The sequence below is a fragment of the Niallia sp. FSL W8-0951 genome, from assembly GCF_038006525.1.
Lineage (GTDB): Bacteria > Bacillota > Bacilli > Bacillales > Cytobacillaceae > Niallia > Niallia circulans.
On the sequence record NZ_JBBOVK010000002.1, the window covers coordinates 1 to 57450 of the forward strand.

A 57450-nucleotide genomic window follows, 5' to 3' on the forward strand; every position below is an offset into this window, starting at 1 on the left:
CTTGCTCCACGGGATTTCGGCTTTCATCCAACTGATGAACGCCTCTTTTTCTCTTCCTCCACGGGATTTCGGCTTTCATCCAACTGATGAACGCCTCTTTTCCTCTTGCTCCGAAAAATTTCAGCGTTCATTCCTATTAATTATTTTGCCAACCGCTGTAATGCATCATCCATTTCTTTTAATACTTCGTGATCGGCTTCTTGTTGTCTTGCTAATTCTAGGGCTGTCTTTGATTCATCGCCGCCAATTTTCCCAAGTGCCCAAGCGGCTGTTCCTCTTATTACTGGTCTTGGATCTTTTTTCATGACTGTAATTAAATCACTGATTGCTCCTTCTTCTTTAAAATGAGCAAGTGCAATAATCGCATTACGCTGGATCGGCTTCTTCCCACGCCATGAACCAGAAATATGACCATATTTTTCTTTAAATTCTTTATTACTGATAAAAAGAAGTGGTTGAAGCAATGGTTTTGCTATTTCAGGGTCTGGTTCCATTTCTGGATGATTATGAAAATCAATGCCCTTATTTTTCGGACAAACCGTTTGACATGTATCACAGCCATAAATTCGATTTCCAAGCTTTTCTCTAAATTCTTCCGCTAAAAAGCCCTTTGTCTGTGTTTGAAACGCTATACATCTTTGTGCATTTAATTGGCCACCTTGAACAAGAGCACCTGTTGGACATACATCAATGCATTTATTACAAGTTCCACATTGATCCTCCATCGGTGTATCAGGCTCGATTGGAAGATTGGTAATCATCTCCCCTAAGTAAACATACGAACCAAATTCAGGAGTAATGATTGCACAGTTTTTTCCAGACCAACCAATTCCCGCTCGCTGGGCAACTGCTCGGTCTACCAATTCTCCGGTATCGACCATTGACTTACACAAAGCATCTGGAATTCGTTCTTTTATATAATCTTCAAGCTTCTGCAAGCGATCTTTTAAGACAACATGATAATCTGTTCCCCAGGAAGCACGACAAAAAATCCCTCTGCGCTCCCCTTTTTTGCTGACTACTCTTTCCTTCATTTTAGAAGGATAAGCTAATGCAATCGAAATAATGGACTTTGGCTGATGTAATAGAAGGGAGGGATTTACCCGCTTATCAATATCCTTTTCTTCAAAACCAGATTGATAGTTTAACTCCTGTTGGGTTATTAGTCGTACTTTCATTTCTTCAAAGGTGCTCGCACTTGTAAAGCCTATTTTATCGATTCCGATCGTTTTACTATATGCAATGATATCTTTCTTGAATTCACGGTAATCCATAGGACCCCCTCCTTCCTTTTCATTGGTTTTTTATAAAGATTACGCTAAAATATAGAATAACATAGACAACTATTATATTGGAGGTGTATATATTGGATATTTCAATCGCAAAAGAGATTAAAGAACGGATACCCAATTTTAAGATTGGCTACATTTATTACCAAGGTATGCAAGTAATGGACACGCCGCAAATGATTAAAGGGCGGATGCGACTTTTTCAAGAGTCTATTTTTTTTGATTTAGAAGATAGTAATGTAACGGATATCCCTTCTATAAAAGAATGGCGGGAAATCTTTAAAAAGACAGGCAAAGATCCAAATCGTTATCGCCATTCAGCCGAAAGCCTGCTGAGACGCATCAAAAAACAGAATTACTTAGAACCAATTAATAGTAGTATTGATATTAATAACTTCTTTTCCCTTCAATACGGTATTCCGATCGGTATTTATGATTGTGCCAATCTTCAAGGAAAAATAAACATACGTATCGGAAAAGAAGGCGAACAATACGCTGGCCTTAATGGAAGAATAAATTCCATTGAAAATTTGATTGTATCAGAAGATGAACTTGGTCCATTTGGCAGCCCCTTTGTCGATTCAGACAGAGCCCCTGTCCAATCATCTACGAAAAATGCCATTCAGATTATTTATCTCCCACCCTCTATTGCAAATGAAAAAGCCAAACAAATGGTAGAATCTCTACTAAAAATGTTTGTACAAGTTCATGGAGGAGAGGCCTCATTTTCTATTGTGGAATAATATGGTTGGAAGAAGAGCTTTTTATAGAACGCTTCTTCCAACTATTTTTTTCGTAAAATATAAAAAACGCAATGCTTCGTTCTTAATGAAACGAAACACTGCGTTGTGAGCTATGTATGGAGCGGGTGATGGGAATCGAACCCACGACATCAGCTTGGAAGGCTGAGGTTTTACCATTAAACTACACCCGCATTTATTAAGTTTTCTTTACTGTTTTTTAACATGTCCTTAACATGTTTTTTATTATATAATCATCATGTAAAAAAAGCAACCTCTTTTCGACAAATTTTTTAATTTTTCTTCAGCCTCTTTTTCTTACATGATTCTACTGCTTAAAGTTTTCATTGGTTAAGGGAATCTACTTATTTATTCAAACCTTCAAGCTAGGCTCCTAGATCGTCTCTGTCTCGGGGCCTTCCAATTCGTTTCTATGATATGTCATAGGTAGATTCCCTCGCCAAATCTTCTACATCAACATTCTATTCAATATCGAGATAATTATTAATACTTTTTTATTTCTTTACAATTCTTTTACTTTTAGTTGGCAGGGTTGAAAAAAGACCAGTTTACTTTTTATAAGTAAATCCGGCCTTTTAATTTACAACATCTCATTTAGGAAAAATGGATTTTCCCTCTTTCCACGCAAAGCCTGCAATTCCTACTAACAGTGCTCCCATAATGAGTACATAAGTCGTTACAGCCCCAGCTACCCCAAAAGACTGAGATAAATAGCCAAGACCAATAACTGGCAGGCTCACACCAAGATAAGTAATGACAAAGAAAGTAGATACAATATTCCCTTTCGTTTTACTTGGAGCTACTTCATTAACTAGTGCTAGACTTCCTGCATAAGCTGGTCCATTTCCCCCGCCAATCAATACAGCAGAAATCAACAATAAGGTCAGTGATTTCGTATCAATCGTAATAACTAGAAGGATAAGACCCAATGCAAGGAACACATATCCAATTGTCATTAATTTCATTAGTGATAATTGTTTTAATAAAATTTGATTAAAAGCAGCGGCGATTAATCCAAGTGCTACAACTACGCCTGATATCGTTAAACTACTTACAGTTGTAAAGCTAGACAGATTAGATGGAATTAACGACATAAACATACTAATAATCGACCATGCCACAAAAGAAGTAAAAGATGCTAGTAAGAATGGTTTCATTATCTCTTTTGGAACAAATGGCTTCTTCAATTGAACAGGCTTTAAACCTGGTCTAATATTTTCATTTAAGAAAAATAGGAAGATAAAGCAGGGAATGATAAATAATAAATGTACATAATAAGATAATCTCAATGGAATTGGAGCAAAATCACCAAGTAATCCGGAGAGAATGGGGCCGAACGCATTCCCAAGGGTAACAGCAAGAGCACATATTAACGCAGTCTTTTTTGTATTTTTATTCTCATCAAGCTCCGTTAAAGCAGCTACTGCTACCCCATTTAAAATTCCAACAGATAATCCTTGGAATAAGCGACCAATAAGCAGCATTCCCAGACCATTCGCTATGGTGAAGCAAAATGTTCCTATAAGGGAAAAGAAAATTCCCGGGATAAGTACTTTCTTTTTTCCAATCTGATCGGATAATTGCCCCGCAATCACAATTGCTGGAATAACCGTAAAAGCATAAATAGCAAATACAAGGGTAATCATTCCCGGTGTAAGTCCCCATTCTACACGGTAAAGAGAATAAAGGGAGGCAGGAATATTCGTACCGAATAATGTTAAGAACAAGCTGCAGGCAACTAGCCAGTAAGATACTTTCTTGCTTAGTGTTTTTTGCTCTCTTAGGGTCTGAATAGTATTTGTACGTTGAAGCAGTCGTTGCTGAAAAGCAGATTGATGAATGGCATCTGCATCTACCTCTACAACATCCATTAATCCCTGTAATCCTAGGATAAGGTTTTGTACTTGCTTCTCCTCTGCCGAACTAGAAATTTGTATTCTCGTCTTTGCTTCTCGTTTATATTTTTTCGTTTTGATATCTTCAATATTAACATGATGCGTTCCAAATAAACTGGATATACGAGCCAGAACTCCCGGCTGATCGTTTACAAGCATTGAAATGCGATATGCTGAAGTCATGAGCTCTTCACTCCCTTGTTAGTTTCCATCTTCTATTTTATGATTGAATAAATATAAAGTCTATACATTTGTAAGAAAATATAACATGAATTCTTCGACAAATTATTCCAAGCTGATATTACGCGTTTTATTCTATTTTCCGATACATGAATCATCTTATATTAACAGTATTTTCAGAAAAATCTTGCATATTTTATGTATATTTTTAATTTAGTATTTCGGGAACTATAATAAGATCGTTAACTTTTGGTAGAAATGTGAACAAATTTCGAATATACATTATTATTGTGATTTTTTTCACATAATTTCATTGACCTCTTATGAAATCAACATGATAATAATAGAGTAAGAAACATTACTACAGTGTTAATCAAAGATAACCTTTTTTCAGGAGGATTAGGAATATGGAAGGCGCATCTCTTTATGAAGTAGAAAAATTAGCCTTAAAAAAATTAAAAATTTATAAACGCAGTAAGTTTCGCTTTTTTATGCGTGCCGTTGTCGCCAGCATGTTTATTGGATTTGGAGTAATTGTTGCATTTAAGACAGGGAATTTCTTCTATGCAGTAGAATCTCCTTTTGCCTATCCTATGGCAGCATTAGTCTTCGGCGCAGCTATTATTCTTATCGCCTATGGTGGCGGAGATTTATTTACAGGAAACACCTTTTACTATACTTATGCTGCATTAAGAAAAAAAATCAAGTGGACCGATGTCTTTAAAGTTTGGGGAACTAGCTATGCAGGAAATATAGTCGGAGCAATTTTCTTTGCTGTTTTCATTTTATTAACCGGGCTGTTTAAGTCACCTAGTGTCAATGACTTTTTACTTCACGCTGCAGAAACTAAATTGCAGGCACCCATAAGTGAACTTTTCTTTCGAGGAATTTTATGTAACTGGCTTGTTTGTTTAGCATTCTTTATCCCTATGGCTTTAAAAGAAGATATTGCTAAAATAACGGTAATGATTTTATTCGTTTTCTGTTTTTTCATCTCAGGCTATGAACACAGCATTGCCAATATGGCAACATTCTCTATTTCTTATGTTTTAGATCAAAATCCAGCTGTCACTATCCCAGCCATTATTCGCAACTTAGTGCCCGTAACAATAGGGAATTTAATTGGCGGGGTTGGTTTTATGGGGGTTATGTATTATTACGTTAATAAGCCTTTTATGGAAGACGACGAAAAATAAACATTTTTATTAAAAAGAGCCGATTCTCCATGAGTATCAGAGTGCGGAATCGGTTTTTTAATATTTTTGGACCAATTCCTTTTTTTATTTGCTGTAAGGAAATATATTAAAGGCTAATTTTGCGGATATCAGCCAAACTCCATTCTTTATCAGCCAAAATTCACCCTTTTTCAGCCAAACCACAAACACCACAAAAACAAAAGAAAGCGGTGATTGAACACCGCTTTCCACACAAAACAATTAACTAATGCGACAAAATCAATCCATCCTCCTCTGCCTTTTCCGGTTTGTCTGCTACTATTTCGATTAAAACTTTATGGGGCAGACATATAATTGTTTGACCAGGTATGCCTTTCCATCCCATTTTGACGCCAATTTGGTCTGGACTATTATCTTCTTTAATTCTGATTTGTTCATTTTCCACTTCGATTAAATTATATTGTTTTCCTTTTCCTTTTATCATAAATTGTTCATTTTCTGTATGACCTGTTAGTTCTACTTCACGAATGACTTTCCCGTCCTGTGTAATGACTGCCATGACTTTATTCCCTTCTTCTTCCTTCCCTTGGTGCATCGCAAATACGACCATTGGGACAAATGAAATGATTAAGAGGAGAACAACCATAATAATATCAAAAGGCTTAATCATCTTGGAGTATTTTCTCATCGAAAACGTCCCTCTCTGTGTTAGCTGGTTTACACTTTTATTATAAAGGGTTAGATAGTAGAAACATATGGATAGCGTCAAATAGTCGATAAATTGCCATATGTTCGGAAGGGGTTGATAAAGAAGTGAAAAGCCATCGATCATCTTCCTTCGATGGCTTTTTCGAACAATTAAGGTTTAAGGACAACTTTAATTACTTCATCCTGGTGATCATTAAACATTTGATAAGCATTGCTCGCATCATCTAATGCAATGCGATGTGTAATAATTTCCGTTGGATCAATTTTTCCTGTAGTAATCCAATCAAATAACATGGGCATATAGTGTATTACTGGTGCTTGTCCTGTTTTAACTGTAATATTTCGTTCAAAAATATTTCCTAATGGGAACATATTATATTTAGATCCATAAACACCTGTTAAATGCATGGTACCAAACTTACGAACAGCATTCATACCAATTTCGATAGCACTGATTGTTCCGCCCTGAATCTTCAACTTTTGACCAATTGCTTCCATAGGTGTTTTCTTTCCGTCCATGCCTACACAATCGATTACTACATCGGCTCCACCAGAAGTCAGTTCCTTTATATAGTTGCCTGTATCTCCATGATTATCAAAATTAACAATTTCCACTTGGTTCATTTTTTGAGCGTGGTTTAAGCGATATGGAATATTATCAACTGCTATAACGCGCTTTGCCCCCTTCATCCAAGCAAATTTTTGAGTCATTAATCCAACAGGTCCACAACCTAAAACGACGACCGTATCGCCCTCTTTTACGCCTGAATTTTCGACACTCCAATATGCCGTTGGAAGGACGTCGGACATAAATAACAAGGCTTCATCCTCTAATTCACAGGACTCCGGGATAACAAAAGGAACAAAATTCCCGTATGGAACTCGTAACAATTCTGCTTGTCCCCCTTGATAATCTCCATACCGTTCTGTAAAGCCAAAATATGCTCCCGTATCTGCAATGTCCTTATTGGAATTAGCATTATCACATTGGCTTTCCATATCATGCTCGCAATAGTAACAATGTCCGCAAGCAATGTTAAATGGTAGTACAACACGATCTCCTTTTTTTACTCTTGTTACTTCAGGCCCTACTTCTTCCACAATTCCCATAGGTTCATGTCCTATGACATAGTCTTTTTCAGCCGGCAATGCCCCCTGATAAATATGTAAATCAGATCCACAAATAGCCGTGGAGGTAATGCGAACGACGATATCATCCTTTTTTTTAAGCTTCGCATTTTCCACTTCCTTTACTTGTACATCTTTCGTTCCTTGAAATGTAACAGCCTTCATCAGCAAACTCCTCCTGTTTTAGTTGATTGTTTATCTATACCATTTCAAGAAGAAGCTACAAACATCCAAATATTTCCGTTATTTACTGCAGGAATAGATTCGAAGTGCGGTTAATTTTAGGCGTAACTGCCGATAAAAGACTAGATTTGACGGTGACGGTTAGGGTAAAATTGGAAAAATATACTAATTCACTTGATATAGCTACACACCCCAAAGATTTCAAATTTTGAAAGGAATGCTGGAAAGTGATGAACCCTTTTTAACGAGTCTTTAAAAGGATGTAAGCCTTAGACAGAAAAACAAAGAAATGTGGGGGAAGAGACAGACTAGTAACCTTAAAATTGCTGTTGTGGTAGTTCAGAACCGTAGTTGCAGGTTATAATCAAGGCCGAGTGCGAGCGGAAGAAATAGATGCGGTTATAGGGAATGATAGTGAACCAGCTTCTTTGCTATGCGCTGATACTACAACCTATAAGAAATTCGCTCTGATAAAGACATTGAAACACGAGCCTATTAATCTTAGGAAAGAAGGATATGTTAAAAAAGGTATCCACCACCTTAGGTATAAAAAAGCCATTTTATAAAATGAAACGGCATATTTCCTAATTAGTTTTTTAATATGTGTTGGACTTTAATTTTATGCCAAATAGCCTTCCAATTCTTTTTTATAATTCGCTCCTCGTAAATTGCAGCAAGTTCTTTTATTTCAATAAAATAGGGAGTCGGTTTCAGTTCTAAATTAATGACATCATCAGTTCCACAAGGAGAAGTAAGAACCAGTTTATTATCCTTGTCTATCTTTACTCCGAGAGCAGTTGCAGTTTCTGGAAACTTTGAAATAGCATCTTCCGAAGAAGAATAAGGAGGAAGATTATTAATGACGTGCATTCTTGCTTCATTTTTAACAGACCAAGGTATATTAGGCATTATACTTTTCAACTTATTCTCTAATTTCTTTTCAAAATTCTCATCAATTTTTGCGTTATCAAAATAAATAACATCTACGTCTGGAGTCTCAGTTCTTTCCTTAAACCCGTGCAATGTGTCCCAGATTTTTGAACGTACAAATCCAGCACATATCCACCAATCAGGCAAATTCAATGAACTCGCAACCTTTATAATCTCCATCATTTTTTCATCGCTTTGGATTAGCTTTATTATATCTTCTCTATTCTTTAACATCTTAAAGTTATCCCCCTTTTTCACAATCGAACATACATTCTTATTCTAACACAACAAAGCGGGAAGGGATAATATTCCATAAGTTTTTTAAACACATTTAACCCTTAATATCTAAAAAAGCAACAATGTTTACGAAAAGACCATACAAAGGCGTGACCAAAAAAAGTGTCAAAAACTCGAATAGAGAGTTTTTGACACTTTTCATTCTCCTTATTCTAAAACCTGCCTGACCGAAAAATCGAGTAAATAAGCCAAGCAACCATCAACATGGCGATTGAAAAGCCAATTTCAATGATTGGAAATTTCCAGAGAACGGTTTGTACTCCGCTAAGTGCAACGCCAATAATGAGACCGACCATCACGATACTCAATGCCAGCAGCACAATACTAAACGCGATTTGATTACTGAATCGATCAATTTTTTTGATTAATAAATCTAACTGTGGGGAGGTAAATTCCACCTGCACTTTTCCCTTACGAAGAATTCCCATTAACTGTTTGGCGGTAATCGGAATATCTTTTAATGAAGCAAAGTATTCTGGTATTTCCTCTACTATATTTTTCACTATTTTCCACGGCTTGAGCTTATCAAGAAATAGCTTTCTTCCAAATGGCTCCGCCACATCAAATACACTAAAAGTAGGATCAAGTGCTACAACAACTCCCTCCATCGTCATAAGCGCCTTTCCTAAAAGGGTTAATTCGGAAGGAATTCTTATGTTATGACGGAAGGCAATGATAAATAAATCATTAATTGCTTCACCCACACTTACGTCTTTCAGCGGAATATTATAATATTTATCGCGTAACTCTTCCACATCAGCTGTTAATTTTTTTATATCAACATTTTCGGGAATCATGCCTAAATCAGAAATCGCGCGAATGATTCCTTTCGTGCTTTTATTACGAAGAGCCACAACGAAGGAAGCAAAACTCTTTTTCGTATAAGAAGAAAGCTGGCCTACCATCCCAAAATCTAATAAAACGATGCGCCCATCCTGTAGGGCAAGTACATTTCCCGGATGAGGATCGGCATGAAAATGACCAACCTCTAGAATTTGATAGAAAATCGTATAGGCTAATCTTTCTGCAAGCAGTTCGCGATCAATTCCAGCTTCATCTAATCGCTTATGGTCAGATAGCTTTATTCCCTCTATATAATCCATCGTCAATACCTTTTTTGTGGAATAATCCCAGTAAACTGACGGGATGACAACATATCCTATCGATTTATTCTGCTCTAGAAAACGCTCCATATTTCTGGCTTCGATTCCATAGTCTAATTCAATCAGCAGACCTTTTGCAAGTTCATCAACAATTTCGCGAAGGCCATACTGCTTTGCCCAACCCCATGTATTCTCCGCGATTCGGGCCAAATCGGCGATAATTTCTAAGTCTGTTTCGATGATAGCATGAATATTAGGACGTTGTATTTTGACAGCAACCTGCGTCCCGTCTTTAAGGATTGCTTTATGCACTTGCCCAATGGATGCTGCCGCCAATGGAGTTTCAGAAAAATGTTTGAACAGATGATCGACAGAATCACCTAATTCTTCTTCTAAAATCTGAACGGCTTCTCCATATGTAAAGGGAGGTACTTGGTCTTGCAGTTCTTTTAATTCATTAATTATTTCTGGCGGAATTAAGTCAGGACGGGTACTGGCAATCTGCCCAAGTTTAATAAAAGTAGTTCCAAGTTCTTCGAGTATTAAGCGGATACGTCTTCCAGTGCTTTTAGGAGGATGTTCTTTATGAAAGAAAAACTTCTCCTCCAATCCGATCTTATTGGAAAAAAAGCCTATTCCGTTACGAGCGAGAATAGACGTTATTTTGCGATATCTTTTCATCTGTCTAATACGTTTACTTACACCCATTTACAAACCTACTTTATTCGTCGAGATTTTTTCTTTCTAATGCCTCTATTCTTTTTTCTAATTTCTTTACATCCTCTAAAGTAGCCAGCTTTAATTCTCCATAAGCAGCATTTACCTTTTCTTTTGCTACTGCTTCAAGCTGACCTTTCATTTCCTCTCCCTTTTGAATCAAATGATTGATTAAATCTTTTGATTCATTTTTGCTTACCTCTCCTTTTTTCACTAATTCTTCAACTGTTTTTTCTACTTGTTCTTTACCTGCAATCGCTAAACCTAAACCTAAGGAAAGTGCTTTTTCAATTGTTGTTCTCATCCTCAAAAAACCTCCTTATATTTTTCTAGCATGCTTCATTTTCCCATTGACTACTTTTCTATTTGTCATTAAAGTAATGCAAATATGACTCAAAGTCAAATCATTCGAGTGTAATTTCTTTCTTTGTACCAACATACTTATGATATGCTTAATAATGTAAATAATGGTGACTTTTTCATAAGGAGGTGTCAAAATTATGGAGAATAAAAGAAGTCTGTATATCGAACTAGTCTGGGGTTCCATCGGCATGCTGATTATCTCTCTGGTTATTGCCAATGCCCTCTTGTCCTCCGAGCACTCCTTTTCTGTACCTACTCTTATTCTAGGGTTTGCTCTCATAAACGGTTATATCTTTTTCCTAGAAAAAAGAGCGGGACTCAGCCAAAAAGTAATCTGGACACAATCATTGATTCTTGTTTGCATTTTTATTTTTTACATCGTTAGCAACTCTTCATAAAATGATCTTAAAATTAACTTCTTAGAACTTCTCACTCCCATTTTTCTTTATTTCGCTGTATGATAGGAAAGTCGCATTATTTCTTGACTATTTTGTCATGGAATAGGCACATTTTACTTAACTACTATATACTGTGGATTTCTTTCAAAAGATAAATAAATCTTTTACAGTCATTAATTAGCTAGTTAACGAGAAATAAAGAACGGAGTAATATAGATGAGTACATCCATACATTTCATTTCCCAATTCGGTTACATTGCCATTTTTGCGCTTTTTGCATTAAGCGGTTTAGGCATTCCTGTTCCCGATGAAGCATTACTAACCTTTGTAGGCTATCTTTCTTCCATTTCCATAATGAATTTTCTAGCTGCAGATATCATTTGCTTTATTGGTGCCCTTAGTGCCATGGTTATCAATTACACATTAGGCAAGAAAATTGGCAAACCCTTTCTGCTTACCCACGGAAAATGGATCAAGCTCACCCCTAGCAAATTAGAACGCGTGGAAAATTGGTTTGATAAATATGGCCCTTGGACAATAGTCATTGCTAATTTCATCCCAGGTGTCAGAAGATTAACGTCTTACTTTTCAGGCATTTCTGGTATGAATCTATCAAAATATATGTTATTTGCTGCAATCGGTTCTTTTCTTTGGTGTTTACTTTTTAATATTATTGGTTACTACATGGGAGTGCTTCCATTTTAAATGGGAACACTCTTTTTAAGGGGAAATTCCAGCTCAAATACTGTACCTTCTAGCTTGCTAATAGTTTATTTCAGCCTAAATAATCAAGACTATGATGAAAGTAGTGGCGGAAATCCAGCTCGACTACATAAGCTGGAGTAAAGTTAAAAGGGACTTTATCCTTAGAATGCACGCCATTTTTTCCTGGAGTAATGCGAAATCTAGCTTTCATCCATCGAATGAACACCATATTTCTATAGAGTACGAATAATAAAGAACTTTCACCGTCTCGCTAGTGAACATGCCCGCACACTAAGAAAACAGCTACCAGTTAGGTAACTGTTTTCTGTTTTCTAATACAAGAGACTAAATTTAGCTCATTCTGATTCAAATGAGTTCTGATTATCCTGCCAAAAGAAGTTAAATATTGCGGTTTTTTTCTCCCCATTCACATAACTGTTCTAAAATAGGCAGGATCGATTCTGCTTTATGTGTTAGACTGTATTCCACTTTAGGAGGGATTTGAGGATATTCCTTTCGTATAACCATCCCATCTGCTTCTAAATCTTTAAGCTGTGAACTTAATGTTTTAAAGGTAATTGTTCCTATTCTTCTTTTCATATCATTAAAGCGAACAGGTTGACTTTCTGAAAGGAGATACAGAATTAGCATTTTCCATTTACCTCCAACAACTGACAGTGTATATCCAAAAGGCGTCTCTTGGATATTACCCTTTTCTTTATAATCAGCCATACTCATATTGACACTTTCCTTTCTGATAGTAGCTATCTAAATAGTGCGTACTATTTTTTTCTTTATATTCATTTTATACTTACCTTAATTCGAGATAAAGGAGAGAAAAAAATGACTACTATTAAAACCTACAATCACAACCTATGGGACCACGGTATTACCCAAGGATATAGTGTCAACGGTACTATCTACATTTCAGGTCAATTTTCGCACGATAAGGATGGTATGTTCGTTGGCAAGGATAATATTGAGGCACAAACTCGCCAAACATTAGAAAACCTTGATCGAGTTTTGAATGAATTTGGTATTACGAAGTCCAACCTCGCTTATGTGGAAATCTTTCTAACAAATCCGCAGGAGCACACTGAACCAGTCATCAGTCTGTTCAAAGAATACCTGGAAAAACACAGACCAGCCGGCAGCCTCATCGGTGTAACTTACCTGGCGTTTCCGGAGCAGTTGATTGAAGTCAAGGCTGTCGCACACTCTGATTGAGTAAGTTACAATTTCAAAATAAATAATGTACCTTGTAATGATATTGATTGAAATATCATTACAGGGGCATAGTTATTTTAAATTTCCTATTACTAATGTCACTTACCTTCCACTTTAGTTGTGATAAATCAAAATCTGTTTGATTTAAGAAATATCCTTAAAAGAATGACATTCTTTTTTATACTTTTCTTTTTAACCATGTTCCTTCTGCTAACTTTTCATCGATAAAATCCAAAACGGTCTGTAATTGGGCCATCTGATTTTTTACTTTTTCCTTTTGCTGAAGCATACCTGCTATCATTTCAGGGGTCATCTTACTTGTTTCCGCAATACCAAGATATAATTTCACTTCTTCTAAACTAAGATTTGCCTTTTTCATACAAGTGATCATTTGAAGCCTATCCATATCAGCTTGCGTAAAGACTCGATGCTTATTCGGCAGCCGTTTAATGTTGGGAAGCAAACCAATTTTTTCATAATATCTGATTGTATCAATACTTAGTCTAGTAAGAGTACTTACCTGTTTAATGGTATACATTCGTTCGTCCTCCTTCTTATAAAGTCATTATAAGATATGGAGTTAACTCCAGGTCAAGGAGAATTCTTTTTATTGACATGGAGTTAACTCCATATTCTATACTTCCTTCATCACCAATAGGAGGTAATAAAATGATTATAGCAGAAAGAAAAACAGCTCTTGTTACGGGGGCGAACAGCGGAATAGGTCTTGAGCTGACTAAGAAATTAATCGAGAATGGGTGGGCAGTTGCAGCTTTAATTCGCTCTGAATTTCCAAAAGAAGAGCAAATGCTGCAGCAAAAAATCCGCGCAGGAGAAATCCGAGTTTATCATGCTGATATAGCTGATTTTAGGCAATTAAAGTCTGCTTTGAAGCTAATAAAAGAGAAAGAAACAAAGCTTGATGCTCTCTTCAATAATGCAGGAGGCAGTTTCTCGAAGCTCGTCTTTTCCCCACAAGGGCGTGAACTGCATTACGAAATTCAGACTGTGGTTCCCTTTATCATTACGATGGAACTACTTGATCTTTTAAAAAAAGGAAAGCCTGCTATTGTTATACAAACTAGTTCAGATGCATTTAAATTTAAAAAATCTTTCATACCAGAGGAATTGGCAAACCCGCCTAAATTTCAGAAATTGATTGGTCCCTATGCATCGACGAAGTTGGCAATTACTTTGTGGACGCATGCTTTTGCGCAAGAATTAAAGCGAGAGGGTGTGACAATTATCAGTATAGATCCAGGCAATAACAATACAATGCGCAAAGGGAGAAATGGCGGGCTGCCACTAATTATACAACCATTCATCCATTTATTTGGTCCACATCCTAGTGTGGGGGCAGGTCGGTTGTTTGCTGGATTAGAAAAATCTCCGCATGAAGCTGGGCTATATTTTAGAAAAGGAAAGCCTGTGGAATTCAAATTTAAACAGCACGCAGCCCAAGTTTTACTGCAAGTGCAATATGTATATGAAAAGGAATATTTATCACTTTGAAAAAAACAAGGAGGCTGCCAAAACTCTCTTGACAGCCTTTTTTCCTGCAACTGCTTTAGGCAAAATTTCCATTTTGCAGGAGAACTTTATGTAATTTTTCTTGACACTTTTTTTGATAAGAATGCTTATAGAGTTTACTACTATTGAATTTCCCAATACATTGTCGGACATCCTTATCGTGAATAATTAGCCCTCTACACTCTTCATCATTAAGGTAATTTCGGAACCATTGATGTTTTTTTAGATGTTTTACATTTCTGCATACCTCTTCTTCATCAACCTTTAGAAAAGGTATATAAACTGCAAGATTTAATAAGTCGAGTAAAATTCCCAATGCTTTACCTCCCTAATAATTTGTTAATAAATGGTACGCTTATATGGAATAAAAAGTTTCACCTTATGCAATTTTTAGCTGTCCTAATTCTCATTCTTCCAACCGATATTTGGCCAATACGTATTCTGTGCTCCGGTAATTCTGCACAAACTATGCTAATTTTGACCCACACCACGGACAAAATTCAATTTCAATACTTGAAGTACCTCCATCATGTATAATCAATCCGTAGTCATGATCCTTTTCATCGAATAAAATTAATTTATCTGGACAGTCATAGGGATTTTCATGAATATCACACTTGAATGTTGCATGATACCCCATCTCCCCACAGCAATCCATATTCCTCTTTCTTATCTCCTTGCAAATCATTAAACACCTGTACTAAATGCTATCAGGCAAATGATGTTTGTACATTTCTAATGCATCATTATGGCCCTTTAGCACATTTATTGTTTTGGGATTTGGATAAACATAAATAACGGGATAGTCCTTTTCATCCATTTTTTCGTTAATTGTAAAATCTAACTTTTCTTCCTCTAAGGAAAATTGTGCATCAATGCCAGCTTTGTTTCCACGAGCATCTAATCGTATCCATTTATTTAGAGATTTTAAATAAACGGCATTTAAAGCATGTAGACAATATCCTTTTTCTGGAGAGTCAAACAACATCAATCGCTGATAACAGAAGCCTGTTGGAATATGCTGAGAACGTAATAAAGCTGCTAATAGATTTGCTTTTGCATAACAAATTCCTTCTTTGTACTTCAAAACATCAGATGCCTTACAAGTCACACGTTTCCCTTGAATATCCCAGGAGTGACCTATTTCATCACGGACAAATTCAAAGGCTGCTTTGGTTTTTTCAATTTCTGTTTGAGCTGAATTAAATAGGTCCTCTCTTTTCTCTTTAATGATTGGATTAGAATAATCAACTTCCTTTTGTTCAGATAAGTAATCTGTTAATTGGCCGGACTCACAAATCAATTTCATTAACTCCATCTCCTTTAATCTATGTATAAAAATTTACATATACGTATTATTATACACTTGATTTAAAACAGAGTTAAAGATGTACTATAAAATCGCAACATTATTATGCCAATTGGAGAAAAAGAAAAGACCAAATCACAAATGATCTGGTCAGCTAAGAAGTATTAGTTGGAATATTTTCTCCCCAATAGGAACAGCTTATTCCAATGTTTCCATTCTTTTATGAAAATAAATCTGAAGATAAATAACGTTCTCCTGTATCAGGTGCGATACATAACACTTTAGCAGTTGATGGCAGTTCACTTGCTATTTGCACAGCAAAATGCGCGCTAGATGCACCCGATGCCCCTACAAAGATTCCTTCTTCCGCTGCAAGACGTCTTGCCATGACTTCTGCATCATGATCTTTTATTAATAAGACTTCATCAAAAATGTCTCTGTTCAAGATTTTCGGTATAAATCCTGGGCCTGTTCCTGGAATTTTATGAGGGCCTGGTTTACCTCCTGATAATACTGGAGAACCAAATGGCTCTACTACATATATTTTTATGTCTGGAATCATTTTCTTTAATTCTTCTCCAACACCAGTAACTGTTCCACCTGTGCCAGCTGTCAAAACAAGTGCATCTAGCTTTCCTTCAAACGCTTCAAAAATTTCAACAGCAGTAGTACCTCGATGGGCATCAGCATTTGCTGCATTTTCAAATTGCATGGGAATAAAGCTGTCAGCAATATCTATAGCTAAACGATTGGCTTCATCAATTGCCCCTTGCATTCGTCTGTTACCTGGGGTTAAATATACCTCTGCTCCATATGCCTTTAATATTTGGACACGTTCTTTTGTTGCATTATCTGGCATTGTAATGATACAACGGTATCCCTTTACGGCAGCAACCATGGCAATTCCTATCCCTGTATTACCTGAGGTCGGTTCAATAATGGTGCTTCTTCCCGGGATAAGCTTTCCCTCTTTTTCGGCACGCTCAATCATATTTAAAGCCGCACGATCTTTCACACTTCCCCCTGGATTAAAAGATTCTAATTTGATAAAAACCTCTGCTCCAGTAGTATTAGGTATTTTATTCAATCGTACAGTCGGTGTATTGCCAATTAATTCAAGTACAGAATGGTAAAGCTTCATTTTTCTTTATTCCTCCTATAATTTCCGAGCATATTTTTCAATTATATTACTCATCTCCTCTACCTTGGATGTCACTTTATCTGCATAGGTAAAGTCTCCATAGCAATAGGGATATCTAAAATTTAATTTGTCATTATTACATGTATAAATGTCTGGTGACCGTTCGACCATATATTCTGAGTATGTTTTGGCTGATTCTTCACTATGTTCGACTTGATTATTGCTGACAATGAAATCAATATAACCAGGTCCCATATTATAGCTTTGGATGATTGCTTCTATATCTACTCCTTGCTTTTGCCCATACTTGTACACTTCTGCAAAATGAAATACTCCTTGCTTAATGCTCTCGGATGGATCTTCAATTGCATTTCTTTTCAGCCCTGCTGATTCAGAGGACTGCATGGGATCATTTCCTTTTCCGCGACTTTCTTGATCCATGATAGCAAGTAAAACAGGTGCCAGCTCTTCTGCATTTAATTCATTTTTTTCCAGTTGAGTGGCGATTTCTGGTAAATATTTCAACAATCTTTGTTCTTTATTTTGCTTAATTGTAGTAGAAGCAAATAAATAGCCAAAATATATAACTAATATTAAGACAATAATTGTATTTGTTGTAGTTTTCCTTCTTCTTTTCATCCCTATCCCTCGTTGACGCTTAAATATCAATTAAGCGTTTCGTTTTTGAACGTTGCATTTCCCGATACATTTATCCATTATACAAGAAACAGTGTCGAATTTCATTCCTCGTAAGAGAACTTTTAAATTCTCCCAGCTTTTAAAAGAAAAAAAGACTTAGCTGCGCAAACATACTATGCGCTCACTAAGCCTAACAGTTGAATCAAACTCTTTCAATAGAAGGTTTTCCAGCTTCGATTAATGCTTTGTCTTTTCCTAAGAAAATCGACAGGATCATAATAAAAATTCCTGTTCCTAATAATAACCATTCGACTTTAATAAAATCGGCAAGCGGTCCAAATATTAACATGCCAATTGGCATCATAGAGGTAGAAATCATCCCCATGACACCGAAAACTCTTCCTAAAAATCCTTCTTCTATTTTTTCCTGCAATAAGACGGTGGTTGGTGTATTAAAAATGGGCATTGCCACTCCGAATAGCGCCATAAATACTAAATAGATCCAAAAGAATGGAATCATCCCGAGTGCAAAAGTGCAAACTCCCATAATAATGCTTGCTAGGGTCATTGTTTTCACTTTATTCTCAAATCCACCCCATGCGGCAATGACTCCTCCGCCTACCATCATTCCAATGGAAAAAGCTATTTCAATGGCTGTTAGCCGCCAGACATCATCTCCAAAGCTGCGAGTAACCTGCAAAGGAGTTAAGAATGCTGCTGGTGCCATCAGCACAAAAAAGATGGAAAAATAAATAAAGAATTTTTTCAAAAAGGCATGATTATGGACATACTTCAGTCCTTCTTTAAAATCACTAAAATAACTTGTCGATTGTTCTAGCGATGCCTTTTGATGTGCAGGAATCTTTAAAAAGGCAAGCAAGGTAAAAATAGCAATAGCTGCCGTTATAACATCAATGAAAAAAATCGCTTCGATGGATGCCATCGTCAATAAAGCAGCACTAACCATCGGAGATACAAACATAATTACTGCCTGAATACTCCCATTAACACCATTCACTTTTGTCAGCTTATCTTTTGGCACTATTTGTGGCAAAATCGCCCCAACAGATGGCGTTTGAACACCTGTTCCAAACGCTCGAACTGCTGCCATCACAAAGAGCAGCCAAATGGAATCATATCCCATTAAAAAGAGCAGCGCCAATATTAATGTCGCAAATGCAATTAATCCATCAGATATCATAATCAAGAGTTTCCGGTTATAGCGATCGGCCCATACTCCAGCCACTGGCGACAAAAGAAACGTGGGAAGAAATCCACAAAGGATATATAATGTCATCATTAAACCGGATTCAGTGGTTAACGTTATATGCCACATAATAGCATATTGCACAAGTGATGATCCAAACAAAGATATCGTCTGGCTGCTAAGAAATAATACAATATTCCGATACCAATTTTCTTTATTATTAACTGTACTCATTTATAAACCTCACATTCTAATTTTTATGTGAATAAGTCTATCTATTAGAGCAGAAAAAAGAGCGAAGACTTGGTATCTCCCCTCTTTATTAACCATTATTAGGTTTCCAATAAACAGACAGACCAATCCCACTTCTTCTCAAAAGAAGACTATCCAAACGTATTTAGTTAACGATGAAATGTGGGAATCTTAGTCTCATTGATGCTGTCACAAGGAAAACCTCCGCTTCATTTATATTCCAATTAATCATAGCATATGCATCGCCTTTGCTACAATTTGCTTACAAAATAAATTTTTTTATTTCTTTATTTATGATTGCTGATTAAATTAGCCAATCATGTCTGCTTTTTGAGAAAAGATTTTCTTTTATCAGCCAAATTCGGTTTCTTTTCAGCTGAATTTTTCTTTTATCAGCCAAACTTGGGCGGGAATCAGCCAAACTCTCATTTTATCAGCCAAACTTGGGTGGGAATCAGCCAAACTTCCTTTTTATCAGCCAAACCTGCACACTTTTCAGCCAAACTTTTCTTTTTCTTATCAAAAGAATTTTCCTTCTTAATAACAGAAAAGCTAGTACTCTTCAGCCGAAAAGTACTAGCTTTTTTAGATTTCAACTAGAAATGATTATTTTGACAGATTCATTTTCATGCTGCTCTAATAACTCTCTAATATCGATATCATCGATAAAAAAATCATCTACATATTTCGTTCCTCTGTAGTAATTCTGCTTGCCTTCAAAGTAAAAAATATCAGCTGTTCCTTCATATGTATAAGTTTTCCCCTTTGCACAAACAATAGTAAGAATGATTTCTTTCCCATTGTAGCCTCTATAATACTGCGATACAGGGATATTATTAATAACTAATACATCTGAACCGATATCTCGTTGAATGACAACGATTCCTTCTAATTCCTTCATTTCTTCTTCCTCAATTATAAATACTAATTAGACTAAAATATATAAAAAATATCTCACAAACATTTTCACTTATTAAAAATCGTATTGGGCTTCCTTTTTCGCTCGTATTTCCGTATATGTCTCTGTTAATACTATTGTATCTTCCACTAATCGCTCAATGCGGAATAACACATCATCATCTGTAATTTCTTTGCGCTGAAAATCTTTTTCCTCAATAAATACATATGTTTGAACAATCTGCGCTTTCATATAAGCCAAAATCGGTTTTAACTGCTGTTCTGCAATTAAATAATGTTTAGAAGAACCTGCCGTTACAATTATACTAACTACTTTATCGCGAAACGCATTTTGCGGCAATAAATCAAAAATGTTTTTCAACGTAGCAGGTATAGATGCTTGGAAAACTGGTGTACCTATAATAATCGCATCTGCTTCCATCAATGTCTTGGTGACAAGCCCTGTGTCCCCTTCATATTCTAAATAGTTTCTCCCATCACTAAATTGGATATCATAATCCGCCAAATCGAGTAACGTTATCTCAATATCGGGATAATTATCCGCAATAGCTTTCATTGTGTAATCCATCGCTGTTCTCGTTTTAGATCCGACCTTTGATCCGGATAATCCAACAATTTTCATAATCTTATGCCTCCGATTTTTTTGTGTATTTTCTAATAGCCGGCAAAATTTCCGTCCCAATGATCTCCACATTTTTCATAACATTTTTAAATGGCATACCACCAAAATCAATTTGGGCAATATAGCGTTGATGATTAAACATTTCATGTTGATAAAGAATTTTTTCTATGATTTGCTGTGGACTTCCGATATTCATAATGTTATGCGGATCTACCCCTTGAGCAAAATGCTGTTTTGGGAAGCCAGCACCATTTGTTTTTTTCATGCCTTCATTAATATGTGGGTACATATCTTTTAAAGCTTGCTGAGATGATTCTGCTGCATAGAAGAAGCCTGCTGTAGCCACTGGTAATTCGACTGGATCAAATCCGCTGTTCCGAGCTGCTTCACGATAAGCATCTACTGTTCGTTTGAATACAGATGCTGGACCGCCTAAATGTGCCATAAACATTGGAGCTCCTGCCATTCCAGCTCTGATTGCACTTGCTGGTGTCCCTCCAACAGCACGCCAAATCGGAATAAAACTTTTTTTAGGTCGTGGTAACACTCTGGCATTTCTTAACGGGGCACGGAATTCTCCATTCCAGTTCACTACTTCCTCTTCATTAATTTTCATTAATAATTCAAATTTCTCTTCAAACAATTCTTCATAATTACGAAGATCGTAACCTAACAATTCAAATAAACCGACTCTTGAAGCACGCCCAGCAATAATTTCAGCACGGCCTTTAGAAATTAAATCAATTGTTGCAAAATCCTCATATACCCTGACCGGATCTGATGTACTTATAATAGTAGAAGAACTAGCTATTTTAATATTTTTCGTAGCTTGTGCAATAGCTGATAACACAACTGAATGCGCTTGTGTAACAAAATATTCTTGATGACTCTCTCCAACACTAAAGAAATCAAGTCCTGCTTGATCTGCTAATTTTGCGTATTCGATAATCTCATGTACACGTTCTTCTGCAGAAATTCGTTCCCCTGTTAGTGGGTTTGGTAAATGATCCCCTAATGTATAGATTCCAAACTCTAATCCTTTGCTTGGATCTAATCCGTATTTTTTCAATTTCTTCACCTTTCTTCTATTCAGCATTATTTAAACTATTCTTTAATTCCTCAGGCGATCTCTCCCAATAATCATTGTTAAAATCAACAAGGAACTTTTTTAACGACTGCTTGGAATCGTAATCCATATTGTCTAACGCAAATCTTCGTTTGATAGCTTTATCAAGGCTATTTACATGCTCTGGCATCGCCTTGTAGCCAAAACGTTTTCTACTTCCTTCTTTCATTTTCTTTGCTACCAAGATTTCGCAAGCACCAGCACCAGAATAATAAGCACCCTCTTCGTTTCTGTCCAACGCAATCCAAATAACCCAATATTTATGCGGATCCAAATCTAGTACTTCTTCTTTTGTCACATTCTTAAAAAATACTTTTTGTTCCACTTTACTCCTGCCATGCATAGCACCTATATCAATAAATACTTCCTGGCTTTCTCGATCAATAATGATTGGCGTTACATTCTCTAAGGAGATAGATCCTACACCATAGCCGCCATCACCTTTTGTCGGATCATTTCGCAAAATATTAAATTGTGCATTTTTTTTGGATGAACCTTCCTTTTTATTGTCCATATTTGAGTTTGTTCCTCCTTTTTATACAAGTCCCTTATGCTTTTTTCTTATTTAGACCAACTAGATAAGGTATTTTCGGAAAACTAACTTACCGCTTCAAAATGACTTGTCTTGATTGCTATATTAAGGGGAATGGCGTTTTATGGCAATTATTCTGTTTGTTGTTACTATAAATAAGGATTTTTGTATGCTCATTTAATTTATAGCTTGCCATCTTTAGAGTGTGGCTATGTATGAAGTTTGGATGGAATACAGTGGTCGGTGAATTTTTGAATTCAGGTGTTTATGAACACCAATTTTCCCTCTTGCTGACGAACTTTTGGCTTTCATCCTCTCCATGAACACCACTTTTCCCTCTTGCTGACGGTTTTTCGGCTTTCATCCTCTCCATGAACACCACTTTTTCCTCTTCCTGACGAACTTTTGGCTTTCATCCTCTTCATGAATACCACTTTTTCCTCTGGATGACGGTTTTTCGGCTTTCATCCTCTTCATGAACACCATTTTTCCCTCTTCCTGACGAACTTTTGGCTTTCATCCTCTCCATGAACACCACTTTTTCCTCTTCCTGACGAACTTTTGGCTTTCAGCCTCTCCCTGAACACCACTTTTCCCTCTTGATGACAGCTTTTTGGCTTTCATCCTCTTCATCAACACCATTTTTCCTCTTGATGACCAGGTTCTTGCTTTCATCCTCTCCATGTCAGCAGGCCCATTATTCTCTTTATATAGAAAGAAGTAAGTTTCTTCCCAAACAGAAGTGCATTTCTTTTTTATCTAAAGAGGACAGTTCTAATGCATCCAATTGGATACATAAGAACCGTCCTCCCTCTGTTTCCTTATGCTGGGTTTACTTCTAATTCTACTTTGATTTTGATATCTTTTCCTACTAGTACGCCGCCTGATTCTAATACCGCGTTCCAAGTAAGTCCAAAGTCTTCACGGTTAATTTTTGCTTCTCCTTCGAAACCGTAAACTTCTACGCCCCATGGGTTTGTGCCTTTTCCACCGTATTCTACGTCAAATGTTACTGGCTTTGTAACACCCTTAATAGTTAAATCACCTGTTACTTTATAGTCATCACCATCTTTTGTAATCGATGTTGATTTAAAATCAATTGTTGGGTATTTTTCTGTGTCGAAGAAATCTGCTGATTTCAAGTGATTATCGCGATCTTCACTATGTGTGTTAATGCTTGCTACGTCAAATTTAAATGCAATGCTAGCTGTTGTTAAATCTGCTAAATCTGCAGCTTCTACGTCTGCTGAGTAAGAATCGAATTGTCCCTTCACTTTTGAAACCATCATATGCTTTACTTCAAATCCTACACTAGAATGTGATTGATCTACTGTCCATTTTGCCATTTTAAAATTCCTCCATTTTCCTCTTATTATTTACTTTGAATTCAAGATATTTATTAAAAAAATTAGTTTCCCTCAATCTTATTGAATATTAAGGCAAACTTATTAGAGATATTCCTATCAAAAATACTTTGAAATAAATTATCTCTAATTAAAGATAATTTTACACACATCTATTTGTTTTGTCTACACTTTTGTGAAATTTTTTTCGGAATTTTTGAAAGAGGAGTTAAATTAAACTAATTCCAAAATATAGACATAATTTCATTAAATATAATTCAATCATCTATTTTAAAAATTCTCCTCAAAAAAAAACCCTTCCGCAACTGCGAAAGGGTCTTTTCAACTATTAATTTTATTAAATCTTTGAATATTTAACTTTTCTAAATACCAGGAATCCAATTCCGGCAGCTAATAATATTGCCCCAGCTACAATCATTGTATACATGTTTGTAGCTGTATTTGGAAGAGCATTTCCATCTGCATTGTTGTTTGTTCCTGGTGTTGCACCTTTATCTCCTGGAGTTTCTCCGTTATCTCCCGGGGTTTCTCCATTATCCCCTGGCGTTTCTCCGTTATCTCCCGGGGTTTCTCCATTATCCCCTGGCGTTTCTTCGTTGTCTCCTGGCGTTTCTTCATTATCTCCAGGAGTTTCTTCGTTGTCTCTTGGCGTTTCTTCATTATCTCCAGGAGTTTCTTCGTTATCTCCTGGCGTTTCTTCATTATCTCCAGGAGTTTCTTCGTTATCTCCTGGGATTTCTTCTTCGTCTCCTGGGGTTTCTGGCTCAGCTCCACGTAAATCGACAATTCGGCCTTCAAGAACAGGATTTACCTCTCCACGTAAATCGTCTACCATATAAGAGCATAATTGTTCCCAGTCAACTTCCCCAATGTCCTGTACCCGACCTTCTGCATAAGCATTAGCAAATACTGGATACCCATCACCGCCTTTAGCAGTAAAGTTATTTGTCGTCACAAGGTATCTTTGGTCTGGTTGAATTTCTTGAAATTCCCCATTTATATTTACATACATAGAAACAACTCTGGAACCTGAATCTTTAGTGCTATCATAACTATACTTCATACCAGCTATATGAAGGAAACCTCCATTTTCCGCTGGAGCTTGACTAACACTCTGCTCAAGAATTTGCTTGATTTCTGCACCAGTTAATTCTAACACCACTGGATCGTTTCCGAATGGAAGAACTGCAATGATTTCTCCGATAGTAATTGGACCTTCATTAATTGCTGCTCGAATTCCACCGCCATTTTGAAAGGCAATTACTGTTTTTGGATATTTCTCTTTTGCTTTTGCTAACATGGCATCTGTAACAAGATTACCTAACTCTGTTTCATTAGCACGTACACTTACCGTACTTCCTTCACCTAGACGAGGGTTTGCTAATGCCTTTAGTGCAATTGCTCCTGATTCCTGAGTAGAAAGCTGTGTTATTTTATCTTTATATGGAGCTAATATAGCAGCAGCTTCTGGATCTGCTTCTTTTTGTGAAGCATTTATTAGCTGTCCTTCATGCCCAGAAACAACACCATTCTCATCAAACTCAACCGCTAGTTTTCCCAAATATTGTGCATATTGGTATGCTTGAACGATAAGAGTTGGATCTTTCTCCACACCATTCTCATCTGTTTTAATAACGGTTGGCTCATCTAATTGAGTATGTGAATGTCCACCAACAATTACATCAATTCCATCTACATACTTGGCTAATTGTAAGTCATTTCCGAAATCAGGGTTACTATCATAGCCAATATGAGTCACCGCAATAATTTTGTTAATCCCCATATCTTCAAAAGTCTTAACTGCATTTTCTGCCTTTTTAATATAATCTAAAAATTTTACATTTACCGGACTAGAGATGTTTGCTGTATCTTCTGTTGTCAACCCGAAAATACCAACCTTTTCTCCGTTAATTTCTTTCACTATACCATTGAAAATTTTTCCGTCTTCTGGTGATGCAGAGAATTCATTCTTTTGCAGATCTTTCATAAAATCATCGCCAGAAAAATCAACATTAGCTGCAAGGAATGGAAACTTTGCACCCTTAACAAACTCTGCCAATGATTTATGACCATTCTCATTAGAACCTAAATCAAATTCGTGATTACCAAAGATCATCCCATCCAAATTCATCATGTTTAATAGAGCTAGGTCTGCTTTTCCACGATATTCATTGAAATAGAGTGTGCCGGAAAAAACATCTCCTGCATTAAATACTAATGCATTAGGATCTTCTGCCCGCACTTCTTTAATAGCAGTGATCATATTTGGCAGTAAATCGGCACGAGCATGCGTATCATTCATGTGCATAATCGTTAACTTAAAATGATTATTACTCTCTTCCGCGTATGTACTAGCTGGTGAAATAACAGATACTAATAGTGCTAATGTTGTTATGATGCTAAAAAGAAATGCAAAATGCCTCTTCCTGTTCATTTAAGCAATTACCCCCTAATTAGTTTCGTTGACTTAAAGCAAATAAAAATCAACTTTTCTCCCTTATTGTAGAAATTCTCTATTAACCTATGATGAAACGGTTGTAAATCTCTGTTAATCTAGCTTATCTACTTATTCATAAATTAAATACTTTCTTGAGATAGGTTCTCAACTTACATCCCGTCATTAAATGCCTATAACAGGACAATTGCACCTCCCAACCTTTTTCTATATTACTAGTACCTGTTAAAATCTCATCTTCCATATTCAGGAAAAAAGTAAATTTCCTCTTCGCGATTAATGAAACGGTAGAAGCTTTTATCAGGAATCCTATCTTTACAACTAGTATAGAAAAGATTGTTTGTATTTTCTACATTTTTTTCATTTTTTTAAGAAAACAGACGAAAAAAATACCCAAAAAGGCGAACATTCAATATATTAAATACTTTTCCTGCCAACTTTAGGTCTTAAAAAAGATATCCTCTTATATACTAAAGTATTCGCACCTTCCCGAAATAAGTGAGACTTGAACATAAAGGAGAAAGACTTGCTCAAATTTCGATAGATTATTATCTTCTATTTAGATGTTTTTTTGAAAAGTTAAGTTTTTTACAAAAAAAAAACAGGCATCATCTAAATGATACCTGCTTTTTCTCTTAACAAAATGTATCTTTTGACTTTGGTACAGAAAGTCCAAATAATGGACGAAGATACAAGGCAATAAATGTCCCAGCTAATGCTAATATTCCCCACACATAACCGTGAACACTGAATGATGCAATCCCGCCAAAGTAAGCACCTACGTTACATCCAAATGCTAGACGTGAGCCATAGCCCATTAGTAAGCCGCCAATGATGGAAGCAAGCACATTTCCAAGCGTCACTTTTGAAAATTTAAAGAGACCGCCAGCTGCTGATGCCAAAAAGGCCCCAAGGATAACACCGAAGTTTAGAATCGTTGTAGAATCTGCAAAAATAGAAGCTTCTAAAGCTTGAGCATTTGCCCCTTGCCAGAATCCCCAGCTTGCTACATCCATACCAAAAAATTGTGCCACTTTTGAACCCCATAAAGCAAAGGCAGAGGTGATTCCCCATGGTGTACCGCGTGTCATTAAGGTTAAAGCATTAAGTACAGCTAACACGATCGCTGCTGCGAATAATGGCCATGAACCGCGGAAAATACGTTTCCAGCCAGTTGTTGTTGGAAGAGGAGCCATTTTTGGCGCTTTTCTTTTTCTTTCCACAACTAATGTAATCCATGCAATTACACCAAATAGAATAATGGATACAATCCAAGCTCCACCATAGCCAAGACCAGTTGATGTCGCTAATGAAATTGGTGCAAAAGATGGTAAGTCTTCTGTCCAAAACGACAGATGAGCTGCACCAATTGTGGATCCGATAATGAAGAATAGTAATGTTACAAATGCAACAGAACGTCCGCCGCCTACTGCATACAAGGTACCAGAAGCACATCCGCCCCCTAGCTGCATGCCAATCCCAAACATAAAGGCACCAACGACAAGACTAACACCAACCGGTGATACATAGCCAGTAGCTCCTGTTCCAAAAAAGGAAACGCCGTATGCTAAAATTGGAGCAAATAGCGTTACCGCCACTGCTAACATCAGCATATGAGCGCGTAACGCCTGCCCATTTCCTACTGACGCAAGTCTGCGAAATGCGGATGTAAAACCAAAACGAGCATGAAATAATGTATATCCTAGTAAGAGACCTAAAACTAATAATATCGGCTGCATACTTTTTTGTGTCATTAATAAATAGACTAGTAGAATCGCTGCTACAATGAGTCCACCAATAATTAAAGGCATCTGTGGAGCCTTTAATCCTATTGGTTGTTCTTTTTGACTCTTTATCTTTTGAGCCGATTGAACATTTACTGAAGTTGTCACTCCAAAACACCCTTTCCCTATTAATATAGTCGGAATTACTTTTATCATCTTAATGGTATTTTCAATTTATGTCAATATAAAATTTCCCTTTTAAAAAGCTATATTAAACTTTGTTAATTAAAAAAATAACATTCCGACTGTAAATACACCCTAATTTTTAGAAATAGACGTTTATTTTTGTTTTACTACTCTCTTTGAATAAGATGTTCTTTTCCCCTATAGAGGGATTCACTCCGTAGGATTTGCGCTAAATCTCTGCCTGTTTTTCTCGCCATCCCACAGAGTCCTCTCGCTTTCACTTCTATAAAAAAAATACTTTGTCTTTTAAATATAATCAAATATCTTTTGATAGCCAAAGGGTAATATGGACACAATGCTTACACTTATTCCAATGGAAAAACTTGAAAAAATAACAAACTTTCGCAGTGATATTTCATCACTCTTAAAAGCGACAACTAATGCCTTTATTATATAAAAAACGGTAATAAATATAATGGCAGCTGAAAAAAAGCTTATTAAAAACACTTCCATTACTTTCCCTCATTTCCATATAATTGGCATATCAATTTGATTTATTTCACATAATGCTTTTTGAAGTCAGGATAGATGGAAAATTTTCTCCGCAAATCAATAAGGTTCTTCCCAAATGAGTTTTCTAATATATCACGATGTTTCTCCAATATTTCCATTAAGTATAAATCATGGATCATTACTTCTGTAATCGGCATTACAAGTCCAACATGCATGGTCCAAGCTGCACGGCTTTCTTTTCCCAAGGAAATAATCCCAGCTAATACCTCTTGATCATCTCCACTAAAGACTAGCCATCTACCACCGTATTCCTCCGTAATTTCTTGACTCATATCATGGCGATATATATTAGCAAAATCTGATACTATTTCTCCATATGCAATAATCGTGATTGTTACGCCTCGATTTGCAGCCTGCTCTAATTCCATTTCTAGTTCCTTGAAATCCTCTGCCCATATTTCCATCAGTATCCTTTGTTCAGCAGAAGCAATACATTCTTTTACTTTAACCAATATCTCCTTACTTCCAGTGATGTTCCAGATGTTTTCGCGATCACTTGTTGTATTCTCAAATTTTTCCAATAACATTTCCGCCTGTTCAAAATTCTCTTCTGCTTTTAAGCGGCGATTTCGTATCAATTCTTTCGCTGGTACGGGAATGTATTGTGGTGTATTGCCATAGCTGACAAAAATGTCGCCACGATTGACAAGACTTTCCAGTACTTCGTAAATTTTGGAACGCGGCACTCCTGAATTTTTGGCAACGGCGTAGCCCGTTAAGGGAGATTCCGCTAATAAAGCTAGATAAGCCTTTCCCTCATATTCCGTAAAATTTAAATTTCTTAATGTCTCCAAAGTATTGTCTTTCATAGTCCCTCCGAATAGTTGCTACTTTAGTAACTATTATTTTACCAAAAGCTATTGCTTTATCACAAATCATTCTGCTACTATTTTAAGTAGTTACTTTTGTAGCTACTATTTTGAAAAGTGGTGTTGATGATGGAAAAAGGTATTCATATTTATTATTTAGCATGTATTAGTGCTGTGATATTGTGGAGTGGTTCTTTTATTACAACCAAATTAGCTTACGAAACCTTTGCGCCGATTCAGCTTGGAGCTGGAAGAACACTTATAGCAGCCCTTATTATCTGGATCATTCGCAAAATAACAAATTCAACAGAAAAAATCAGAAACAAGGATCGTAAACGACTTTTTTTAAGTGGTTTATTGGGAATTACCCTTTATTTCACCTTAGAGAATATAGGCGTTCAAATGACTTCTGCTTCTAATGCCGCCTTAATTGTTGCGTCCTTTCCTGCCATTACTGCACTGCTTGAATTTTTCCTTTATCGCTCCAAGCCTTCCTTACAAAAGATTTTAGGAATCTTTCTGGCTATTACAGGTGTTGCTATTTTGACACAAATTAAAGTAGATGGAAGCAATCAATCCTTTTGGGGGAATCTTATTCTTCTAGGGGCTGGAATAGTTTGGGCATGCTACAACTTTGTTACAAAAGATATAACGAGGAAATATTCAGCAATGACCATAACATCCTATCAAATGACTGTAGGAACTTTATGCTTTATACCGTTTTTACTTTGGGAAGATGAAGCGTGGAAAATGCCAAATGTGATCAGCATAACCTCTTTGCTCTTTTTAAGCATTGGCTGCTCCGTTGCTGCCTTTATTTTATATAATTATGGATTAAAAAAACTGTCTGCAAGTGCTTCCGTTTCCTTAATGAATCTTGTTCCTGTACTTGGGATAGTCTTCTCCGTTTTTCTTCTAAAGGAAATCGTTACATTGACCCAGGTTATTGGCGGAGCAATTGTCATTATCGGTGTTATTTTAAGCTCCATTCAAAAAGAGGAATTACCTCAACCGCTGCCATCGGAAGCTTCTGTGGAATAACAGCATGCAAAAAAACCAGAAGCTATCTACTTCTGGTTTTCCTATGTTTACAAATTATTGATTTCCTTTTTTAACCCACTCTGCAACGGTAACAGTACGTTTCGCTTGGTGTTTAACTGCACCTTGAACGTCTTCGATCATTTTTCCATCTTGTCCTACTGTTACACTTGTTCCATAAGGGTTTCCACCTGCACCGAAAAGAACTGGATCTGTATATCCTGGTGCAGCAATAATAGCGCCCCAATGCATCATAGAAGTGTATAAGGATAATAATGTTGCTTCTTGTCCACCATGTGGATTTTGCGCAGAAGTCATGGCACTAACTACTTTGTTTACTGTTTTTCCGTTTGCCCATAGACCGCCTTGTAAATCAATGAATTGCTTCATTTGAGAAGGCATTGTACCAAAACGTGTTGGAACACTAAAAATAATCGCATCTGCCCATTCAATATCTTCCGATGATGCAACTGGTACATCTTTTGTTGCATCCACTGTTGCTTTCCAAGCTTCATTGCTGTCAATAACAGATTGTGGCGCTAATTCTTGTACTTTTACCACTTTCACTTCTGCGCCAGCTTCTTTTGCTCCTTCTGCTGCCCATTGTGCTAGTTGATAGTTTGTTCCACCCATACTATAAAAAATTACTGCTACTTTAACATTTGACATATTTTCCATCTCCTTTGATTTTCCAAATAATTTGTTTAAAAATCCCATAAGTACACCTGCTTTATTTTTTTATTGATCTCTTATAAGAATCACCTCCACTGAAATAGTCTTTTCAATGTTAGCTGTTCTTCTTATTCCCCAATTGTAGAAATTTATGATTGATTTTTCTCTTTTTAATGATTAGTTATTCATTAAGGCCGAATACCATTTAGAAGCTGCTTTTACTTCCTCTGCTGTTAGCTGATGGCCTCTGTTTTCCCAATGCATTTCGACATTCGCATTCGCATTAGCAAGCATTGATTGTAGTTCATTTGATTCTTCTTTTGAACAAATTGGATCATTCGTTCCTGCGGTAATAAATACTCCTTTTCCTGTTAAGTCAGGGAGCGTGATTCCTCTTCTTGGAACCATTGGATGATGTAGAATAGCTGCTTTTAATGCATCCTGATAGTGAAATAATAAGCTTGCAGCAATATTGGCACCATTAGAGTAGCCAATTGCCACGATATTGTCTCTATCAAATTCATATTTTTGGGCTGCTTCATCTAGAAATTCATTTAATTCCTTTGTACGAAAAATTAAATCTTCTTCATCAAATACACCTTCTGCTAAACGCTTAAAGAAACGCGGCATGCCGTTCTCTAAAATATTCCCACGGACACTTAGCACTGAAGCTTCATCATCAATCATCCCCGCTAGTGGCAATAAATCTAACTCTGTTCCGCCTGTTCCGTGTAACATCAATAACGTGGGTTTTTTCGGATCTTTTCCCTTATTGAAAATATGTTTCATCCCTTCTCCTCCTCTAAGATTCTAACCTCTACTTTAGGCAAAGCAGCTGTTAACTCATCACGCTTTTCTTCTAACCACTCAGGAAGCATAAGCTTCTCTCCCAGCTGTTCTGTTGGCTCATCCACCGCAAATCCAGGTCCATCAGTAGCTATTTCAAATAGAATGCCGCCTTCTTCATGAAAATATAAGGCTTTAAAATAGTTTCGATCTTTCACTTCCGTTGGATAATACCCTTTTTCTTGAAGCAGCGTTCTCCATTGCTGAAGCTCTGTCTCATCTTTTGCCCGCCAAGCAATATGGTGGACAGTTCCTGCTCCCATGAGACCACGAACAGACGGGGTCAATTTGATATCTATCACATTTCCTATCTGTGCATCTGCAAAGAAACGGAGATACCCTGCATCTTCTCCTACACATTTAAGACCCAATATATGTTCTAATACCTCTGCTGTTTTGTTCGGTTGTGCTGAAAGTAATGTTGCTCCGCCAAAACCTTTAATAGCAGCAGCGGGATGGATCGAACCTAGCTGCCAATTACTTGTTGGTCCTTCGTTTCGTTCCACTAATTCGATTTGCAGACCATCTGGATCGACAAATTGCAAATATTTTTCGTTAAATCTCGCAGCACTTTCCACTTCTACACCATAGGAAAGAAGACGATTTTTCCAAAATGCACTGCTACCTTGTGGAATAACATAACTCGTTACACCAACTTGCCCTTGGCCAATTCTACCTTTCAGCTGTTTTTCCCATGGAAAGAAGGTAATAATTGTTCCCGGTTCCCCTGTTTCATTCCCAAAATAGAGATGATATACTTCTGGGCGATCAAAATTAATTGTCTTTTTTACCAATCGTAGACCAAGGACACCTACATAAAAATCAATATTTCTTTGTGCATCATTTACCATTGCTGAAATATGATGAATTCCTGCTGTTTTTTGCATCTTATCCTCTCCATTTCATGGAACTATTGTGGTCTTACTTTTGTAAACATGTCCCCAATTTTTGCATAGTCATTTCCCGCTAATCTGCTGACAGCTGCTAACCCTCTTGGATCAATTCTGCCATTTTCATACAGGGTAGAATCAATGTGATAATGAACCACTCTTCCAATTAGAAAATCACATCCAGGAAGTGCCTCGGTACCTCCCAATTCTAATGAATGTTCCAATACACATTCCATACGAATCTTAGCTTCCTTTATCCCCGGTACAGAGATGGCGCTGCTATCTATCGGTGTTAATCCTGCTAATTCAATCTCACTTTCACTTGGCGCAAGACTTGCTGCCGTTTGATTGATTTTATCAACATTTTGTTCATCTACAATATGAATGACAAATTCCCTTTTGTTTAAAATGTTCCTTGCCGTATCCTTTGGTTTCCCATTGGAACGCTGAATGGATAACGATATCATTGGCGGATTAGATGATACAATATTAAAGTAGCTGAAAGGAGCCCCATTTAAGACACCCTCTTCCGACAAGCTAGTAACAAAGGCAATAGGTCTAGGAATTATGCTTCCAATTAGAAATTTATAATTCTCTCTTTCTGAAATGGTTTTCGGATCAATGGAATGCATCAAATCATCCTTTACAAATTAGTCGAGATTTCTAACATCAATTGGTATTAATCTGCTATTAAGCTGTTCTCTATATTGTTCATATTGACTTGGCAGCATTAATGTCTCTCCTAGTGTTTCTTTAGATTCATCAATGGCAAATCCTGGAGGATCTGTCGCAATTTCAAAGAGGATTTCACCATGCTCTCTAAAATAGATGGCATTAAAATAATTTCGATCCTTAACAGCTGTTACATGGTATCCATTTTGCGAGACATGTTTTTGCCAGTCTAATTGGTCAAGATCATCCACTGCTCTAAAAGCAATATGATGAACAGTCCCAACACCCATCTCTCCACTTCTGCCTGTAGTTAATTTTAAATCGATGACATTTCCAATATCGCTAAAGGAACGGAAACGTACATATTCTCCTTCTTCGCCAACTTTTTTAAACCCCATCACTTTTTCTAAAAGTTCTGCTGTTTGTGCAGGTTGTTTCGATAAAAGCGTTGCACCGCCAAATCCTTTAATAGCATTTTTAGGTGTCACCTCACCAAACTGCCAGCTATTATTTTTCCCTTCTGCTCTTTCTACTATTTCTAGCAGTAAGCCATGAGGATCAGAAAAAGCTAAGTATTCCTCTCCAAAACGCTCTGTTTTTGTGAAAGAAATATTAAATTTTGCTAACCTTTTTTCCCAAAATGAAAGAGCTCCTTTAGGCACCACATAAGACGTTACGCCGACTTGCCCGTCTCCAATAACTCCTTGACGCGCTCCCGCCCATGGAAAGAAAGTAATAATCGTTCCTGGATTGCCGCCTTCATCTCCAAAATATAAATGATATGTCCCTGGATCATCAAAATTGACAGTCTGTTTCACTAAACGCAATCCTAATACACCTGCATAAAAGTCAACATTCTCTTGCGGGTGGCCTACGATTGCCGTAATATGGTGAATTCCACTTGTGCTCTTCGTCATTCCCGTTCACTCCTATTCCAATTTTCTAGCAAGCTTTATTTAATTACTATTTGTTATAAGCAGAAAAATCATTTATAGAAATTCTCTATTTTGCTCATTACTACGAATTAAAATATTATTAATTCGAGATATAACCTCAAAAAAAATCACATCTCTTGTGCATGAAGCCCTAATTTTTTGAGCTGTTCAATCAGTATTTCTTTTTCTTTATTGTCTAACCCGCCACATATCTCGTTCATAGCTGCTCTATGCTTTGGAAAGACTTTGTCCATAAGCTCGGTTCCCTCTTCTGTTATTACCACATAGGTTATGCGGCGGTCTTTTGGACAAGGTTTTCTTCTGATTAATTTTTTATTCTCTAATTTATCTACAACATAGGTAATGCTGCTGCTTGCAATCAAAACTTTTTCACCAATCTTTTGAATTGGCTGATCCCCTTTGCTATAAATCAATTCCAGCACAGAAAATTCTGTAGGGTTTAACCCGAGACATTTTATATCTTCTTCTACTCGTTTCTTTATCGATTGCAATGCTCTCGACAACACAACGAATACCTTTAGTGATAAATCTTCTTCATATTTACTTACTTCCTTATTATCCATGATAATCTTCCTTTCAATTATCTTGAATTCGAGATAATTATATAATACTTTATTTGTACATGTCAACTACTTTTCATAAAGTGATATACCAAGCGTGTATTAAAGTGGTGTAATCTACATTTGCTTATATAGTCTTACGAATTTCCATTATGCCCATTTCAAAATAGCTTTATAAAGAGCTTGTTGAACTAAGTAAATCTATTGCTTGTCTCTGTACTTTGATTGCATGTTTCCCATAAAAGATCAAAAGGAAAAAATACACAAAAAAGAACCTTAACACTATGTTATAGTTCAGACTGTCGACAAACTCCTAATTCAGTAATTAGGAGTTTGTCTTAGTTTATAAATATAGATTCTTTTAAATAAGAGTTGATTTCCGTTTCAGGGGTTCGCTTTCCTTGGGGCTCGCGCCGAGCCGCTTCGGCCTAAGGCCTGCAGGGTCTCAGACTGTCTCGCAGATCCCACAGGAGTCTCACCCCTTCCACTCCAATCAATGCATAATAATTCCATTTGCATTTCCTAAATTCCTTTTGTCAACAAGCTGCACTTTGTTATAGTTCTTTTCTGTTTACTAATTGCATGTTTTATTGGTGGAGCTTATAACAGAAAAATGATATAAAGCATCCTTTTTCCAGATAAAGATGCTTTATTGGATTAGAGTCGAAATAGTTAAATGCTTTTCTCTTACTCTATTACATATCTATTTTAAACCAACTAAAATAAAACACTGATCATCATTATTAAATTTCTCCTCTCCTTCATTTTGAAGAGATTGCAAGACTTTTTCTTTTAACCCTATCAATGGTTCAGATGAATGCTCCATTAACAAGGAACCTAGCCGATGGAAGCCAAGAGGTTCTGAAACGCCATCGGTGTATAAAAGAATTCTGCTGCCTATATCATAATGAAATGTTTCTATTTCATACTGTATCCCCTCAAATGTCCCTAGTGGAGGTGCGGTTGCTCGAAGTTCTGACTGACTCCCTGCAGAATTCTGAAAGATAGCTGGTGGATGTCCACAATTCGTATACTCTATCGTTTTTTTATCGGTATCAATTACAAGATAAATAGCCGTACAATAATGCCAGGATTCCTGATTGTGATGAAATAAAGTATGTAAATGATCATCTAATTCTTTTATCACTTCGTTAGTAGCAGTTCCTTTTGGAATCAACCTTTGGAATAAAGATTGCAAAGACATAGTTATTAGTGCTGATGAAATACCGTGTCCCATTACATCTAATAGAATAATTCCATATCGATGATTATTTATTTTATAACAGCCATAAATATCCCCTGATAATTCCTTCGATGCAGAATAATAGGATTCCATTTCGATGTGATCGGCAGATATTATTTCAGGCAGTGATCTTTCTTGTATTTTCTTTGCTAGATTCAATTCTCTATGTGTATCTTTTTTAAATTGTTCATTCTGCTTATTCACTTCTAAAAGTTTCTTCTGATTTTCTTCCAAATTATGAAGGGCTTTCTCCAATTTTACATTAACAATGCTTATTTCCTTTAATGCATCCTCCATAATTTTTTTGGACATAATTAACTGGTTTTCGTATTCATTTCTTCTCTGTATAGGGATAATTACACAAGTTATAATTTGACTATTCTTATCTTGGCTGAGTGATGCGTTAATCAGAACGGGTATTTCTTCTCCATTCCTATTAGTAAAAGAGAGATACATTTCTTCTACTTGATGCTGAACAGTTACCAATGGAAAGAAATAAAGTTGCATAAATACCTGTGAAGGCTTAGCAAGAATGACATTGATGTGATGTCCAATTAATTGATCTAAACGATAACCAAGTAATTGAACTAATGTATCATTAATAGATAATAGAATGCCCTCTTTCGAAAGCGTAATAAAACCACAAGGAGCTTTGTTTAATTGCTCATTCATAAGGCGGGATCAACAACTTTACTAGGAACTTCTCCCAAATATTCTCGAATTAATTGAATCGTCTCTTCGGGATGACTCATATGCGGGCAGTGTCCAGTTGCTTTCATGTATGTCAGCCTACTTTTCGGAACATGTTGACTCAAATACTCACCTACTATAGTTGGAGCAATTATATCTTCAGAGCATTGCATAATCAGAGAGGGCACGGTAACTTTTGGCAATTCCTCCCGGCTATCCGCAAAGAAACAAGCCTCTGCAAATTTACGAGCAATTACGGGATCAGTAGAACAAAAGCGATTTTCCAACTCCTTTGCAACATCTGGCCGACTAGGATTATTGGTAACGGTTGAAGCAAAAATAGTTGCCCAGCCAATATAATTTTTATCCATCATATCAATTAAGCCTATTAGATCTTCTTTTTCAAAACCTCCAAAATAATCAGGAAGATCATTAAGATAACAAGGAGAAGGACCGACCATAATAAGATGGGAAAAATATTCCGGATGTTGCAGGGATGCTAATAAACCAATCATTCCTGAAACGGAATGACCAACAAATATTGCATTTTTAAGATTTAAGGCTGAACAAACATCTAACAAATCTTGAACATAACCGGAAAGCTCGCTGTATTTATCCGAATCAAATGCCTTTATATCTGATTTTCCCATCCCAACATAATCAAATAAAATAATTTGCTTATCGCTTTCAAACGACTCTGATACATATTTCCACACTGTTTGATCACATCCAAAACCTGGTGCGAAAATCATCGCTTGATCTCCATTTCCTAGAACATTGACATTATTTCGGTTCAGGATACTAGGGTTCATAACAACGCTCCTTTCTTATCCTATCAATTAATTATAAAAAATTTTCAAGCCCTACTCTTTCTAATAAACCATTCATTCAACATTTTTATCCAAACATTACCAACCGATTCCCCATACAGTAAAACGGATAAACAATTAATGGACTCCAAAAAGTCACTTTGGTATTATAAATAACGTCCTTTAAATTAATTATATTCTTTATTTTATCACTGATTCAAAATAAAGAAAGTATACCCACTTAGTTCTAAAAGTTGGTAAAAGAACGAGAAGGAAAAACCGCCTTTTGTTCAAAGCCGATACCCATCTCTAGAATTAGTCATCTAACATAACACTATTGGGGAAGTCACAAACAATTATATATTGAGCTTGAGGGAGCATTTCTGAAGATTCTTTTTGAATGAAGGAAAACAACGAAAGATAACCGCTAGTATGATAGCTGGAACACTTATAAAATAAGGAAGAGAAAAAAAGTTTCTGCTGGAGCTAGAGTATTCCCCTTCATGCTGAGGAGAGCGGGAGAGCTTAAGTTCAAGAAAATAATATTATAATTAAAAGAAAAACAGGTGAATCTTACTCGCCTGTTTTTCTTCTTATATTCTCACGGTTAAGAACGTTTTTGTTTCTTTCTAGAAGAATCTGCCTTTGTTTTTCCTGTTTCCTTTGAAGTTGTTCCTTGACCTTCTGGCTGGCTAGAACCTAAACCAATTGTGGATGGATCTGCTTTTCTGTTTGTCATTCTATTCACCTCCACAGATTAGTTTTCCATGAATAAATGAAGTTATGTGAATCGTTGTAAAGAATGAAAAATAATCATTGTAACTTTAAATGCTGTTCTTCGTATTACTTTATATAAGGATAAAGCAAACAACCGCAGTATAGAAAGAAAACTTCTATCAGTGATAACCACTGATGGATCGACCTTCAAGGATACATCCCATCCCTAACTGACAGATTTTCCGGAGTTTGAGCTGGGCCAAGTAATAAGAGAAAGGAGGAACGACTGTCATGAACAATCAGACAAACACTAATTCAATTATATCGTTAACATTTGGTATTTTATCGGTATTAATTCCCTTCATTGGTCTTATCTTAGGAATTATCAGCATTATTTTTTCAAGAAAAGCAGTAAATGAAATCAATAAAACGGACGAAAATGGGAGAGGCTTTGCGACAGCAGGCTTAATATGGGGCATAGCGGGAATAATTCTCCAACTGTTAGTACTGTTAGGGATTATTGCGTTTTTTTCACTGGCCACTTTTGGATAAACTATATGTTTTTGTGAGGCTCCCCCTTTATGGAGAGCCTTTTTTGCATATACGAATCATATCTATGTTGCGTCGGACAGTACCTATGACATTTTACTAACAACTTTTTAAAAGCGTTTCTGCCATTTCCATTATTTAAAAATATATTTCTAGAAGATAAGATTAATTCTAGTTCCTTCCCCTAACTTGCTTTCTACAAATATCTTTCCGCCATGGGCTTCGACAATCTGCTTAGCAATAGCTAATCCTAAGCCACTTCCTTTATGTGCTTCTCCTGTATTTGTTCCACGATAGTAGCGAGAAAATAAATCCTCTAGTTCTCCTTCTTCAATGCCATTGCCGTTATCCTCTATCCATACTTTAATCGTTTCTTTTTCTTGACCAATAAACACTTGAATATAGGTATCGGGCGGATTATGAACGATGGCATTATAAATTAAATTCATTAACGCACGTTGTATCAAGGTTTTATCACAGCTAAATAAAACTTGCTCGGTTTCCGTTGAAAAATCAAGATTCGTTTCCTCGTATAAAGGATGATTCAAAATTTGAATAATGGACTCCCTTACGATCTCCACCAAATTTGCTTCTGACTTTTTCAAGAGAAAGACATTGCCTTTTAATTTATAGGTTAGGTTCAAATCATCGATTAAATCCTCAATATAGGCTGATTTATTTAAGAGAATATCCACATATCGATTCTTTTCTTTAGCATCTAACTCGTAGTCTTGCAGCAGTTCCGAATAACCTTTAATGGAGGAAAGTGGTGTTTTTATATCATGAGTAATATTCGTAATCCATTCTTCTCTCATCTTTTCTAATTTTCTGCGCTCTGCTTCATTAGATTGAAGTGTATCCGATAATTCATTTAAATTCTCAAATACTGTTTTATAAACACCCTTCACCTGATCTCTTCTCCAAAAGTCCCCTCTCGCAAGCTTTTGAATCCCCTCAATAAGCTGAACAATCGGCTTTGCCAGCCGTCTACTAAAAAAGTAGCCAAATATTAAAGCAATTAACGTTACAACAATTACAATGGAAACAATCACGAGCAAAACATCTCGCAGTAGTGTTTCTGTCCGATAATTGATATAAGCCTTTCCAATAACTTTCTCTGGATACCCTATAATATAGCTCAAATGACGATTTCCTTTTTCTAGCATCCCAACATATATAGTGGAGTTTTCCAGTGCTCCCGTAAATTTATGATAGCGGATTATTTCAGCAGGCGTATAATGGGTAGGCACTTTTTCCGGTTTAAACTTACTGTATATCTCCGTTCCGTTTTCATCTAAAACTTGAATCCAAATTTGTCCCTCTTCGAGATCATCCAGCTTATTCTTTGCAATAGAAACTTGATCATTTTCATATCGAATATTGTCTGCAAAATCCAGTGTATAATAAGTCGGGTTCTGATAGGGGAATATACGTTCCTTTCCCAAATAGCTACTATAAAAGAAAAATACATTAAACAAAAGAAAAACAAAAATGGAAAGCAATAAACTTAATATCATAAAAAAGAGAAACTGCGTTGTAATCTTCCACTTCATCCTTCATTTCCTCTAACTTGCAGCTTATAGCCTAGTCCTTTAACTGTTTTTATCCATTTTGGATTACTCGGATCCTCTTCAATTTTTTCGCGAAGGCGGCGAATATGGACCATAATAGTATTATCTAAACCAATGAAATCTTCTCCCCACACAGCTTCACAGATTTTATTTTTACTAAAAATCTGATTCGGATGTTTGGCCAAATAAACTAATAATTGCAGCTCTTTTGCTTTTAGCGGTATGGAGTTCTCTCCTTTTTTCACTTCTCCAGTATTCGGTGAAATGATGATATCCCCAAACGTAATCTGTTCATCTATATTTTGACTTTGAATCATATATTGACTTCTTCGGAGTTGAGCCTTAATCCGAAACACTAATTCTTTTGTGCTGAAAGGCTTTGTTACATAATCATCGCCACCTATTCCAAGTCCGAGCAGCTTATCAATTTCCTCTGATTTTGCCGATAAAAAAATAATTGGCGCAAAGGTTATCTTACGCATCTTTTGACATACCTCATAGCCTTCCATATCAGGAAGCATAATATCGAGGATAATAATATCTGGATTAAACGTTTCACTAAGCCTAATTCCCTTTTCACCGGTCGCTGCTTTTTCGATTCGCTTAAAGCCTTCCTTTCGCAATACGGTTTCTAGTAAATTTAAAATATCGACTTCATCATCTACTAATAGTATTTTCTTTTCTGTTAATCCTGTTAATGACATATTATATCCCTTTCTTTTCCACTTCTATATTGCTATAGTACATCTTTTGCCCGAAATCGTAAAAGGCCAATAATAATTGCAAAAAGAAAGATACTTATCGATATAACAAGCATGCTTGTATTTTTTCCACCTACTTCAAATACATTAGTCATCGAAGCAATAATTGGATAATCCCACGGATAAAAAATCCAATACTTCTCTGAATTAGCAACAAACATGGAAGGAAAAGCAAGCCCTGCTCCAATCGCTATAGGTACAGCAAAATGAGTGAAACGATAGCTTAAATAAAAAACAATCCCGATTATCGCGAATGATGAAAGCAATAATAAAGCAAATCTTTTTGCTAACCATAACAATGGAACTGCTTCTAATCCCAGAAAATTAGCTGCTAAAATAATTCCCACAAACAGTAAAACTAAGCTATAGAAAATAATTCCGCCCCCAATAACAAGCTTTGCTAAATATACTTTCACTCTGTCTACTGGTAATGTCAGATAGTACTTCCAACTATTATTACTATGCTCCATTCTTGACATCATCACGAGAACAAGGGTGATAATAAGCGGGAAAATAATCCAGCTGTAAACAGTAGCAGTTCCTTGAAATAAAAAGTCTTTAAAAACATTCCCCTCCCCTTCTGCATGGCCAGATTTGGCAGAATCCCAGCCTTGATAAAGAGCAAGAAAAGTAAAAATCGTAGTTGCTAATAAAATTTTTGACCGCTTTAATTTATATAATTCTACTTTTAATAATGTAAACATTGTTTTCCCCTCCTACAGAACATCTTTTCTTTTAAATTGCCATATTCCAAAACATAAAAATAACAACGTAAAAACGAGAGAATAAGGCAAAAACTCTGCTAATTCCTTATTGACCAGTCCATCTGTAACGTAAGGATACGTATAGGGAAAGAACTTTCCTGCTTCTGGATATTGAAACTTGACAATACCGGATACAATGACTCCAGCAAATCCAATCGCAATAGGAATGATCGTATTCTTAAAATAAGAGCTTAACCAATTATGCAAACTAGCAACAGCTAATATCATCACGATCTGTTTCCCCGCATAAACAAGATAATTGCTCCATTCCACCGCTTCAGGAAAATCCATCATATATCCTACTAAAATAAGGCCGAGCACATTTAGGATTATAAGAGCTATACAGCACAAAAGGCCTGCTAAAAACTTAGAAAAATATACAGTTTCTCGTTTGATAGGTAAGCTAAGAATTTGCTTCCAATTATTTTGGCTTTCTTCCACTTGAAAGATTAAGGAGTAAATGATGCCGATAAACATCGGTAAAAACATGCCCCACCCAAGAACACTATGATTTTCTAACAAAAGAATATCCCATGAATTATAACCAGGACTTGCTGTATCGCGTAAATAGTCATAGCGCTCATTAATATCTAAGAACATCGCCAATGTCGTTCCAGTAGGAATAACTAGTAAAAATAACCACAACCAGCCTTTTTTCTGCTTGTAGCTCTCTAACAAAATCAAGGTTGCAAGTTTCATAACACTGACTCCTTCCCTGTAATAGATAGAAATATTTCCTCTAAGGAGTTCTTTTTCATCATTAATTGATGTACATCATACCCATTCATAATCAGCTCTCGATTTACTTTCGCTGCCTGGTAGTTTGGTTCAAGGTATAAATAGTTCGTATCAGCTTCGAAAGATATCCCAGCATTTTTTAAATAAGCTTCTACCTCTGCCCTCGGCTCCGCCTCTAGTTGAATGACCTCCTTTTGTTTCTCTCGTAAATCATTCATTGAACCTTGAAATAGTAATCTTCCTTTGTTAATAATCCCAACATGGGTTGCCATTAGTTCTATTTCGCTTAAAATATGGCTGGATATCAAAATCGTAATGCCATAATCCTTTGGCAAACTTTTAATTAGTTCCCGAATTTCGATAATGCCAGAGGGGTCCAATCCATTTGTCGGTTCATCAAGAATCAGTAATTCTGGTTTTCCTAACAGAGCTTGAGCTATTCCTAACCGTTGTTTCATGCCCAAAGAAAACTTTTTTACTGCTTTGTTACGAACTTCTGTTAATTTTACAATTTCTAAAACACGCTCTATTTCCTTTTTTTCTGCACCTAAAATTTTTCGCGTTACTTCTAAATTTTCATAAGCAGTTAAATGACCATAATAGGAAGGTGTTTCTACCATGGAGCCAATGCGGCTTAGAATAGCGATGCGGTCATCCTTAATCGACTTATTAAATACCTTCACCTCTCCTTTTGTTTCTTTAATAAGTCCGAGCAGCATTCGAATCGTCGTCGACTTTCCAGCACCATTTGGTCCGAGAAATCCATAAATCCCTCCCTTTGGAACTAATAGGTTTACCTGATCAACGGCTAAAAACTTTCCAAATTTCTTCGTTAAATTGCTTGTTTCAATAATATAATCTGACATAACTTTCTCCTCCATTTCTTTTCTTCCAATTTATTCTAGCCGCTCCATCTTAACTGTTCGTTTTCCATACCTTAACTGAACCTTAAAAAACTATAATTTTTCACCTGCACATAAATAGAACAAAAAATACAGTCTTTAAATTAAAGTTATTTTTTCATATAGTTATCACACGGGAATGCAACAGAAAAGGAGTAGTATAGATGAAAATAGAAGAACCAAAGATACCTGCGAACCTACCATCAAGAAATTTTCACGATATATTGTACGAGGAAGAATTAGAGTTAGAAGGATGCGAAGTGCATCACTCCATGTTTGAAGAAGAAGCATTAAATAAAGTACGGTTATCGAAAATGGTGCTGAAGAATTGTAAGTTTATGCATACTGATTTTTCCGGCATGGAATTAACAGACGTTATTTTTGAAAACTGTGATTTCTCTAATGCGAAGCTCAATAGTTCTTCCATTCACAAATGCCAATTTACTAACTGCAAATTATTGGGGGTAGATTTTACAGACTCACGTTTAAGAAATGTGCAGTTTACTGATTCCTTATTGAGGCTAGCCGCTTTTGGAAGCTCCAAACTAGAGAAAGTTAGATTCCAAGACTCACCTGTTGAATCTGCTGATTTTTATGACTGTCTCTTTAAAAAGATTGAATTTAAGAAATGTACGATGGATGGAGCAAATTTTGAAAGAACTTCCCTTAACGGTGTTGATATTAGTACATCTACCTTCCAATCATTGCTTGTATCTCCAACAGATTTAAAAGGGTGTAAAGTTTCTACCTATCAAGCCATCCAATTTTCCGCTTTATTGGGCTTGGAAATTGTTGATTGATTGCATAAAAAAGCTCTGGCTAGCTGAAATATGACGATTTGCTAGAGCTTTTTCTGTTTATCCCCAAACCTTCACATAATTCTTTCCTTTTTCACCATACTGATAGTCCTAATACACCTTTCTCTGATTTTCTTTCCTTTAAAAATCGAGATTGATTACTACTTCGCTCATCTTGATTTTCAAAGTCAGCATCCACCATTCGCACTCATTTAAGGGTTTGTTTGATTGCATTTCTCCCATCATTTTCTCCAAATTCTCTGGAAGTTCGATGGGATCTTCTACTAGCTTTTCTTCTTCTCTTTCAAAAGGTTCTAAGGGCTTTATTCCAGAAAGCAATGTGATTTATTTAAAGGACAGCCAATTTGTCTATTTATCGCCAAAAAAGTTTTCTTTATGATATATGTGGTAATTTAGTAGAGGACACTAAATTAACGCCTGTTGCATACTCAACATAGATGAAAGTTTTTCATAGAATATTGCTTTATGTAGACAGCCACTACAGTCAAGATTGCGCATTGAAAGTCGCAGCAAAGCATCTGCAATATGATTATGATTATCTTTCCAAACTGTTTATTCATATAACAAATATAACCTTTACCGAATACTTGACCCAGTATCAAATATCACAGGCGTGTTATCAGTTAAAAAATAGGCAGCTGCCGATTGGCAAAATTGCCATAACTGTGGGTTACAATAATTTGCGATCCTTTCATCGCCATTTTAAAAAGATTACTCGCATTTCGCCTAGAAAATAGCGAGAACTCTCGTAAGATGTATAGAAAGCCGATATTATGTCCATTTTATAGATACAATGCTTAAAGGTGGGATTTCCATGGAAAACGCCTCCAAGAGATTGCAAATATTGATAGGCGACACGTTACAAATACTTGATCATATGAAAGTAGATGCTGACAAAGATCCTTTGCTTCAGCAAGTAAAGAATGATTTACAAGAACAGAAGAACAAAATGGATAACTTTCCAAAATTAGACGAAGAAATCATCAACACAGCCATTTCGATGACACAAAGTCTTGATAGAATAAACAATATGGTTCAACAATTGGAAGCTAGCTTAATGGAGGATTATCAAGCATCAACAGGGGGCATTGATGAATATCAGCATATGTCTATTGATGAGCAAAGAGAACAGCCTGAAAGCTATCATGATAAGATTGATTACTTAAGTGCTGCCAAAATCCGCGAAAATATAAGTCGAATGAATGAAGTACTACTCAACATAAGATCTTAATAATATTTAAGTAAAGAGGAGGGGAGATTCCATGCCTTTCGTTATAACTTCACCATGTATGCATGAACAAGCAGGAGATTGTGTAGATGTTTGTCCTGTTGATTGTATCGCAAAGGGAGAAGATCAATTTTATATTGATCCTGATATTTGTATTGACTGTGGTGCATGTGAAGCAGTATGTCCAGTTTCCGCCATTTATCATGAAGAAGAGGTACCACCAGAAGAACAGCCTTATATCCAGAAGGCTATCGATTTTTACAAATCATATGAAGGATAACGAAAAACAAATCAACTTTATTTTTGTTGATTTGTTTTTTATTCTTTTCTTCGTGTTAGGAAAAGTATTGATTGATGCCTTATGCTATCCTTTCCAAAGTATTAAAAACCTTGCCAGAAATCTTCTGACAAGGTTCTTCATTACATCTTAATTTGAGGTCAAGCACCTATCTAACGAGATTAAAGAGATTAAGCTCCCTCTTTCTCCACGTTAGCATCTATATCTTCTTTTAATTTATTTACTTTATCTTCAATTTCAGCTGGAATATACTTCGTTTTATTCAAATATGTTTTACTTAATGTATAATCAGGAACTGCCTTAAAGGCATTTGCTAAAAAGTAAAAATTCACTTGGGCATCACTGCCAAGACCGATTGTTTCATCAATGATTGTTTGATATTCGCCTTTTTCCAATAAAGCAATAAATTTCTTATCTTCATCTGTTAATTCTTTTGCTTTTGTTTCTTGTTTTGCATTCGTTTGTTCTTTTACTGGTTGCTCTTTTTTCTCTTCCGCTGAATTCCCGCATCCTGCAAGCAAGAATAGGAACGCGGCCATAAATAGAGAAAGATATTTCATTTGAACCTCTCCTTATACCCATATAATATAATTACTATTCCATAAACCATAAGTATTATGTAGCCTATATAAACACTTGGGCAAAAACAATGTTGCCCACAGTTCTTAGACTGTTGTGTATTATTAGAAAAATTAGAATATTATTCAACATTTATCCATAATAGCTTCTAAAATCTCCTAATGAAGATGCTTGACTGGAACATTTTAACACATGATTTTCATTATATCAATATATTAAGATTTGTTTATTAATTCTAAAAAATCTATCATTTTTGATAATCATATCGCTCTTCCTTTTCTAAAATAGTCTAAAAAAACAGTGCTGAATCCCAAAAGGGACAGCACTGTTTATCTAGGCATAAATTATAACTCTTCGCCATTTGTCGCAATAACATTTTTGTACCAATCGAATGATTTTTTCTTTGTTCTCTTTAATGTTCCATTGCCATAATCGTCTTGGTCTACATAGATAAAGCCATATCGTTTAGACATTTCAGAGGTGCTGGCAGAAATAAGATCAATACAGCCCCAGCTTGTGTAGCCAATGAGATCTACCCCCTCTTTAATTGCTTCTTTCATCTGCTCGATATGTGCCCGCATATATTCAATACGGTAATCATCATTAATAGAACCATCTTCTTCTACTTTATCATGCGCACCTAATCCATTTTCAACGATAAATAAAGGTACTTGATAACGATCATACATTTTCTTTAGCGTAATACGCAATCCTTTCGGGTCGATTTGCCAGCCCCAATCAGATGATTCTAAGTATGGATTTTTCACTCCAGAGAAGAAGTTACCTTTTTCTTTTTTCTTATCTGGTGCTCCACTTGCAACCATAGACATATAATAGCTAAAAGATAGGAAATCAACAGTATGTTGTAAAAGCAGCTCTTCATCCCCTGGAAGCATTTCAATCTGAATATTATTTTCCTCAAAGTAGTTCAGCATAAAGCTTGGATAGTATCCGCGCACTTGAACATCTGTGAAAAATAAATTCTTCTGATCCTCTTCTAATGCTGCTAATACATCATCTGGATTACATGTTTCCGGATATACTTCCATACGTGCCAGCATACAGCCAATCTGTGCTTCAGGAATAATCTCATGACATGCCTTCACTGCTCTAGAGCTTGCCACAAATTGATGATGTAAAGCTTGATAAATAGCTTGTTCTTTATTCTCTACCTCATCAATTAAAATACCACTACCAATGTAAGGGGATAGCGTTGAGATATTAATTTCATTAAACGTTAACCAGTACTTCACCTTGTCCTTATAGCGATTAAAGACAGTTTCAGCATAATGAACAAAGAAATCTACTAATTGTCTATCTACCCAGCCATTATATTTTTGAACAAGGTTTAGTGGGATTTCATAATGGGACAGCGTCACTAATGGCTCAATTCCATATTTAGCCAACTCATCAAATACTCGATCATAAAAAGCTAAGCCCTCTTCATTTGGCACCAAGTCATCCCCGTTCGGGAAAATACGCGGCCAAGAAATAGACAGACGGAATGTTTTGAAGCCCATCTCTGCAAAAAGAGCAATATCTTCTTTATAGCGATGATAAAAATCAATCCCGCGACGTTTCGGAAAATTGTCCCCGCCTTTGCCAGCTAATAGTGCTTCTAATTCTGCTTTGCTTTTCACATCCATCTCGATATCATCGCCACGTTCTTCCTTTGGAACGAATGTGACCATATCAAAGATCGATAATCCTTTTCCGCCTTCATTATACGCACCTTCTAATTGATTGGCAGCTGTAGCTCCCCCCCATAAAAAACCTTCAGGAAATCCGTTTTTCTTCATTATATATTTCCTCCCTTTTCTAATCTCTACCTATAATGATACGCTTACAAAAAAGAAAAAACTGGTCTCTTTCAGACCAGTTAAAAAGAAGGATATCGTTTTTGATAGTGATAGATAAGAATATCAAACAAACGTAATAAGGTATAACTACTCACAGCACTATTATCAATTTTTCCACATTGTATTATCTCTTCAAATATTTGTTGGTGCTTCTCAGGATCTGAAAAAGTAATTAGTAATTTCTTCCCATTTGCCGCCTTAATTTTTTCTTTGATTGCTAACGCTTCTGTCAGGATGTTTCCTTCAATGGAAATCGTAATAATCATATCTTCTTCTGTCAAATGAGATACTGTTTCCAATTGTTTAAAAAAATTCGTATTGCATTCACATAGCTTTCCAAGCAGAAATAATTGCTTTTGAAGCTCCATCGCTTGAATCTGATGTTTTTCAAATCCTAGTATGACAATTCTTTTAGACTCATGAATCTTTTTTATGATACGGTCTAGTTGTTCCTTAGAAATCCCTTCCATCATCTCGATATTTTCCTTTAGTTTTAATTCAAATGTTTCTGTAGTTAAGCTCTTTTCCCTTTCCTCATACATTCCCCCTTGATAAGCTACACTGCTGCGGAGATTCGAAAAGTTGCGGAAACCAATGCGCTTACAGAAACGATTAATCGTAGATGGGGCTACATTACATACTTCTGCAGCCATTTCTAAAGAATAGCCTTCTATATGATGAATATTTTCCAGGAAACTATTGGCGATGGAATAGTTAATATCCTTTTCTAAAGAATTATTTATATATGCTAAAAGGGTATAAATTAATTGTTCCAAAATTTCCACCTCATGATGATCGTATCATATTATTTTGGTAATGGTTAAGAATCTACTCCTTTATATCTACTTTTTTAATGAACTAAATCAGCCTGCTTGACTCAAACCGTAGTTGAAGTCGTATACTAATCCTATCGACACGGATTGGAGGTCTCCGTATGAATTATTGTTATATCAGTGAAGCATCAGCTAAATTTAATATTCCTGAATCAACGATTAGGTTTATGAAAAACAAGGATTACTTCCATTGCTAGAACGCGATGAAGCTGAAAGGCGATTATTTTTAGAAAACAAGATGGCACTATTTGAAACCGTTATTTGTTAAAAAAATACGCATATGTCGATAAAAAGAATTAAACAATATATTGATTGGATTGCCGAAGGAGACAGCACCATCCAGCAAAGCCTTGCCATGATAGAAAATCACAAACATGATGTAATCACTGAAAGATCGTTAATGAAGGAGTCCCTAAAAGGAATGGAAGAGAAAATTTCTCGGTACTTGAAAGATCGAGGAAAGAAAATAGGAAGTAATTAAATAGAATATAAAATAAGTGGAAAAGAGGAATCCCAATGAAACTCTCTGATAATACCATTCTCATTACAGGCGGAAATGCCGGAATCGGCTTAGCTTTTGCAGAAAGATTTATGAACGCTGGAAATACGGTGATTGCATGTGGCCGCAGGGAAGATGCACTTCAACAGGCAAAAGAAAAATATCCTAACTTGATTACATATGTGAGCGATCTCTCTGTGGAAGCTGACCGTATCGCATTATTTGAATGGGTAACAGCGAATTATCCAAAGGTGAACGTATTAGTAAACAATGCAGGCATACAACAACGGTTTAATGTGCTAAAAGCGGATGCGAAGAATGAGTGGAGCTATTTCAACAAAGAAATTACCATTAATATGGAAGCTGCTATTCATATGTCTATGCTATTTGCACCTTATTTTTCAAAAAAAGAAAATGCGGCCATTATTAATGTAACATCAGGTTTAGCTTTTACGCCGATGGTTATTGCACCCATTTATTCAGCAACCAAAGCAGCGATGCATTCATTCACTGTCAGCTTAAGACATCAGCTTTCCGAGACATCTATAGAAGTAATTGAAGTTGCCCCTCCAGCTGTAAATACCGATTTAGGCGGAGCTGGGTTACATACAGCAGGAGAGCCTTTAAACGAGTTTGCCGATGGAATATTTCAAGGGTTAAAAGACGGTAAGGTAGAAATAGGCTATGGCAGTTCGGTAGATCGCTTGCGGATGTCTCGTGATGAAGTGGATCAGCATGTGGAGAATATGTATGAGGCGATGAAGAAGACGATTGAGTAAGAATGAGTTTTTTGTCTATCTAGTTAAATCCTCTATTCCGATCAACCAATGTTTACTTGAGTAACTTTATTTTCTCTTCGTATGGTGTTTCATCTTTTATAGTTTTTCTGTACAAGAGACTTTTCTTTTTTAATATAAAACGGATATTTTATGTTTTTGTAAATCCTCTAGTTCTATTTTTGATAAGGGTTTGTCTACAATCATATAATCAATATCGGAGCAATTTAAGCTTTGATGTAAGTATTTCTGATTCAATTTATCATGTGTTACCATCAGAACAACTTCTTTTGCCCCTTTTCTGAATGACTGCTTAATTAATGCTTCTCCCTCTGTTGTTTCTGTTGCACCTACAGAAAAATCAAAGCCACGACAAGAAACAAATGCTAGATCAACATTATAAGTGAGGGCATCATGATATGCCTTAGACCCATTAACTGTAAACCGCTTAGGAACAATCGAACCTCCTAGAATATTCACTTTTGCTGATGTGTACTCTGATAATAAACTAGCTGTAATAACTCCATTTGTAATCACTTGTAAGCCTTCAAACTTGTTTAAATGATGAACCAAATGTAATGCTGTACTGCTTGAATCAATAAATAGATTCATATCATTTTGAATCAATTCCTTTGCCAATTTTGCCATTCTTTCTTTCTCTTTATCATCATTAAACTTATCAACTTTCATTAAATAAGGAATATCTATCTTTCGGCGGTCAATAATCACGGCGCCGCCACGAGTTCTACGAATTAATCCTTGATTTTCCAATTCTATTAAATCACGCTTTATCGTTGCCTCACTATAATTTAATAACTCAACCAAATCAGTAGTCTTCATAAAATTTTCTACTTTTAAATGATTAACAATTTTATCTTGTCTTTCCTTTTGTATGGATGTTGTCATTCATATCCCTCCTTTCAATAAAGCTATGTTTTACTATTAATCTAGTTAAAATGCATGAAAGGCATGGACATAATCGTCCACACCAATTAATAACATTTAATACAAATCAGCCTTATTTACAGTGTTCAAGATATTTAATTTATGACGTACAACTTCCTTTACCTTCTCATTCGGCCGAATATACACTTGATTTGGTTCATACATGCCTGGATTATCTGCTAAAACTTGATGAACCTCATGAAAAAACACGCTCTTTAAATCAGAAGATAAATTTACCTTCCCTACTCCATATTTAATTGATTCAATGACTTCAGAATCGGGGTTGCCTGAACCACCGTGTAACACAAACGGAATTTCTATTCGTTCATTTAATTCTTTTAGTAATGGAATATTGAGTTTTGGAATAACGTCTTTTGGATAAAGTCCATGGGCGGTTCCAATTGCAACAGCTAAAGTATCAATACCTGTTCGTTTAACAAAATCAACCGCTTGATCTGGTTCAGTATAGATAATTTTATTTGAGCCACCTTCATAGGATCCATTATTTCCAATCGTTCCTAACTCTGCTTCAACTGAAACATTCACCTTATGCGCCAATTCTACCACAGCTCTTGTTATCTTCACATTTTCTTCGTAATCAGATAATGAGGCATCAATCATTACGGACGTATAACCATTTTTGATAGCTCGCATCACATCATCTATATTTCCTCCATGATCCATATGGATTACAACAGGAACTTTACTATATAATGCATATTCTCGAACAGCAGCAATAAACCGGTCTCCTAAATAAGCGATCTCATCTGGATGAATTTCAATAATTACTGGGGCATTCTGGTCTTCTACTTCTTCCATAATAGATTTCAACATATCAAAACTACAAATATTAAACGCTGGTACCGCAAACTGATTTTCCTTTGCCACTTTTAGTAAATCTCTCATTGTATATAACATATTATGCAATCCCTTCTTTGTTTTCCAATTCTCTAGATATGTTTTGTTCCTTTTTAATTGGTGTTTTTTTTAGTAATCCTACTGTGACAGCTGTAACAACTGTACCTGCTACTAATGCAAGAAGATACATTGGTAGATTGTTAATGACGTTTGGAATAAACATAACCCATACTCCACCATGTGGTGCCATTGACGTCACTCCTGAAGCCATTGAAATAGAGGCAGCAACAGCCGATCCAGCCATTAGACTAGGAATCACCCTGATGGGATCAGCGACTGCAAAGGGAATTGCTCCTTCGGTAATATAAGAAGCACCTAAAATCCAACAGGACTTTCCAGAAGTTCTTTCTTCCTCATTAAACTTATGTTTAAATAATATAGTGGCAAGTGCTAATCCAAGTGGAGGTGTCATTCCAGCTATCATACATGCAGCTATTGGAGCATTTACACCTGCAGACATTAATCCAATAGAAAAAGTAGAAATTGATTTATTAATTGGGCCTCCCATATCTGCGGCCATCATTAATCCTATTAATAATCCAAACACAAGTCCTGAAGTTTCTCCTAATCCGTTTAAAAAGCTAGTTAATGTATTTAATAACCAAGAAATAGGCGTATCAATTAAAAACACCATAGATAGACCGACAACAGTAATTGCTACTAGTGGTACAACAATGAGCTGATAGATAGCCTGAAACGATTTTTTCACATGGATTTTATTTGCTATTTTATCCGTAATATATCCCGCTAATATTCCACCAATCATTCCACCTAAAAAACCCGAACCTCCAGCTGAAGCTAATGTACCGGCTACTAATCCTGGTGCAAATCCTGCTCTTCCTGCAAATGAAACTGCGATTCCTGCTGCTAAGGCTGGGACCATGAGTGCAAAAGCAGTATCGCCACCTATTTTGGACAAAGCAGCAGCCATTACATTGTATTGGTCACTGTTAGGATTCGATGCTTCTATACCAAAAGCAAAGCTTATTGCTATTAGAATTCCCCCAGCAATTACAAAGGGGAGCATATAGTTAACACCATTCATGAAATGGTTATACACACTCTTCTTATTCTGGAAATTCTGTGAGGTATTCTGGTTACTTTCTTGTTGATGAATATAAGTTCCCTTTCCATTAATAGCTTCTTCAATAACAAGATGAGGTTCCTTAATAGCTCTTGCTGTAGAAACTTTTTTCACTTTTTTTCCAACAAATCGATCCAATTCTACTATCTTATCTATAGCAAGTATTACTACATCTGCCTCTTCTATATCAGCGGCCGAAAGCACATTCTCTGTCTTTACACCTTGTGTCTCGAATTTCGTTGCATAACCTTTTTCTAATGCGGTTCTTTGCAGTTTTTCTGCAGCCATATAGGTATGGGCAATTCCAGTTGGACAAGATGTGATGCCAACAATTTTCATAATGAGCTCCCTCCTTTATTCATTAATAAGCTTTGTATATCACTTGCATTGCTTGCTTGTTTTAATTCTAATTTAAAGTCATCATTCATTAGTTGCCTTGCTAAATAGCTAAGTATATCTAAATGAATATCACTTGCTTTTTCAGGCACCGCTAACAGAAAAACACAATCAACATGTGAACCATCTAGCGCAACATAATCTACTATTTTTCCTGTATGAGCGAAAACGATCACAGGACTTTTTACTGTTTTACTTTTTGCATGTGGTATGCCAAATCCATCTTCAATTCCAGTTGGAGACTCTTTCTCTCTTTTTTCTAAATCTTTTATAAAACGTTTCTTACTTGATATATAACCACTTTTTTCAAGAATAGTAGCTAGACGGGAAAACAAATCCTTTTTCAATTGAATCGTCGAATCAAACAAAATACAATTCGTATCTATCATGGATGAGATATCCATTGTCCTTCCTCCTTCGCTATAGGTAAGCGCTTACCTTTCAGAAATGATTCTATCACCATGCACCAATTAGTTCAATGAAATGAACGAAAGTTGACATTATGGCTTTTTTATATAGAAAATAGTCATTTAAATGATTTTTTTCGTTCATTTTTTCTTCAAGATGATCATCTACTCAACTACATTTTTTTAAATTAACGAATCTAAATAAACAATAAAATCGTGCCTTGCTAATGGTGTGATGAAACTTATTTAAAACGGAAAACAGCAATCAAGAAATTCCGATACAATTGTCACAGCCTCATCTCATTCACTGCACAAAAAACAGGCACCCTCTCTATTTGAAGGTGCCTGTTTGCAGAAAACATACTAATTATGCGTAATATGTTTAGGTGTATTCATCTTTACCGATGATTTACGAACCAATATATAATAAGACAAGAATGCTAGTAAGCTTGATGCGAAAATGATAACTCCCATCGGTACAGCGGTATGTTCTCCGCCGATTCCTACTAGTGGTGCTGTTAAAGAGCCTAGTAAGAACGGTAATAGACCTAATAGCGCAGATGCACTTCCAGCCATATGCCCTTTTGTTTCCATCGCCAATGAAAAAGACGAGGTTCCAATAATACTAATGGAGGTAACGAAAAGGAAAATAGGAATTGCTACTGCCACTAATGGTGCATGCACTAAAATAGCAATTACTAATAAAATCGATGCAGACATGGAAAGAGCTAAACCACTCTTCAAGAATGTTTTCTCTGAAAATCTCGATAAGCGGCCAACAATTTGTGTTCCAATAATTAAACCAATTCCATTTAAGCCAAACAATAAACTAAATACTTGTGGGGAAACGCCATAAATATTTTGATAGACAAAGGAAATACCAGATACGTAGGCAAAGATCCCTGCCGTTGTGAAACCTTGTGTAAAGGCATAGCCGGCAAATTCACGGTCTTTCAGTAAAGAACCGAAATTCGAGACTACTTTTTTAATATTGCTTGGTACACGCTTTTCCACTGGTAATGTTTCTTCCAATTTAAAAGCAACGACTAAAGTCAAAATAATTCCAACACAGGTTAATACAAGAAAAACTACTTTCCAACTCGCGAAAGAAAGAATAGCTCCGCCTATAATTGGTGCTACAATTGGACCAAGGTTTCCGATTAACATTAATGTTGCGAAAAACTTCGTCAGCTCTCTTCCACTATAAAGATCGCGAACGACTGCTCTTGAAATAACAAGGCCTCCTGCTGCTGCAAAGCCTTGGATAAAGCGAGCACCTATCAGCATATAAATATTTGGTGCGATTGCACATATTAACGAAGATAGTAAATATAAGCCAAGAAATGTAAGCAACGGTTTGCGACGTCCTTGAACATCACTCATTGGTCCAATAATTAACTGCCCGAAAGCAAGCCCTAACAAGCATGTTGTCAAACTAACTTGAACTAAGGATGCATTCGTATGAAACTCCTCAACGATTGTTGGAAATGCCGGCAGATATGTGTCTATTGTAAATGGACCTAATAGGGAAAGAGATCCCAATAGAAAAGCAATTTGTAATCGTTTCGTTTTGGTTAATGAATTCAACTTTTCATCGCCTTTCCATATGAAATATTTATTATTTATTTGAATAATGACCTGAAAAAAATGCTTCTTTCAAAGAAGGAAGCATACTTTCATATTGTATTATGAAACGTGGAATATTTCACTAATAAAGCTCACTTTTTTAAAATAAGTATTTTTTATAATAAAGTACTGTCATTTATTCATATGAAGGATAGTGTATTTTATATCAAAAAATTATCTTCTAGCCCAATTTTTCAAATTGCTGTTTTCCGGTTTAAATGTAGATTATTTGCAGCTAATATAGATAACCATCTCATTTGCCTTTTCCATTCTTGTTGAGCTTGTAATATTGATATAGGTTGAAATTTAATAGCATCACCAGGCTTTTTCTGAGCTACCAGGGGAATATCTGTGCCTATGACCATACCGATTTTTGTATAACCACCAGACATTTGGCAATCTGCCATCAAAATAATGGGCTTACCATTTGCCGGGACTTGGATTGTTCCTGGTGCTGCAAATTCACTAAGTATATCTGCAGACTTCTTATGTACTAGCGGATCTCCATTAAGACGGTATCCCATTCGATCTGATTGATTAGTCACTTGATAAAATCCTTTTACAAATATCTCCTTCGACTCTTCTTCAAATTCCCTATCATGCGGCCCCCACACAAATCTAACCACTTCATTTGAAAAATTCGGAATATAACAGCCTGGGATTCTCCGATTTTTCACCTCATTCATCCACTTAGGATGGAACGGTCCTATTGGAATATAATCATTACTTTGAAGAGCTCTTCCTTCTATTCCTCCATATCTTCCGCGAATAAAAGTTGCTTTACTTCCCATTACTGCTGGAACATCTATCCCGCCAAGGATAGCAAGATAGCTGCGACAGCCATTTTTCCCTTTTCCAAACTTCAAAATAGCTCCATCTTCGATATGGATAGCTCTCCACATAGGGATTGCTTTTCCATTTAATGCTGGCGATAAATCTGCTCCAGTAACCGCTATAATCCCTTCTCCTTTGAAAAGTATTTCTGGTCCTAATAATGTTATTTCTAAAGCAGCATAGTCAGGTGGATTGCCGACGATAATATTAGCCAGCTTCAAGGAAAGAGGATCCATCGCACCAGAAACTGAAACACCAAATGACTGATAAGATGGTCTCCCTAAATCTTGGATGGTTGTTAATAAGCCTGGTTTTAAACACTTTATATATTCCATAATTGATTCCACTCTTTTTGTACTTGACTGTTCCAATTTTGGGCGACTTCAGCTGAAATAGGCTCATATTTAACATAATCTCCTGCTTTGATAAGGTTAGGAGGATTCTTTGTCCCATCAAAAATATCCATTGGTGTCCATCCGACTAAGTGCCAACCTCCTGGAGATTCGACTGTGTAAATAGAAGTCAT

Annotated in this window: 62 protein-coding genes, 1 tRNA gene and 1 pseudogene (1 of these 64 only partly in view); 15 read left to right on the forward strand and 49 right to left on the reverse strand. The window is 36.1% G+C overall.

All coding sequences use genetic code 11. The features are described 5' to 3' along the window. Window positions 1–140: 140 nt before the first annotated feature. A complete protein-coding gene (queG, locus tag NSS71_RS19960; RefSeq protein WP_047942849.1) occupies window positions 141–1274 on the reverse strand; it encodes a tRNA epoxyqueuosine(34) reductase QueG in 1134 nt (377 codons plus the stop codon). Window positions 1275–1366: 92 nt separating this feature from the next. Here queG and NSS71_RS19965 point away from each other — a divergent pair, with 92 nt between their 5' ends. Further along, window positions 1367–2032, forward strand: a complete 666-nt coding sequence (locus NSS71_RS19965) for a B3/B4 domain-containing protein (RefSeq protein ID WP_047942850.1) — start codon at window positions 1367–1369, stop codon at window positions 2030–2032. A 117-nt stretch (window positions 2033–2149) separates the two neighbouring features. Here the strand turns inward: NSS71_RS19965 and NSS71_RS19970 are convergent. Together NSS71_RS19970 and NSS71_RS19975 are read right to left on the reverse strand one after the other, a co-directional pair. Next, window positions 2150–2223, reverse strand: a tRNA-Gly gene (locus NSS71_RS19970). Window positions 2224–2640: 417 nt separating this feature from the next. Beyond that, window positions 2641–4128, reverse strand: a complete 1488-nt coding sequence (locus NSS71_RS19975; RefSeq protein ID WP_047942852.1) for an MFS transporter — start codon at window positions 4126–4128, stop codon at window positions 2641–2643. Window positions 4129–4532: 404 nt separating this feature from the next. Between NSS71_RS19975 and NSS71_RS19980 the strand changes: the two genes are divergently transcribed. Continuing rightward, a complete protein-coding gene (locus NSS71_RS19980) occupies window positions 4533–5321 on the forward strand; it encodes a formate/nitrite transporter family protein (RefSeq protein WP_047942853.1) in 789 nt (262 codons plus the stop codon). A gap of 244 nt (window positions 5322–5565) precedes the next feature. On the opposite strand, the gene NSS71_RS19985 is transcribed toward NSS71_RS19980, so the two are convergent. After that, the gene (locus NSS71_RS19985; protein ID WP_047942854.1) at window positions 5566–5988 is read right to left on the reverse strand and encodes a NusG domain II-containing protein; all 423 of its coding nucleotides are present in this window, start codon (window positions 5986–5988) and stop codon (window positions 5566–5568) included. A gap of 170 nt (window positions 5989–6158) precedes the next feature. Beyond that, window positions 6159–7301 carry a zinc-dependent alcohol dehydrogenase gene (locus NSS71_RS19990; protein WP_047942855.1) on the reverse strand — a complete coding sequence of 381 codons (1143 nt, stop codon included), beginning with the start codon at window positions 7299–7301 and terminating at the stop codon, window positions 6159–6161. Window positions 7302–7518: 217 nt separating this feature from the next. Between NSS71_RS19990 and NSS71_RS19995 the strand changes: the two are divergent. Next, window positions 7519–7864 (forward strand): annotated as a pseudogene (locus NSS71_RS19995) (IS1595 family transposase); the annotation flags it as partial. 43 nt (window positions 7865–7907) lie between these two features. Here the strand turns inward: NSS71_RS19995 and NSS71_RS20000 are convergent. From NSS71_RS20000 to NSS71_RS20010, 3 genes are all read right to left on the reverse strand, one after another. Then, the gene (locus tag NSS71_RS20000; RefSeq protein ID WP_047942856.1) at window positions 7908–8483 is read right to left on the reverse strand and encodes a nucleotidyltransferase family protein; all 576 of its coding nucleotides are present in this window, start codon (window positions 8481–8483) and stop codon (window positions 7908–7910) included. Between the two features lie 215 nt (window positions 8484–8698). Then, entirely contained in the window at window positions 8699–10357 is a 1659-nt protein-coding gene (locus NSS71_RS20005; RefSeq protein WP_336045199.1) for an ABC1 kinase family protein, read from the reverse strand. A 13-nt stretch (window positions 10358–10370) separates the two neighbouring features. Next, entirely contained in the window at window positions 10371–10670 is a 300-nt protein-coding gene (locus NSS71_RS20010) for a phasin family protein (protein ID WP_047942858.1), read from the reverse strand. Between the two features lie 196 nt (window positions 10671–10866). Between NSS71_RS20010 and NSS71_RS20015 the strand changes: the two genes are divergently transcribed. After that, a complete protein-coding gene (locus NSS71_RS20015) occupies window positions 10867–11127 on the forward strand; it encodes a hypothetical protein (RefSeq protein WP_095320150.1) in 261 nt (86 codons plus the stop codon). Window positions 11128–11343: 216 nt separating this feature from the next. Further along, window positions 11344–11832 carry a DedA family protein gene (locus NSS71_RS20020; RefSeq protein WP_095322991.1) on the forward strand — a complete coding sequence of 163 codons (489 nt, stop codon included), beginning with the start codon at window positions 11344–11346 and terminating at the stop codon, window positions 11830–11832. Between the two features lie 399 nt (window positions 11833–12231). On the opposite strand, the gene NSS71_RS20025 is transcribed toward NSS71_RS20020, so the two are convergent. Beyond that, window positions 12232–12570 carry a winged helix-turn-helix transcriptional regulator gene (locus NSS71_RS20025; protein WP_095258673.1) on the reverse strand — a complete coding sequence of 113 codons (339 nt, stop codon included), beginning with the start codon at window positions 12568–12570 and terminating at the stop codon, window positions 12232–12234. 105 nt (window positions 12571–12675) lie between these two features. Between NSS71_RS20025 and NSS71_RS20030 the strand changes: the two genes are divergently transcribed. After that, on the forward strand, window positions 12676–13059 hold the full coding sequence (locus NSS71_RS20030; protein WP_047942862.1) for a RidA family protein: 384 nt from the start codon (window positions 12676–12678) through the stop codon (window positions 13057–13059). A gap of 178 nt (window positions 13060–13237) precedes the next feature. Here the strand turns inward: NSS71_RS20030 and NSS71_RS20035 are convergent, their stop codons facing one another. After that, window positions 13238–13597, reverse strand: coding sequence for a MerR family transcriptional regulator (locus tag NSS71_RS20035; RefSeq protein WP_047942863.1), 360 nt, complete (start codon window positions 13595–13597; stop codon window positions 13238–13240). Window positions 13598–13728: 131 nt separating this feature from the next. Between NSS71_RS20035 and NSS71_RS20040 the strand changes: the two genes are divergently transcribed. Next, window positions 13729–14571: an SDR family NAD(P)-dependent oxidoreductase gene (locus NSS71_RS20040; RefSeq protein ID WP_341151977.1), complete on the forward strand. Its 843-nt coding sequence runs from the start codon at window positions 13729–13731 to the stop codon at window positions 14569–14571. 55 nt (window positions 14572–14626) lie between these two features. Here the strand turns inward: NSS71_RS20040 and NSS71_RS20045 are convergent, their stop codons facing one another. The 15 genes from NSS71_RS20045 to NSS71_RS20115 all read right to left on the reverse strand — a co-directional run bounded on the left by NSS71_RS20045 (window position 14627) and on the right by NSS71_RS20115 (window position 29446). After that, window positions 14627–14905, reverse strand: a complete 279-nt coding sequence (locus tag NSS71_RS20045; RefSeq protein ID WP_047942866.1) for a hypothetical protein — start codon at window positions 14903–14905, stop codon at window positions 14627–14629. A gap of 150 nt (window positions 14906–15055) precedes the next feature. Continuing rightward, window positions 15056–15277, reverse strand: a complete 222-nt coding sequence (locus NSS71_RS20050; protein ID WP_445668945.1) for a DUF6980 family protein — start codon at window positions 15275–15277, stop codon at window positions 15056–15058. A gap of 12 nt (window positions 15278–15289) precedes the next feature. Then, window positions 15290–15898 carry a transglutaminase-like domain-containing protein gene (locus NSS71_RS20055; RefSeq protein ID WP_341151978.1) on the reverse strand — a complete coding sequence of 203 codons (609 nt, stop codon included), beginning with the start codon at window positions 15896–15898 and terminating at the stop codon, window positions 15290–15292. Between the two features lie 220 nt (window positions 15899–16118). After that, window positions 16119–17039 (reverse strand): cysteine synthase A, encoded by a 921-nt coding sequence (gene cysK / locus NSS71_RS20060; protein ID WP_095258666.1) that lies wholly within the window; start codon window positions 17037–17039, stop codon window positions 16119–16121. 15 nt (window positions 17040–17054) lie between these two features. After that, window positions 17055–17678, reverse strand: coding sequence for a lysozyme family protein (locus NSS71_RS20065; RefSeq protein WP_053215709.1), 624 nt, complete (start codon window positions 17676–17678; stop codon window positions 17055–17057). A gap of 202 nt (window positions 17679–17880) precedes the next feature. Next, window positions 17881–19119, reverse strand: a complete 1239-nt coding sequence (locus NSS71_RS20070) for an MFS transporter (RefSeq protein WP_061800039.1) — start codon at window positions 19117–19119, stop codon at window positions 17881–17883. Between the two features lie 610 nt (window positions 19120–19729). Next, window positions 19730–20038 (reverse strand): hypothetical protein, encoded by a 309-nt coding sequence (locus NSS71_RS20075; RefSeq protein WP_341151979.1) that lies wholly within the window; start codon window positions 20036–20038, stop codon window positions 19730–19732. A gap of 72 nt (window positions 20039–20110) precedes the next feature. Continuing rightward, window positions 20111–20677: an NADPH-dependent FMN reductase gene (locus tag NSS71_RS20080; RefSeq protein ID WP_095320145.1), complete on the reverse strand. Its 567-nt coding sequence runs from the start codon at window positions 20675–20677 to the stop codon at window positions 20111–20113. A 4-nt stretch (window positions 20678–20681) separates the two neighbouring features. Further along, the gene (locus NSS71_RS20085) at window positions 20682–21746 is read right to left on the reverse strand and encodes an LLM class flavin-dependent oxidoreductase (RefSeq protein WP_061800068.1); all 1065 of its coding nucleotides are present in this window, start codon (window positions 21744–21746) and stop codon (window positions 20682–20684) included. A 16-nt stretch (window positions 21747–21762) separates the two neighbouring features. After that, window positions 21763–22317 (reverse strand): YwhD family protein, encoded by a 555-nt coding sequence (locus NSS71_RS20090; RefSeq protein WP_047942876.1) that lies wholly within the window; start codon window positions 22315–22317, stop codon window positions 21763–21765. 839 nt (window positions 22318–23156) lie between these two features. Beyond that, window positions 23157–23681, reverse strand: coding sequence for a YceI family protein (locus NSS71_RS20095; RefSeq protein ID WP_047942877.1), 525 nt, complete (start codon window positions 23679–23681; stop codon window positions 23157–23159). 355 nt (window positions 23682–24036) lie between these two features. Beyond that, window positions 24037–26133, reverse strand: a complete 2097-nt coding sequence (locus NSS71_RS20100; RefSeq protein ID WP_047942878.1) for a 5'-nucleotidase C-terminal domain-containing protein — start codon at window positions 26131–26133, stop codon at window positions 24037–24039. Window positions 26134–26789: 656 nt separating this feature from the next. Next, window positions 26790–28046 (reverse strand): YeeE/YedE family protein, encoded by a 1257-nt coding sequence (locus NSS71_RS20105; protein ID WP_321198368.1) that lies wholly within the window; start codon window positions 28044–28046, stop codon window positions 26790–26792. Between the two features lie 324 nt (window positions 28047–28370). After that, entirely contained in the window at window positions 28371–28577 is a 207-nt protein-coding gene (locus tag NSS71_RS20110) for a hypothetical protein (protein WP_047945033.1), read from the reverse strand. 41 nt (window positions 28578–28618) lie between these two features. Continuing rightward, on the reverse strand, window positions 28619–29446 hold the full coding sequence (locus tag NSS71_RS20115; protein WP_047945034.1) for a TrmB family transcriptional regulator: 828 nt from the start codon (window positions 29444–29446) through the stop codon (window positions 28619–28621). A gap of 126 nt (window positions 29447–29572) precedes the next feature. Here NSS71_RS20115 and NSS71_RS20120 point away from each other — a divergent pair, with 126 nt between their 5' ends. Beyond that, the gene (locus NSS71_RS20120; protein WP_047945035.1) at window positions 29573–30487 is read left to right on the forward strand and encodes a DMT family transporter; all 915 of its coding nucleotides are present in this window, start codon (window positions 29573–29575) and stop codon (window positions 30485–30487) included. A gap of 54 nt (window positions 30488–30541) precedes the next feature. On the opposite strand, the gene wrbA is transcribed toward NSS71_RS20120, so the two are convergent. The 9 genes from wrbA to NSS71_RS20165 form a co-directional block, all read right to left on the reverse strand. Beyond that, window positions 30542–31153: an NAD(P)H:quinone oxidoreductase gene (gene wrbA / locus NSS71_RS20125; RefSeq protein WP_047945041.1), complete on the reverse strand. Its 612-nt coding sequence runs from the start codon at window positions 31151–31153 to the stop codon at window positions 30542–30544. A 180-nt stretch (window positions 31154–31333) separates the two neighbouring features. Next, window positions 31334–31945, reverse strand: a complete 612-nt coding sequence (locus NSS71_RS20130; RefSeq protein ID WP_047945036.1) for an alpha/beta hydrolase — start codon at window positions 31943–31945, stop codon at window positions 31334–31336. Then, the gene (locus NSS71_RS20135; protein WP_061800027.1) at window positions 31942–32889 is read right to left on the reverse strand and encodes a ring-cleaving dioxygenase; all 948 of its coding nucleotides are present in this window, start codon (window positions 32887–32889) and stop codon (window positions 31942–31944) included. Before NSS71_RS20135 ends, NSS71_RS20130 begins: the two co-directional genes overlap by 4 nt. 23 nt (window positions 32890–32912) lie before the next feature. Next, window positions 32913–33524, reverse strand: coding sequence for a flavin reductase family protein (locus NSS71_RS20140; RefSeq protein ID WP_047945038.1), 612 nt, complete (start codon window positions 33522–33524; stop codon window positions 32913–32915). 18 nt (window positions 33525–33542) lie between these two features. Continuing rightward, window positions 33543–34481: a ring-cleaving dioxygenase gene (locus tag NSS71_RS20145; RefSeq protein ID WP_047945039.1), complete on the reverse strand. Its 939-nt coding sequence runs from the start codon at window positions 34479–34481 to the stop codon at window positions 33543–33545. A 146-nt stretch (window positions 34482–34627) separates the two neighbouring features. Further along, window positions 34628–35083 (reverse strand): MarR family winged helix-turn-helix transcriptional regulator, encoded by a 456-nt coding sequence (locus NSS71_RS20150; protein ID WP_047945040.1) that lies wholly within the window; start codon window positions 35081–35083, stop codon window positions 34628–34630. Window positions 35084–35783: 700 nt separating this feature from the next. Next, on the reverse strand, window positions 35784–36995 hold the full coding sequence (locus NSS71_RS20155) for a SpoIIE family protein phosphatase (RefSeq protein WP_061800022.1): 1212 nt from the start codon (window positions 36993–36995) through the stop codon (window positions 35784–35786). Beyond that, entirely contained in the window at window positions 36992–37825 is an 834-nt protein-coding gene (locus NSS71_RS20160; RefSeq protein ID WP_061800018.1) for an alpha/beta fold hydrolase, read from the reverse strand. The genes NSS71_RS20155 and NSS71_RS20160 overlap by 4 nt, the downstream gene beginning before the upstream one ends. Window positions 37826–38429: 604 nt before the next feature. After that, complete coding sequence (locus tag NSS71_RS20165) at window positions 38430–38561, reverse strand: YuzL family protein (protein WP_095259472.1); 132 nt, start codon at window positions 38559–38561, stop codon at window positions 38430–38432. 269 nt (window positions 38562–38830) lie between these two features. Between NSS71_RS20165 and NSS71_RS20170 the strand changes: the two genes are divergently transcribed. Beyond that, entirely contained in the window at window positions 38831–39091 is a 261-nt protein-coding gene (locus NSS71_RS20170; RefSeq protein ID WP_061800014.1) for a DUF4190 domain-containing protein, read from the forward strand. Window positions 39092–39240: 149 nt separating this feature from the next. Here NSS71_RS20170 and NSS71_RS20175 read toward each other — a convergent pair whose 3' ends face one another. Genes NSS71_RS20175 through NSS71_RS20195 form a run of 5 tightly spaced genes read right to left on the reverse strand, consistent with a single transcriptional unit; the run spans window position 39241 to window position 43788 of the window. Then, window positions 39241–40641, reverse strand: a complete 1401-nt coding sequence (locus NSS71_RS20175; RefSeq protein ID WP_328282730.1) for a sensor histidine kinase — start codon at window positions 40639–40641, stop codon at window positions 39241–39243. Continuing rightward, on the reverse strand, window positions 40638–41363 hold the full coding sequence (locus NSS71_RS20180) for a response regulator transcription factor (protein WP_061800009.1): 726 nt from the start codon (window positions 41361–41363) through the stop codon (window positions 40638–40640). Before NSS71_RS20180 ends, NSS71_RS20175 begins: the two co-directional genes overlap by 4 nt. 32 nt (window positions 41364–41395) lie before the next feature. Beyond that, the gene (locus NSS71_RS20185) at window positions 41396–42124 is read right to left on the reverse strand and encodes an ABC transporter permease (RefSeq protein ID WP_047943247.1); all 729 of its coding nucleotides are present in this window, start codon (window positions 42122–42124) and stop codon (window positions 41396–41398) included. 12 nt (window positions 42125–42136) lie between these two features. Next, complete coding sequence (locus tag NSS71_RS20190) at window positions 42137–42883, reverse strand: ABC transporter permease (RefSeq protein WP_047943248.1); 747 nt, start codon at window positions 42881–42883, stop codon at window positions 42137–42139. Beyond that, on the reverse strand, window positions 42880–43788 hold the full coding sequence (locus tag NSS71_RS20195) for an ABC transporter ATP-binding protein (RefSeq protein ID WP_047943249.1): 909 nt from the start codon (window positions 43786–43788) through the stop codon (window positions 42880–42882). Before NSS71_RS20195 ends, NSS71_RS20190 begins: the two co-directional genes overlap by 4 nt. A gap of 200 nt (window positions 43789–43988) precedes the next feature. Between NSS71_RS20195 and NSS71_RS20200 the strand changes: the two genes are divergently transcribed. The 4 genes from NSS71_RS20200 to NSS71_RS20210 all read left to right on the forward strand — a co-directional run bounded on the left by NSS71_RS20200 (window position 43989) and on the right by NSS71_RS20210 (window position 46150). Next, on the forward strand, window positions 43989–44624 hold the full coding sequence (locus NSS71_RS20200) for a pentapeptide repeat-containing protein (RefSeq protein ID WP_047943250.1): 636 nt from the start codon (window positions 43989–43991) through the stop codon (window positions 44622–44624). A 455-nt stretch (window positions 44625–45079) separates the two neighbouring features. Next, on the forward strand, window positions 45080–45379 hold the full coding sequence (locus tag NSS71_RS25735; RefSeq protein ID WP_082810081.1) for a helix-turn-helix domain-containing protein: 300 nt from the start codon (window positions 45080–45082) through the stop codon (window positions 45377–45379). Between the two features lie 77 nt (window positions 45380–45456). Continuing rightward, the gene (locus NSS71_RS20205) at window positions 45457–45873 is read left to right on the forward strand and encodes a hypothetical protein (RefSeq protein WP_144546642.1); all 417 of its coding nucleotides are present in this window, start codon (window positions 45457–45459) and stop codon (window positions 45871–45873) included. A 31-nt stretch (window positions 45874–45904) separates the two neighbouring features. Next, window positions 45905–46150 carry an indolepyruvate ferredoxin oxidoreductase subunit alpha gene (locus NSS71_RS20210; protein WP_047943252.1) on the forward strand — a complete coding sequence of 82 codons (246 nt, stop codon included), beginning with the start codon at window positions 45905–45907 and terminating at the stop codon, window positions 46148–46150. Between the two features lie 188 nt (window positions 46151–46338). Here NSS71_RS20210 and NSS71_RS20215 read toward each other — a convergent pair whose 3' ends face one another. The 3 genes from NSS71_RS20215 to NSS71_RS20225 form a co-directional block, all read right to left on the reverse strand. Then, a complete protein-coding gene (locus NSS71_RS20215) occupies window positions 46339–46728 on the reverse strand; it encodes a hypothetical protein (protein WP_047943253.1) in 390 nt (129 codons plus the stop codon). Window positions 46729–47091: 363 nt separating this feature from the next. Beyond that, window positions 47092–48546 (reverse strand): glycoside hydrolase family 1 protein, encoded by a 1455-nt coding sequence (locus tag NSS71_RS20220; protein ID WP_047943254.1) that lies wholly within the window; start codon window positions 48544–48546, stop codon window positions 47092–47094. Window positions 48547–48626: 80 nt separating this feature from the next. Beyond that, the gene (locus NSS71_RS20225; protein ID WP_061799998.1) at window positions 48627–49382 is read right to left on the reverse strand and encodes a MurR/RpiR family transcriptional regulator; all 756 of its coding nucleotides are present in this window, start codon (window positions 49380–49382) and stop codon (window positions 48627–48629) included. A 337-nt stretch (window positions 49383–49719) separates the two neighbouring features. On the opposite strand from NSS71_RS20225, the gene NSS71_RS20230 reads away from it, so the two are divergent. Further along, entirely contained in the window at window positions 49720–49920 is a 201-nt protein-coding gene (locus NSS71_RS20230) for a hypothetical protein (RefSeq protein ID WP_341151980.1), read from the forward strand. Between the two features lie 35 nt (window positions 49921–49955). Then, window positions 49956–50717 (forward strand): SDR family NAD(P)-dependent oxidoreductase, encoded by a 762-nt coding sequence (locus tag NSS71_RS20235; protein ID WP_144546640.1) that lies wholly within the window; start codon window positions 49956–49958, stop codon window positions 50715–50717. Window positions 50718–50846: 129 nt separating this feature from the next. On the opposite strand, the gene NSS71_RS20240 is transcribed toward NSS71_RS20235, so the two are convergent. The 7 genes from NSS71_RS20240 to pxpB all read right to left on the reverse strand — a co-directional run. Then, complete coding sequence (locus tag NSS71_RS20240; protein WP_095322971.1) at window positions 50847–51620, reverse strand: DeoR/GlpR family DNA-binding transcription regulator; 774 nt, start codon at window positions 51618–51620, stop codon at window positions 50847–50849. 96 nt (window positions 51621–51716) lie between these two features. Next, the gene (locus NSS71_RS20245; protein WP_144546638.1) at window positions 51717–52577 is read right to left on the reverse strand and encodes a ketose-bisphosphate aldolase; all 861 of its coding nucleotides are present in this window, start codon (window positions 52575–52577) and stop codon (window positions 51717–51719) included. 1 nt (window position 52578) lies between these two features. Next, complete coding sequence (locus NSS71_RS20250) at window positions 52579–54000, reverse strand: PTS fructose transporter subunit IIC (protein ID WP_144546636.1); 1422 nt, start codon at window positions 53998–54000, stop codon at window positions 52579–52581. Continuing rightward, complete coding sequence (locus NSS71_RS20255; protein WP_172864921.1) at window positions 53997–54461, reverse strand: PTS sugar transporter subunit IIA; 465 nt, start codon at window positions 54459–54461, stop codon at window positions 53997–53999. The genes NSS71_RS20250 and NSS71_RS20255 overlap by 4 nt, the downstream gene beginning before the upstream one ends. Before the next feature lie 366 nt (window positions 54462–54827). Further along, complete coding sequence (locus NSS71_RS20260; RefSeq protein WP_047943261.1) at window positions 54828–56051, reverse strand: Bcr/CflA family multidrug efflux MFS transporter; 1224 nt, start codon at window positions 56049–56051, stop codon at window positions 54828–54830. 233 nt (window positions 56052–56284) lie between these two features. Then, window positions 56285–57259, reverse strand: coding sequence for a 5-oxoprolinase subunit C family protein (locus NSS71_RS20265; RefSeq protein ID WP_047943262.1), 975 nt, complete (start codon window positions 57257–57259; stop codon window positions 56285–56287). After that, window positions 57247–57450, reverse strand: partial view of a 5-oxoprolinase subunit PxpB gene (gene pxpB / locus NSS71_RS20270; protein ID WP_236691801.1) — the 3' portion only. The gene runs 537 nt beyond the window's last position; only the last 204 of its 741 coding nucleotides appear in the window; its start codon lies beyond the right edge, outside the window; the stop codon is at window positions 57247–57249. Before pxpB ends, NSS71_RS20265 begins: the two co-directional genes overlap by 13 nt.

What these genes read in the sequence shown, in the direction of transcription:
- queG (WP_047942849.1), bottom strand. Translation starts at nt 1,274, where the DNA reads ATGGATTACCGTGAATTCAAGAAAGATATCATTGCATATAGTAAAACG.
- NSS71_RS19975 (WP_047942852.1), bottom strand. Translation starts at nt 4,128, where the DNA reads ATGACTTCAGCATATCGCATTTCAATGCTTGTAAACGATCAGCCGGGA.
- NSS71_RS19980 (WP_047942853.1), top strand. Translation starts at nt 4,533, where the DNA reads ATGGAAGGCGCATCTCTTTATGAAGTAGAAAAATTAGCCTTAAAAAAA.
- NSS71_RS19985 (WP_047942854.1), bottom strand. Translation starts at nt 5,988, where the DNA reads ATGAGAAAATACTCCAAGATGATTAAGCCTTTTGATATTATTATGGTT.
- NSS71_RS19990 (WP_047942855.1), bottom strand. Translation starts at nt 7,301, where the DNA reads ATGAAGGCTGTTACATTTCAAGGAACGAAAGATGTACAAGTAAAGGAA.
- NSS71_RS20000 (WP_047942856.1), bottom strand. Translation starts at nt 8,483, where the DNA reads ATGTTAAAGAATAGAGAAGATATAATAAAGCTAATCCAAAGCGATGAA.
- NSS71_RS20005 (WP_336045199.1), bottom strand. Translation starts at nt 10,357, where the DNA reads ATGGGTGTAAGTAAACGTATTAGACAGATGAAAAGATATCGCAAAATA.
- NSS71_RS20010 (WP_047942858.1), bottom strand. Translation starts at nt 10,670, where the DNA reads ATGAGAACAACAATTGAAAAAGCACTTTCCTTAGGTTTAGGTTTAGCG.
- NSS71_RS20015 (WP_095320150.1), top strand. Translation starts at nt 10,867, where the DNA reads ATGGAGAATAAAAGAAGTCTGTATATCGAACTAGTCTGGGGTTCCATC.
- NSS71_RS20020 (WP_095322991.1), top strand. Translation starts at nt 11,344, where the DNA reads ATGAGTACATCCATACATTTCATTTCCCAATTCGGTTACATTGCCATT.
- NSS71_RS20025 (WP_095258673.1), bottom strand. Translation starts at nt 12,570, where the DNA reads ATGAGTATGGCTGATTATAAAGAAAAGGGTAATATCCAAGAGACGCCT.
- NSS71_RS20030 (WP_047942862.1), top strand. Translation starts at nt 12,676, where the DNA reads ATGACTACTATTAAAACCTACAATCACAACCTATGGGACCACGGTATT.
- NSS71_RS20035 (WP_047942863.1), bottom strand. Translation starts at nt 13,597, where the DNA reads ATGTATACCATTAAACAGGTAAGTACTCTTACTAGACTAAGTATTGAT.
- NSS71_RS20040 (WP_341151977.1), top strand. Translation starts at nt 13,729, where the DNA reads ATGATTATAGCAGAAAGAAAAACAGCTCTTGTTACGGGGGCGAACAGC.
- NSS71_RS20050 (WP_445668945.1), bottom strand. Translation starts at nt 15,277, where the DNA reads ATGATTTGCAAGGAGATAAGAAAGAGGAATATGGATTGCTGTGGGGAG.
- NSS71_RS20055 (WP_341151978.1), bottom strand. Translation starts at nt 15,898, where the DNA reads ATGAAATTGATTTGTGAGTCCGGCCAATTAACAGATTACTTATCTGAA.
- cysK (WP_095258666.1), bottom strand. Translation starts at nt 17,039, where the DNA reads ATGAAGCTTTACCATTCTGTACTTGAATTAATTGGCAATACACCGACT.
- NSS71_RS20065 (WP_053215709.1), bottom strand. Translation starts at nt 17,678, where the DNA reads ATGAAAAGAAGAAGGAAAACTACAACAAATACAATTATTGTCTTAATA.
- NSS71_RS20070 (WP_061800039.1), bottom strand. Translation starts at nt 19,119, where the DNA reads ATGAGTACAGTTAATAATAAAGAAAATTGGTATCGGAATATTGTATTA.
- NSS71_RS20075 (WP_341151979.1), bottom strand. Translation starts at nt 20,038, where the DNA reads ATGAAGGAATTAGAAGGAATCGTTGTCATTCAACGAGATATCGGTTCA.
- NSS71_RS20080 (WP_095320145.1), bottom strand. Translation starts at nt 20,677, where the DNA reads ATGAAAATTGTTGGATTATCCGGATCAAAGGTCGGATCTAAAACGAGA.
- NSS71_RS20090 (WP_047942876.1), bottom strand. Translation starts at nt 22,317, where the DNA reads ATGGACAATAAAAAGGAAGGTTCATCCAAAAAAAATGCACAATTTAAT.
- NSS71_RS20095 (WP_047942877.1), bottom strand. Translation starts at nt 23,681, where the DNA reads ATGGCAAAATGGACAGTAGATCAATCACATTCTAGTGTAGGATTTGAA.
- NSS71_RS20100 (WP_047942878.1), bottom strand. Translation starts at nt 26,133, where the DNA reads ATGAACAGGAAGAGGCATTTTGCATTTCTTTTTAGCATCATAACAACA.
- NSS71_RS20110 (WP_047945033.1), bottom strand. Translation starts at nt 28,577, where the DNA reads ATGGAAGTGTTTTTAATAAGCTTTTTTTCAGCTGCCATTATATTTATT.
- NSS71_RS20115 (WP_047945034.1), bottom strand. Translation starts at nt 29,446, where the DNA reads ATGAAAGACAATACTTTGGAGACATTAAGAAATTTAAATTTTACGGAA.
- NSS71_RS20120 (WP_047945035.1), top strand. Translation starts at nt 29,573, where the DNA reads ATGATGGAAAAAGGTATTCATATTTATTATTTAGCATGTATTAGTGCT.
- wrbA (WP_047945041.1), bottom strand. Translation starts at nt 31,153, where the DNA reads ATGTCAAATGTTAAAGTAGCAGTAATTTTTTATAGTATGGGTGGAACA.
- NSS71_RS20130 (WP_047945036.1), bottom strand. Translation starts at nt 31,945, where the DNA reads ATGAAACATATTTTCAATAAGGGAAAAGATCCGAAAAAACCCACGTTA.
- NSS71_RS20135 (WP_061800027.1), bottom strand. Translation starts at nt 32,889, where the DNA reads ATGCAAAAAACAGCAGGAATTCATCATATTTCAGCAATGGTAAATGAT.
- NSS71_RS20140 (WP_047945038.1), bottom strand. Translation starts at nt 33,524, where the DNA reads ATGCATTCCATTGATCCGAAAACCATTTCAGAAAGAGAGAATTATAAA.
- NSS71_RS20145 (WP_047945039.1), bottom strand. Translation starts at nt 34,481, where the DNA reads ATGACGAAGAGCACAAGTGGAATTCACCATATTACGGCAATCGTAGGC.
- NSS71_RS20150 (WP_047945040.1), bottom strand. Translation starts at nt 35,083, where the DNA reads ATGGATAATAAGGAAGTAAGTAAATATGAAGAAGATTTATCACTAAAG.
- NSS71_RS20155 (WP_061800022.1), bottom strand. Translation starts at nt 36,995, where the DNA reads ATGAATGAGCAATTAAACAAAGCTCCTTGTGGTTTTATTACGCTTTCG.
- NSS71_RS20160 (WP_061800018.1), bottom strand. Translation starts at nt 37,825, where the DNA reads ATGAACCCTAGTATCCTGAACCGAAATAATGTCAATGTTCTAGGAAAT.
- NSS71_RS20165 (WP_095259472.1), bottom strand. Translation starts at nt 38,561, where the DNA reads ATGACAAACAGAAAAGCAGATCCATCCACAATTGGTTTAGGTTCTAGC.
- NSS71_RS20170 (WP_061800014.1), top strand. Translation starts at nt 38,831, where the DNA reads ATGAACAATCAGACAAACACTAATTCAATTATATCGTTAACATTTGGT.
- NSS71_RS20175 (WP_328282730.1), bottom strand. Translation starts at nt 40,641, where the DNA reads ATGAAGTGGAAGATTACAACGCAGTTTCTCTTTTTTATGATATTAAGT.
- NSS71_RS20180 (WP_061800009.1), bottom strand. Translation starts at nt 41,363, where the DNA reads ATGTCATTAACAGGATTAACAGAAAAGAAAATACTATTAGTAGATGAT.
- NSS71_RS20185 (WP_047943247.1), bottom strand. Translation starts at nt 42,124, where the DNA reads ATGTTTACATTATTAAAAGTAGAATTATATAAATTAAAGCGGTCAAAA.
- NSS71_RS20190 (WP_047943248.1), bottom strand. Translation starts at nt 42,883, where the DNA reads ATGAAACTTGCAACCTTGATTTTGTTAGAGAGCTACAAGCAGAAAAAA.
- NSS71_RS20195 (WP_047943249.1), bottom strand. Translation starts at nt 43,788, where the DNA reads ATGTCAGATTATATTATTGAAACAAGCAATTTAACGAAGAAATTTGGA.
- NSS71_RS20200 (WP_047943250.1), top strand. Translation starts at nt 43,989, where the DNA reads ATGAAAATAGAAGAACCAAAGATACCTGCGAACCTACCATCAAGAAAT.
- NSS71_RS25735 (WP_082810081.1), top strand. Translation starts at nt 45,080, where the DNA reads ATGAAAGTTTTTCATAGAATATTGCTTTATGTAGACAGCCACTACAGT.
- NSS71_RS20205 (WP_144546642.1), top strand. Translation starts at nt 45,457, where the DNA reads ATGGAAAACGCCTCCAAGAGATTGCAAATATTGATAGGCGACACGTTA.
- NSS71_RS20210 (WP_047943252.1), top strand. Translation starts at nt 45,905, where the DNA reads ATGCCTTTCGTTATAACTTCACCATGTATGCATGAACAAGCAGGAGAT.
- NSS71_RS20215 (WP_047943253.1), bottom strand. Translation starts at nt 46,728, where the DNA reads ATGAAATATCTTTCTCTATTTATGGCCGCGTTCCTATTCTTGCTTGCA.
- NSS71_RS20220 (WP_047943254.1), bottom strand. Translation starts at nt 48,546, where the DNA reads ATGAAGAAAAACGGATTTCCTGAAGGTTTTTTATGGGGGGGAGCTACA.
- NSS71_RS20230 (WP_341151980.1), top strand. Translation starts at nt 49,720, where the DNA reads ATGTCGATAAAAAGAATTAAACAATATATTGATTGGATTGCCGAAGGA.
- NSS71_RS20235 (WP_144546640.1), top strand. Translation starts at nt 49,956, where the DNA reads ATGAAACTCTCTGATAATACCATTCTCATTACAGGCGGAAATGCCGGA.
- NSS71_RS20240 (WP_095322971.1), bottom strand. Translation starts at nt 51,620, where the DNA reads ATGACAACATCCATACAAAAGGAAAGACAAGATAAAATTGTTAATCAT.
- NSS71_RS20245 (WP_144546638.1), bottom strand. Translation starts at nt 52,577, where the DNA reads ATGTTATATACAATGAGAGATTTACTAAAAGTGGCAAAGGAAAATCAG.
- NSS71_RS20250 (WP_144546636.1), bottom strand. Translation starts at nt 54,000, where the DNA reads ATGAAAATTGTTGGCATCACATCTTGTCCAACTGGAATTGCCCATACC.
- NSS71_RS20255 (WP_172864921.1), bottom strand. Translation starts at nt 54,461, where the DNA reads ATGGATATCTCATCCATGATAGATACGAATTGTATTTTGTTTGATTCG.
- NSS71_RS20265 (WP_047943262.1), bottom strand. Translation starts at nt 57,259, where the DNA reads ATGGAATATATAAAGTGTTTAAAACCAGGCTTATTAACAACCATCCAA.